The 57,671-nt window shown below is 33.5% G+C and carries 57 protein-coding genes; 34 read left to right on the top strand and 23 right to left on the bottom strand.

Features of this window, described 5'->3' with window-relative positions:
• Nucleotides 1–227 precede the first annotated feature (227 nt).
• Nucleotides 228–1,610 carry an acetylxylan esterase gene (locus tag Q0845_RS16790; protein WP_298515642.1) on the top strand — a complete coding sequence of 461 codons (1,383 nt, stop codon included), beginning with the start codon at nt 228–230 and terminating at the stop codon, nt 1,608–1,610.
• A 111-nt stretch (nt 1,611–1,721) separates the two neighbouring features.
• Nucleotides 1,722–2,366 (top strand): hypothetical protein, encoded by a 645-nt coding sequence (locus tag Q0845_RS16785; protein ID WP_298515639.1) that lies wholly within the window; start codon nt 1,722–1,724, stop codon nt 2,364–2,366.
• Nucleotides 2,367–2,429: 63 nt separating this feature from the next.
• Here the strand turns inward: Q0845_RS16785 and Q0845_RS16780 are convergent, their stop codons facing one another.
• Nucleotides 2,430–3,536, bottom strand: a complete 1,107-nt coding sequence (locus tag Q0845_RS16780; RefSeq protein WP_298515636.1) for an AraC family transcriptional regulator — start codon at nt 3,534–3,536, stop codon at nt 2,430–2,432.
• Nucleotides 3,537–3,898: 362 nt separating this feature from the next.
• Between Q0845_RS16780 and Q0845_RS16775 the strand changes: the two genes are divergently transcribed.
• The 5 genes from Q0845_RS16775 (at nt 3,899) to Q0845_RS16755 (ending at nt 5,479) form a co-directional block, all read left to right on the top strand.
• Entirely contained in the window at nt 3,899–4,135 is a 237-nt protein-coding gene (locus Q0845_RS16775) for a hypothetical protein (protein ID WP_298515633.1), read from the top strand.
• Between the two features lie 220 nt (nt 4,136–4,355).
• The gene (locus Q0845_RS16770) at nt 4,356–4,568 is read left to right on the top strand and encodes a hypothetical protein (RefSeq protein ID WP_298515630.1); all 213 of its coding nucleotides are present in this window, start codon (nt 4,356–4,358) and stop codon (nt 4,566–4,568) included.
• 102 nt (nt 4,569–4,670) lie between these two features.
• Nucleotides 4,671–4,826, top strand: a complete 156-nt coding sequence (locus tag Q0845_RS16765) for a hypothetical protein (protein ID WP_298515627.1) — start codon at nt 4,671–4,673, stop codon at nt 4,824–4,826.
• 154 nt (nt 4,827–4,980) lie between these two features.
• A complete protein-coding gene (locus Q0845_RS16760) occupies nt 4,981–5,217 on the top strand; it encodes a hypothetical protein (RefSeq protein ID WP_298515624.1) in 237 nt (78 codons plus the stop codon).
• Between the two features lie 103 nt (nt 5,218–5,320).
• The gene (locus Q0845_RS16755) at nt 5,321–5,479 is read left to right on the top strand and encodes a hypothetical protein (RefSeq protein ID WP_298515622.1); all 159 of its coding nucleotides are present in this window, start codon (nt 5,321–5,323) and stop codon (nt 5,477–5,479) included.
• 433 nt (nt 5,480–5,912) lie between these two features.
• Here Q0845_RS16755 and Q0845_RS16750 read toward each other — a convergent pair whose 3' ends face one another.
• Nucleotides 5,913–6,104 (bottom strand): hypothetical protein, encoded by a 192-nt coding sequence (locus tag Q0845_RS16750; RefSeq protein ID WP_298515619.1) that lies wholly within the window; start codon nt 6,102–6,104, stop codon nt 5,913–5,915.
• A 202-nt stretch (nt 6,105–6,306) separates the two neighbouring features.
• Here Q0845_RS16750 and Q0845_RS16745 point away from each other — a divergent pair, with 202 nt between their 5' ends.
• The 7 genes from Q0845_RS16745 (at nt 6,307) to Q0845_RS16715 (ending at nt 12,481) form a co-directional block, all read left to right on the top strand.
• Nucleotides 6,307–7,440 (top strand): hypothetical protein, encoded by a 1,134-nt coding sequence (locus tag Q0845_RS16745; protein WP_298515616.1) that lies wholly within the window; start codon nt 6,307–6,309, stop codon nt 7,438–7,440.
• A 21-nt stretch (nt 7,441–7,461) separates the two neighbouring features.
• Nucleotides 7,462–7,944 carry a DinB family protein gene (locus tag Q0845_RS16740; RefSeq protein WP_298515614.1) on the top strand — a complete coding sequence of 161 codons (483 nt, stop codon included), beginning with the start codon at nt 7,462–7,464 and terminating at the stop codon, nt 7,942–7,944.
• A gap of 115 nt (nt 7,945–8,059) precedes the next feature.
• Nucleotides 8,060–9,631, top strand: coding sequence for a sodium:alanine symporter family protein (locus Q0845_RS16735; RefSeq protein WP_298515612.1), 1,572 nt, complete (start codon nt 8,060–8,062; stop codon nt 9,629–9,631).
• Between the two features lie 50 nt (nt 9,632–9,681).
• The gene (locus Q0845_RS16730; RefSeq protein ID WP_298515610.1) at nt 9,682–9,996 is read left to right on the top strand and encodes a YbjQ family protein; all 315 of its coding nucleotides are present in this window, start codon (nt 9,682–9,684) and stop codon (nt 9,994–9,996) included.
• Nucleotides 9,971–10,132 carry a hypothetical protein gene (locus Q0845_RS16725; RefSeq protein WP_298515928.1) on the top strand — a complete coding sequence of 54 codons (162 nt, stop codon included), beginning with the start codon at nt 9,971–9,973 and terminating at the stop codon, nt 10,130–10,132. Before Q0845_RS16730 ends, Q0845_RS16725 begins: the two co-directional genes overlap by 26 nt.
• Nucleotides 10,133–10,421: 289 nt before the next feature.
• Nucleotides 10,422–10,961: a sigma-70 family RNA polymerase sigma factor gene (locus Q0845_RS16720; protein ID WP_298515608.1), complete on the top strand. Its 540-nt coding sequence runs from the start codon at nt 10,422–10,424 to the stop codon at nt 10,959–10,961.
• A gap of 152 nt (nt 10,962–11,113) precedes the next feature.
• Complete coding sequence (locus Q0845_RS16715; protein WP_298515605.1) at nt 11,114–12,481, top strand: HTTM domain-containing protein; 1,368 nt, start codon at nt 11,114–11,116, stop codon at nt 12,479–12,481.
• A 56-nt stretch (nt 12,482–12,537) separates the two neighbouring features.
• Here Q0845_RS16715 and Q0845_RS16710 read toward each other — a convergent pair whose 3' ends face one another.
• Nucleotides 12,538–13,299 (bottom strand): DJ-1/PfpI family protein, encoded by a 762-nt coding sequence (locus Q0845_RS16710; RefSeq protein WP_298515603.1) that lies wholly within the window; start codon nt 13,297–13,299, stop codon nt 12,538–12,540.
• A gap of 153 nt (nt 13,300–13,452) precedes the next feature.
• On the opposite strand from Q0845_RS16710, the gene Q0845_RS16705 reads away from it, so the two are divergent.
• On the top strand, nt 13,453–15,378 hold the full coding sequence (locus Q0845_RS16705; RefSeq protein WP_298515600.1) for a CocE/NonD family hydrolase: 1,926 nt from the start codon (nt 13,453–13,455) through the stop codon (nt 15,376–15,378).
• Nucleotides 15,379–15,483: 105 nt separating this feature from the next.
• Here the strand turns inward: Q0845_RS16705 and Q0845_RS16700 are convergent, their stop codons facing one another.
• The 6 genes from Q0845_RS16700 to Q0845_RS16675 form a co-directional block, all read right to left on the bottom strand.
• Nucleotides 15,484–16,647 carry a sigma-54 dependent transcriptional regulator gene (locus tag Q0845_RS16700; RefSeq protein WP_298515598.1) on the bottom strand — a complete coding sequence of 388 codons (1,164 nt, stop codon included), beginning with the start codon at nt 16,645–16,647 and terminating at the stop codon, nt 15,484–15,486.
• A 1-nt stretch (nt 16,648) separates the two neighbouring features.
• On the bottom strand, nt 16,649–17,482 hold the full coding sequence (locus tag Q0845_RS16695; RefSeq protein WP_298515596.1) for a mechanosensitive ion channel domain-containing protein: 834 nt from the start codon (nt 17,480–17,482) through the stop codon (nt 16,649–16,651).
• A gap of 4 nt (nt 17,483–17,486) precedes the next feature.
• A complete protein-coding gene (locus tag Q0845_RS16690) occupies nt 17,487–18,806 on the bottom strand; it encodes an ABC transporter permease (protein ID WP_298515593.1) in 1,320 nt (439 codons plus the stop codon).
• A gap of 2 nt (nt 18,807–18,808) precedes the next feature.
• Nucleotides 18,809–19,738, bottom strand: coding sequence for an ABC transporter ATP-binding protein (locus tag Q0845_RS16685; protein ID WP_298515590.1), 930 nt, complete (start codon nt 19,736–19,738; stop codon nt 18,809–18,811).
• Between the two features lie 286 nt (nt 19,739–20,024).
• Nucleotides 20,025–21,155 carry a molecular chaperone DnaJ gene (gene dnaJ, locus Q0845_RS16680; protein WP_298515588.1) on the bottom strand — a complete coding sequence of 377 codons (1,131 nt, stop codon included), beginning with the start codon at nt 21,153–21,155 and terminating at the stop codon, nt 20,025–20,027.
• Nucleotides 21,156–21,209: 54 nt separating this feature from the next.
• Nucleotides 21,210–21,773: a nucleotide exchange factor GrpE gene (locus tag Q0845_RS16675; RefSeq protein WP_298515586.1), complete on the bottom strand. Its 564-nt coding sequence runs from the start codon at nt 21,771–21,773 to the stop codon at nt 21,210–21,212.
• A gap of 170 nt (nt 21,774–21,943) precedes the next feature.
• Between Q0845_RS16675 and Q0845_RS16670 the strand changes: the two genes are divergently transcribed.
• Nucleotides 21,944–22,600 (top strand): YceI family protein, encoded by a 657-nt coding sequence (locus Q0845_RS16670; RefSeq protein ID WP_298515584.1) that lies wholly within the window; start codon nt 21,944–21,946, stop codon nt 22,598–22,600.
• 142 nt (nt 22,601–22,742) lie between these two features.
• Here Q0845_RS16670 and Q0845_RS16665 read toward each other — a convergent pair whose 3' ends face one another.
• The 5 genes from Q0845_RS16665 to Q0845_RS16645 form a co-directional block, all read right to left on the bottom strand.
• Nucleotides 22,743–23,009 (bottom strand): hypothetical protein, encoded by a 267-nt coding sequence (locus Q0845_RS16665; protein WP_298515581.1) that lies wholly within the window; start codon nt 23,007–23,009, stop codon nt 22,743–22,745.
• A 63-nt stretch (nt 23,010–23,072) separates the two neighbouring features.
• Nucleotides 23,073–23,681, bottom strand: a complete 609-nt coding sequence (locus tag Q0845_RS16660) for a tetratricopeptide repeat protein (RefSeq protein WP_298515578.1) — start codon at nt 23,679–23,681, stop codon at nt 23,073–23,075.
• 16 nt (nt 23,682–23,697) lie between these two features.
• Nucleotides 23,698–24,609, bottom strand: a complete 912-nt coding sequence (locus tag Q0845_RS16655; RefSeq protein WP_298515575.1) for a TIGR01777 family oxidoreductase — start codon at nt 24,607–24,609, stop codon at nt 23,698–23,700.
• A gap of 86 nt (nt 24,610–24,695) precedes the next feature.
• Nucleotides 24,696–25,367 (bottom strand): tRNA (5-methylaminomethyl-2-thiouridine)(34)-methyltransferase MnmD, encoded by a 672-nt coding sequence (gene mnmD, locus Q0845_RS16650; protein WP_298515573.1) that lies wholly within the window; start codon nt 25,365–25,367, stop codon nt 24,696–24,698.
• 2 nt (nt 25,368–25,369) lie between these two features.
• Nucleotides 25,370–25,882, bottom strand: a complete 513-nt coding sequence (locus Q0845_RS16645) for a DUF4920 domain-containing protein (protein ID WP_298515570.1) — start codon at nt 25,880–25,882, stop codon at nt 25,370–25,372.
• Between the two features lie 133 nt (nt 25,883–26,015).
• Here Q0845_RS16645 and Q0845_RS16640 point away from each other — a divergent pair, with 133 nt between their 5' ends.
• Nucleotides 26,016–27,080 carry a branched-chain amino acid aminotransferase gene (locus Q0845_RS16640; RefSeq protein WP_298515920.1) on the top strand — a complete coding sequence of 355 codons (1,065 nt, stop codon included), beginning with the start codon at nt 26,016–26,018 and terminating at the stop codon, nt 27,078–27,080.
• 198 nt (nt 27,081–27,278) lie between these two features.
• Here Q0845_RS16640 and Q0845_RS16635 read toward each other — a convergent pair whose 3' ends face one another.
• A complete protein-coding gene (locus tag Q0845_RS16635) occupies nt 27,279–27,665 on the bottom strand; it encodes a nucleoside triphosphate pyrophosphohydrolase family protein (RefSeq protein ID WP_298515567.1) in 387 nt (128 codons plus the stop codon).
• A gap of 154 nt (nt 27,666–27,819) precedes the next feature.
• Here Q0845_RS16635 and Q0845_RS16630 point away from each other — a divergent pair, with 154 nt between their 5' ends.
• The 7 genes from Q0845_RS16630 to Q0845_RS16600 all read left to right on the top strand — a co-directional run bounded on the left by Q0845_RS16630 (nt 27,820) and on the right by Q0845_RS16600 (nt 35,388).
• Complete coding sequence (locus tag Q0845_RS16630) at nt 27,820–28,011, top strand: hypothetical protein (protein ID WP_298515565.1); 192 nt, start codon at nt 27,820–27,822, stop codon at nt 28,009–28,011.
• 167 nt (nt 28,012–28,178) lie between these two features.
• Entirely contained in the window at nt 28,179–28,793 is a 615-nt protein-coding gene (locus Q0845_RS16625; protein ID WP_298515563.1) for a response regulator transcription factor, read from the top strand.
• An 84-nt stretch (nt 28,794–28,877) separates the two neighbouring features.
• Nucleotides 28,878–29,984 (top strand): hypothetical protein, encoded by a 1,107-nt coding sequence (locus tag Q0845_RS16620; RefSeq protein ID WP_298515560.1) that lies wholly within the window; start codon nt 28,878–28,880, stop codon nt 29,982–29,984.
• Between the two features lie 26 nt (nt 29,985–30,010).
• Nucleotides 30,011–30,460, top strand: a complete 450-nt coding sequence (locus tag Q0845_RS16615) for a hypothetical protein (RefSeq protein ID WP_298515557.1) — start codon at nt 30,011–30,013, stop codon at nt 30,458–30,460.
• A 1-nt stretch (nt 30,461) separates the two neighbouring features.
• The gene (locus tag Q0845_RS16610) at nt 30,462–32,261 is read left to right on the top strand and encodes a sensor histidine kinase (protein ID WP_298515555.1); all 1,800 of its coding nucleotides are present in this window, start codon (nt 30,462–30,464) and stop codon (nt 32,259–32,261) included.
• A 94-nt stretch (nt 32,262–32,355) separates the two neighbouring features.
• Entirely contained in the window at nt 32,356–34,233 is a 1,878-nt protein-coding gene (locus Q0845_RS16605; RefSeq protein ID WP_298515553.1) for a hypothetical protein, read from the top strand.
• Nucleotides 34,234–34,362: 129 nt separating this feature from the next.
• A complete protein-coding gene (locus Q0845_RS16600; RefSeq protein ID WP_298515550.1) occupies nt 34,363–35,388 on the top strand; it encodes a hypothetical protein in 1,026 nt (341 codons plus the stop codon).
• Between the two features lie 87 nt (nt 35,389–35,475).
• On the opposite strand, the gene ade is transcribed toward Q0845_RS16600, so the two are convergent.
• Together ade and Q0845_RS16590 are read right to left on the bottom strand one after the other, a co-directional pair.
• The gene (gene ade / locus Q0845_RS16595; protein ID WP_298515549.1) at nt 35,476–37,095 is read right to left on the bottom strand and encodes an adenine deaminase; all 1,620 of its coding nucleotides are present in this window, start codon (nt 37,093–37,095) and stop codon (nt 35,476–35,478) included.
• A gap of 72 nt (nt 37,096–37,167) precedes the next feature.
• Nucleotides 37,168–39,225 (bottom strand): dihydrofolate reductase, encoded by a 2,058-nt coding sequence (locus tag Q0845_RS16590; protein WP_298515547.1) that lies wholly within the window; start codon nt 39,223–39,225, stop codon nt 37,168–37,170.
• 231 nt (nt 39,226–39,456) lie between these two features.
• On the opposite strand from Q0845_RS16590, the gene Q0845_RS16585 reads away from it, so the two are divergent.
• Nucleotides 39,457–40,503 carry an SRPBCC family protein gene (locus Q0845_RS16585; RefSeq protein ID WP_298515544.1) on the top strand — a complete coding sequence of 349 codons (1,047 nt, stop codon included), beginning with the start codon at nt 39,457–39,459 and terminating at the stop codon, nt 40,501–40,503.
• Between the two features lie 81 nt (nt 40,504–40,584).
• The gene (gene crcB, locus Q0845_RS16580; RefSeq protein WP_298515542.1) at nt 40,585–40,956 is read left to right on the top strand and encodes a fluoride efflux transporter CrcB; all 372 of its coding nucleotides are present in this window, start codon (nt 40,585–40,587) and stop codon (nt 40,954–40,956) included.
• 1 nt (nt 40,957) lies between these two features.
• On the opposite strand, the gene Q0845_RS16575 is transcribed toward crcB, so the two are convergent.
• Nucleotides 40,958–41,563, bottom strand: coding sequence for a DUF1684 domain-containing protein (locus Q0845_RS16575; protein ID WP_298515541.1), 606 nt, complete (start codon nt 41,561–41,563; stop codon nt 40,958–40,960).
• Between the two features lie 326 nt (nt 41,564–41,889).
• On the opposite strand from Q0845_RS16575, the gene Q0845_RS16570 reads away from it, so the two are divergent.
• On the top strand, nt 41,890–43,101 hold the full coding sequence (locus Q0845_RS16570) for an MFS transporter (protein WP_298515539.1): 1,212 nt from the start codon (nt 41,890–41,892) through the stop codon (nt 43,099–43,101).
• 31 nt (nt 43,102–43,132) lie between these two features.
• Nucleotides 43,133–43,513, top strand: coding sequence for a VOC family protein (locus Q0845_RS16565; RefSeq protein WP_298515537.1), 381 nt, complete (start codon nt 43,133–43,135; stop codon nt 43,511–43,513).
• Between the two features lie 276 nt (nt 43,514–43,789).
• On the opposite strand, the gene Q0845_RS16560 is transcribed toward Q0845_RS16565, so the two are convergent.
• Entirely contained in the window at nt 43,790–45,001 is a 1,212-nt protein-coding gene (locus tag Q0845_RS16560) for a hypothetical protein (RefSeq protein WP_298515535.1), read from the bottom strand.
• Nucleotides 45,002–45,090: 89 nt separating this feature from the next.
• Between Q0845_RS16560 and Q0845_RS16555 the strand changes: the two genes are divergently transcribed.
• Both Q0845_RS16555 and Q0845_RS16550 read left to right on the top strand, forming a co-directional pair.
• Nucleotides 45,091–45,969, top strand: a complete 879-nt coding sequence (locus tag Q0845_RS16555; protein ID WP_298515532.1) for a PPK2 family polyphosphate kinase — start codon at nt 45,091–45,093, stop codon at nt 45,967–45,969.
• Between the two features lie 18 nt (nt 45,970–45,987).
• Nucleotides 45,988–47,379, top strand: coding sequence for a M28 family metallopeptidase (locus Q0845_RS16550; protein WP_298515529.1), 1,392 nt, complete (start codon nt 45,988–45,990; stop codon nt 47,377–47,379).
• A 78-nt stretch (nt 47,380–47,457) separates the two neighbouring features.
• Here the strand turns inward: Q0845_RS16550 and Q0845_RS16545 are convergent, their stop codons facing one another.
• Together Q0845_RS16545 and Q0845_RS16540 are read right to left on the bottom strand one after the other, a co-directional pair.
• Nucleotides 47,458–47,700 (bottom strand): hypothetical protein, encoded by a 243-nt coding sequence (locus Q0845_RS16545; RefSeq protein ID WP_298515527.1) that lies wholly within the window; start codon nt 47,698–47,700, stop codon nt 47,458–47,460.
• Nucleotides 47,701–47,909: 209 nt separating this feature from the next.
• Entirely contained in the window at nt 47,910–48,137 is a 228-nt protein-coding gene (locus Q0845_RS16540; protein WP_298515525.1) for a hypothetical protein, read from the bottom strand.
• 450 nt (nt 48,138–48,587) lie between these two features.
• Between Q0845_RS16540 and Q0845_RS16535 the strand changes: the two genes are divergently transcribed.
• On the top strand, nt 48,588–50,081 hold the full coding sequence (locus tag Q0845_RS16535) for a helix-turn-helix transcriptional regulator (RefSeq protein ID WP_298515523.1): 1,494 nt from the start codon (nt 48,588–48,590) through the stop codon (nt 50,079–50,081).
• Between the two features lie 60 nt (nt 50,082–50,141).
• On the opposite strand, the gene Q0845_RS16530 is transcribed toward Q0845_RS16535, so the two are convergent.
• Nucleotides 50,142–50,582: an SMI1/KNR4 family protein gene (locus Q0845_RS16530; protein WP_298515520.1), complete on the bottom strand. Its 441-nt coding sequence runs from the start codon at nt 50,580–50,582 to the stop codon at nt 50,142–50,144.
• Between the two features lie 302 nt (nt 50,583–50,884).
• Between Q0845_RS16530 and Q0845_RS16525 the strand changes: the two genes are divergently transcribed.
• Together Q0845_RS16525 and Q0845_RS16520 are read left to right on the top strand one after the other, a co-directional pair.
• Nucleotides 50,885–53,854 (top strand): TonB-dependent receptor, encoded by a 2,970-nt coding sequence (locus tag Q0845_RS16525; protein ID WP_298515516.1) that lies wholly within the window; start codon nt 50,885–50,887, stop codon nt 53,852–53,854.
• Nucleotides 53,855–53,865: 11 nt separating this feature from the next.
• On the top strand, nt 53,866–55,224 hold the full coding sequence (locus tag Q0845_RS16520; RefSeq protein ID WP_298515513.1) for a RagB/SusD family nutrient uptake outer membrane protein: 1,359 nt from the start codon (nt 53,866–53,868) through the stop codon (nt 55,222–55,224).
• 307 nt (nt 55,225–55,531) lie between these two features.
• Here Q0845_RS16520 and Q0845_RS16515 read toward each other — a convergent pair whose 3' ends face one another.
• The gene (locus Q0845_RS16515; RefSeq protein WP_298515511.1) at nt 55,532–56,620 is read right to left on the bottom strand and encodes a M42 family metallopeptidase; all 1,089 of its coding nucleotides are present in this window, start codon (nt 56,618–56,620) and stop codon (nt 55,532–55,534) included.
• A gap of 110 nt (nt 56,621–56,730) precedes the next feature.
• Between Q0845_RS16515 and Q0845_RS16510 the strand changes: the two genes are divergently transcribed.
• A complete protein-coding gene (locus Q0845_RS16510) occupies nt 56,731–57,405 on the top strand; it encodes a DUF4294 domain-containing protein (RefSeq protein WP_298515507.1) in 675 nt (224 codons plus the stop codon).
• Nucleotides 57,406–57,671: the final 266 nt, after the last annotated feature.

The raw sequence follows: 57,671 nt of genomic DNA, 5'->3' as shown, positions 1-57,671 counted from the left end.
TATGAGCAAGTCCTCCTACAGCATTGTTTAAATTAGAAATTGTTTTTTTGGTTAGTTTGATTAACTTTTTACTTTTCATGATATAAATTTTGTTGGTTTATGATAAGCAGTTCAAGAAAAGGAAAAGCGTTACCCAACATGATCGTAAATAAAGAAAAGAAAAACACAAAATGTTAAAATCAAGTATGCTTGCTATTAATTCTGTAACTTTAAAAAAAGTATAATGTATGCGTGGTATATTCTTCTTTCTATTGAATTTTTATGTGCTTGTCGGACTAGCGCAAACGAATCATTTTGAAAAGGGGAAAATTTTAAATTCACTTCCTGTACAAAACAGCTCGGAAACCTATGCAGTGTATCTTCCAACATCGTTTGATGAAACCAAACTTTCTGCCGTTGTCTTTATCTTTGATCCGAGTGCATATGGCGCTAATGGAATGAAAACTTTTATCACTTCCGCAGAAAAATTTAATTACATCTTAATCGCTTCCAACAATACAAAAAATGGAGTGGCGTATGAAACCAATTTTGCGATTACCAATCGTTTGTTTGCAACGGTATTTTCCACATTCAAAATAGACGAGAAACAAATTTATGCAGCAGGTTTTTCAGGCGGATCTCGTTTGGCAACTGCTATTGCTGCTTTGACTGAAAAAATACAAGGTGTTGTGGCTTGTGGTGCAGGTTTAGCCATCAATAAATCATTTACACCTAAAAAAGAAATGTTCTCTTTTGTAGGTTTGGTCGGTGATGAAGATATGAATTACCAAGAAATGTTTAACACCAAAGCATTGCTAGATAAATTCAATGTAGATAACGAATTGTTTGTGTATAATGATACGCATCGATGGCCGCCAAGTGAACAAATAGAACGTGCTTTTGGTTGGTTGGAAATACAAGCGTATAAAAAGAATATTAAAAGTGTTGATTCTCAGTTTGTACAATCGTTCTTTGAAACACAGTATGCCATTGCAGATTCGCTCGTAATTCATAACAAATTCAGATCGGTTCAAGAATACGAAAGTATCATTAAAAACTTTGCATCGTACTTTGAACTCAAAGCAACACAACAAAAACTTGATGGCATTAAAAAATCTCCTGAATATAAAAGTCAAGTCGAACAACGAGCAACATACATCAAAGAAGAAAATGAATTGTATGAAAAGTTCTCAAAAGTCTATTCAAATGACATCTTAGCAGCAAAATCTGACGATAATTTTCAATGGTGGCGTAAGGAATTGAGGCGACTCAATATAGACATTGAAAATGCCAAAGCGACACCAAGAGGAAAAATGCTCAAGCGTTTAAAATATTCCATCTTTGCAGGCGCGTATGAGTCATCTATGGGATACATCTATGCAGAAAAGTATCAACATGCGTTGTACTGTGATCAGTTGTTAGTGTATTTTAATCCCGAACAAGCGTATTGGTATTTTAGAGTAGCACAAAGCTATGCACGTAACGACGATTTTAAACACACCATTCGAAATCTTAAAAAGGCAAAAGAACTTGGTTTGCAACGTTTTCAAGCCATTCAGCAATCACCATTATTTGCCAAATTCAAACAAAAGAAAAAATTTAAAAAACTTTTTGAAGAAGAATCTAAATAACCTTTTATTGAATAGCAAGTAACGGAAAGTACTTTAACTCAACGAAAAGAATCATTCACGTATTGCGTATTTGAATTAGGCGATTGTCTGTTAAATTTGAATAAAAAAACGATGAGCAAATTCATAATATGTATAATACTTCTTTTTACTTTTCAGACTGTAATAGGACAAAATAATTGTGGAAATTTTAAAAGTTATGAAGATTATCAAAACTGGATAAAGGGAATCGGAGAGTTGAAACCAGAAGACCGCAAAATTAAGATAATTCAACGAATTGAGTGTGAGCAGAAATCTGAGCAAAATGATATTGACTTTCAGCTTAGAATTTTAACTGATCGATATAGATTTTTCAATGCGCATGAAATTCCTATTGAAAGAAATGTAATATTTAAGTTAGTTCCAGCTAATGCGTACAAGATTGGATATTCGCTATGTAAATCTGACATAGATCCTTCTATATGTGATTTAGGTTATGTATTCATTGACAAATTTGAAAAACTTATTCTTAACGAGATTAAACAACTGAAAAACATTCGTGTAAAAAGAAGAAAAGGAAAAATAATACTCAAAATTGAATCTGAAATTGAAAGTAATATTGATATGTATGTTTCGGGATTTTTAAAAAAGAATTGCACGAGACTTATAATGGAAGCAAAATTTAAAAAAGGAAATAACAAAATAGTAATCAGAAGAAGTAATGTACTTCAATACATTGAGCTAAATCTAGAAGGAAATAAGCTGCTGATTTTAATATAAATAATCTAACCTAAGCATGTTAAAAGCCCTTACCTGTCTTCAGTAGAAGCCACCTCTCTTAAATCACGAATACATCTTTTCAATATAACTTGAAGGTGTATCATTCATTAAGGACTTAAAGGTTTTATTAAATGTTGATTTTGAATTAAATCCAGCGTCCATAGCAATAGAAAGTAAGGTTTGTTTTTTATGTTCTCCAGCTTCAATTTTTTCAATGAACGTTTTTATTCTATATTCATTAATATATTCATAAAACGTTTTTTCATACACAGAATTCAACAACCACGATACATTATTCGCGGAAGTATCTAATCGTTTGGCAAGCATTTTCAAACTTAAATCGGAATTCATAAAAATTTGTTCTTCTTCAATAAGTACCTGTAATTTCTTTTTTATTTCTATAGTTTCCTTCTCGGTCAACCGATCTCTGGTAGGCGCTTTTTTCTTTATAGGTAATCGTACAATTTCAGGCTGTGTTAAGCTAAAATAACCAACTATAAAAAGGAAAATAGTGATGCAAATCCAAATCAGTTTATAACTGATGATGGAATTATAATTTTCCAACGCATAGGTATTAAATATTCCGTAAGACCAGCAAACAGCAATTAGGAAAATTCCAATTAAAACAAAGGTGATATATCGAGAAATTTGACGTGTATACAAACTTGTATTTTCCATGCTTTTAATGTGTTTTATAATTTTATAGGATAAATAACAGTATACAATAATTGAAATGACACCCGTAAGTTCCATCGCTAAAAAAGCATAAAACATAATGGGTTTATAGGTCAATGCAACATATTCTTCTGTAGTAATAGAAAATGTCCATAAAAAATAAATAAACAATAGGAGTGAAGGTATATAATGTTTAAATGATAACTTATTTTTTGAATGCTCTCTAAAAACTAGCGCTTTAAAATACATGTACAAAAAAGGACCAAATAAATACATGGTACATTCTGTCAAAATGGAACTTCGCCAAAACAGTAAAGAATTTAATTGATAGCTTAGCATTTCTCTAGTAAAAATAGCTGTTGAAAATCCTATAACGATCATCAGTATTCTATTTGCTTTTTTATTTTTTCGTGAAATAAAATACAAAGAAACCATTAAGAATATACCTTGAACAATTCCAGAAAATAATATAAGATCTAAGAAAGTAAATGTCATTTTTTTTTTAACTAAATATAATTAGAAATCACGCTGAAAAGTCTTAAAAAAATGATAACAGATGGAATTTCGATTAAAATATTGGCAGATGCTCTTCAACCCCTTTTTATTAAAGAAAAGACAAACTTTAAAAGTTACATGCAATTTATAAATTTGTAATACTACTCGAGTACATATGTGTACAAATACACATGTTTTGACCATTTATCAATTACTGAGCAAGAGTCCATCGCTATTTTTTGAAGGAGTTTGTAAAACAATGTCTCTATGTATACAAACAAACGTTTGTGTGAGTTATGAGACGATTTTGAGTAGTTCATTTCATAGTTTCGTTTAAACATTAATTTTTTAAAACTATTATTATGAAAAAGCAAAAAGTTAAAAACCTGTCGTTAAGTAAAAAAACAGTATCTAAAATCAATGAATTAGATCAATTAGTAGGAGGAACAGGAACAATGTCTACAGTTCCAGGTTGTGCTAGCGGGAGCGAAGTAAGCGCCGTTATTCGATGTATGGAAGAATTTACACAAGGATGTAGTCCATCTTTCTTAAATCAATGTCCAACAACTGTGAATACAGCACCAGGATATTGCTGGTAGTTTTCGTTTTTGATTGTAAAAACATGAAAAGAGAGGAATATCATTTGATATTCCTTTTTCTATTTTAGAATAGCATATGTTCAAACTTAGATGCAATTTATAAATTCCATTAGATACTACTCATAAATGTATGCAAACGCACGTATTCGCTCGTAAAAAAACGACGTAACTAAGCGTATTCTTTTACATTGTCTCTATTATAAATCAAAACATTTTAATTATGAAAAAAAGAGAAGTTAAAAGTCTTAGGTTAAGTAAAAAACTAGTTTCAAATCTTACGAATAATGCCATCAAAGGAGGCGGAAGTGGGTATCCAATGTGTGTTACTAATGGTTGCCCAACAATTACTTTGGTAGAAGCATGTTCAAATCACATGTGCGATTCTCGTTTAGGAGGTTGTCCATCGTATTACTGTATCGCAGGAGAAGAATAGCATGTGTTATTTTTAGTCGTTGATAATTAAAAAGGAATATCATTTGATATTCCTTTTTCAATTTAATATTTTAAAACTATGTAAAACCAAAAATTTAAAATCATGAAAAAACAAACTATTAAAAATTTAACATTCAAGAAAAACACGATTTCTTCATTCAAAATTATGGAACAATTAAAAGGAGGAAATACTTCGCATACAAGCTGTTTGTGTATAGACACCGTATGCGAATGTGAATTAGAAAAAACAGTTGGTTAAAATTTATCTGCAATTCTGAATTTATTTTTTGATATAAATTCTTCTTATGATGATCATAAAAATAAAACATGAATTTGGGTTATTTTTTATAGTTTACTTGTGAGAAATTTAATATTTCTGTTCGTAATTTAGTTTCAATCAAAAAAATGTAATTATGAAAAAGCAAAAAGTTAAAAATCTATCATTAAGTAAAAAAACAGTGTCAAAAATCAATGAATTAAACCAAGTAGTTGGTGGAACAGGAACCATGTCTACAGTTCCAGGTTGTGCTAGTGACAGCGAAGTAAGTGCCATTATTCTGTGTATGGAAGACTTTACATTAGGTTGTAGTCCATCGTTCTTGCGTCAATGTCCAAATACAAAAGATACAGATCCACAGTATTGTTGGTAGTTTCTTGTTTTTGATAGTAAAAGCGTGAAAAGAAAGGAATATCGAAGGGTATTCCTTTTTCAATTTAGTATTTTAGACATAAGTATAACCAAAAACTTAAATCATGAAAAAACCAACCATTAAAAATTTAGCTTTTAAGAAACGTATTATTTCTTCATTGAGTGTTACAGAGCAATTAAAAGGAGGTAAAGATACATCTCAAACGAGCTGCTGGTGTAATATGACTGAATGTGCTTGCGAAGCGGGAGATACATTCAACTAAGAAGTATGTACTAAAAATTATTTGAAAAGGAATACCAATGGGTGTTCCTTTTTTATTATTTTGTAAATTGAAATAAATAAATATTCAAATTATGAAGAAAAAGATTAATAAACGTTTAATTTTTAAAAAACGTACAGTCTCTAAATTAGAGATTCTTGATCAGATAAGAGGAGGAAATAACTCAGAAACAAGTTGTTTATGTCAAGAAACTGTATGTGAATGCAAGCCAGAAATTACATCTAATATGGTTTGTTAAATTAAAAGCTAGGTAATATGACTGAATGTGATTGCGAAGCAGGAGATACATTCAACTAAGAAGTATGTACTAAAAAATTATTTGAAAAGGAATACCAATGGGTGTTCCTTTTTTATGAGAAGAGAAACAATCAAAAAAGTAGAAAGCGACCTCTCGATCGCTTCATTGCGTGAATTATTAGTCTGTACATTGACCATCCATACAACAACCTCTGCCATCTGGCGAATTCGGATTATCGTAACATGGACATCCATCACTACTTGGTGTGCATGTAAAAATGTTACATCCTCCAAAACTTCCTTTTACTGAAGATTGTTCAGATTTGTTCAATCGCTTTACGCCTTCAACATTTAAAATTGATTTCAACATGATTATATAATTTTTGGTTAATAATTTATAAGTTAAATAGATTTAAGATGAGTTGATTACGGGAATGCCATATTTTCCTTTTTTAAATTTTACTACATCAATTTTAAGGAGAAGATTTTTGTCAAACACAGTACTTATTTCTAAGTACATTTCAATTCTTTAAAAAATAAGTACCTTTAAAACATCAATCAATTCCTAAAATATGTACGCGCATATAGATTCTTTTGTAACCGCATTGGTTTGCTTGCTCACTGCGTTTGTCATTCAACGTATTTATGACAAAGAGCGAAAACAGCAAAATCCTACGACCATTAGCGGAATTAAATGGTTTGGATTGGCAATTTTTGCATGGGGAATTGGCGCGCTCGTTACCTTAGTCGCTACAAAATATTTTGAAATCTCTCCACAAGTCAAATGGTTGGTATATTGGGGCGTTTTTATCTCGTTGATCAATTCGCTATTCATCTTACTATCCTTACCATCTATAGAACACCAAAGCAAACGAAATATGATTGTACAACTTGTACAGCGTTTTTCCATCAAGGAATTTGTCATGCTGTATAGTGGTATTTTCAGCATGATTGCTTTTGTATTTATCGCAACTTCATATACAAATCCAGATATCAGCAGCAGTTTTATTTGGCTTATTGACATTCCAATTTCATTAGTAGTGGCATTGGCTTTATTATATGAATTGAATAGTGCTTTCATAAATCGAAACATGCGGTTCATGTATTTGCCCTGCTTTTCGTTGTTCGTGTTGATCATCATTGCGGTTTCTCACAGAATCATTCCGTATGAATTGGTTCAAGAATTCATCAGTTTATCCAATTGGAGTTTGTTCGGAATCATTACGGCAATTTCCTTTAAATTTATCTTCATTTTACTATTTTCAATTTTATTATATAGCTGGAAATTTCTTTCGGAAAAAGAACAACAGCAATCAGAATTTGTCATGTTGGAAGCAGAACGTAATACTTTACAGCTTGAAAATGAAAAACTGCAAATCGCCAATGAAAGTCATATTGATACCATTCAATCCTTGACAAAAAAACTCAAAAAACAAGAGCAGAAAGTTTCTAAAATGCAAGAAGCGTCTAAAATCATACTCTCCGATCGACAAAAAGAAGTCTTAGCAAACTTGGGCATTTGTGGCGAAAAAAAATCATACACAGAAATTGCGGAAGCCATGCACATAAGTGTAGACGGTTTTCAGGCACATATCTATCAAATCAAAAAAATATTGAACATTAGTGGTTCGGACGGAAAAGAACAACTCATCGCGTACGCTACAGAAAATAAACTCCTCGAATACGCAACCATTGCATGTAAATAGTATAAATACTCTTTAAAACGGATGAAAATAATTGACGAAATCATTGCGCAACTCAATGAAATTCAACAAGGTAAAATTTGGATTGGAAGTTCGTATCAAAGCAAACTTTCTACAATAGATGATAGTTTAGTATTTACAAGACCAATGGAAAACCTTCACAGTATCGCAGAAATCATTTCCCATCTAACCTTGTGGAGAAAAGAAGCCATTCTAAAAATAAAAACCGGAACAGGAAGTAAAACAGATGATTGCGAAGAAAATTGGCTTCCCAACGAAAAATTAAAACTGAAAGGTTGGCTTTCCATAAAATCCGAATATGATGATACGCTCACAGAATTGATCTACTTATTAAAAGAAAAAGAAGATGCGTTTCTTCAAGAAGAATATTACGATACGGACTTTAAAGGAAAGTATCCCTACCGTTTTTTAATCAATGGAATGTTGCATCACGACATATATCATTTAGGACAACTCGGAATCATTATCAAGTATTTAAAAAAGTAATAAAAAGCATACTTAACCCAATACTTAACTACTACACAAATTAAAAACAGCACTGCGTAACCTTTTGTAATACAGTACATAATTTCATCTTCGTACCAATCAAAAAAACGAACAGATGAAATCAGTACACGTATTATTTTTGAGCATGTTGTTGCCGTTAGTAACACTTGCGCAAGACACTCCAACCTCACTGGACGAACGAATCAACGAAAATTTTAAAAATGCTACAAGTTGGTTTACAGATGCCATTTTTGCTGAAATTCCCATCACAGGCGAAGTCGGAATTCCTTGGGTACTTATTGTATTGATGATAGGAGCGAGCTATTTTACGATCTACTTTAAACTCATCAATGTCCGCGGATTTTTCACAGCAATAAAAGTGGTTAAAGGTGATTATGACGAATTAGAGAATGATCAAAAAGTGGAGGTTTCTTCCTCCGTTTCAGCAGCTCAAGCCGGAGAAGTATCACACTTTCAAGCACTCACAGCAGCTTTATCGGCTACTGTCGGACTCGGAAATATTGCCGGAGTTGCCATTGCACTTTCCATTGGCGGTCCAGGAGCAACTTTTTGGATGATTTTAGTCGGATTCTTAGGAATGGCTTCCAAATTTGTCGAATGTACCTTAGGTGTAAAATACCGTGAAGTTGACGAAAATGGAGTCGTGTATGGCGGACCAATGTATTATTTACGCAAAGGATTACACGAAAAAGGATTCAAACGTTTGGGGAAAATATTAGCCGTTGTATTTGCTATTATGTGTATTGGCGGATCTTTTGGAGGCGGAAACATGTTTCAAGTCAATCAAGCTTTTCAATTATTTCAATACGTAACTGGCGGAACGGAAAGCATTTTTTATGGAAAAGGTTGGCTTTTCGGAATCATCATGGCAACGTTTGTTGGAATTGTGATCATTGGTGGAATTAAAAAAATAGCAAACGTCACGGACAAAATCGTCCCTTTAATGGTCGCAACCTATGTCATTGCTATTGTCATCATTTTGGGAATTAACTATGAAAGCATTCCAGCGGCATTCAGCGAAATTTTTAATGGAGCATTTAGTTATGAAGGTGTTGCTGGCGGATTTATTGGTGTGATGATTCAAGGTTTCAAACGTGCTGCTTTTTCCAACGAAGCAGGAATAGGTTCGTCGTCCATTGCACATGCTGCGGTAAAAACCAATTACGCTGCTAGCGAAGGTTTAGTAGCATTGCTAGAACCATTTATTGATACTGTGGTCGTTTGTACCATGACGGCATTGGTGCTCATCATTACAGGGCAAATTGCTGTAGGAACCGAAGTTTCCTATGAACAAGGAGCGATCTTAACCTCAAATGCGCTAGAAAGTGGAATTTCGTGGTTTCCGTATGTATTAACTGTTGCGGTGATACTATTTGCGTTTTCTTCGATGATTTCTTGGTCATATTACGGACATCAAGCGTGGTCGTATTTATTTGGAAGAAGTAAAAAAGCAGAATACATCTACAAAACCATCTTCTGTATTTTTGTCATCATTGGTGCGGCAGCGAGTTTACAAGCTGTTGTTGACTTTGCAGATGCGATGGTTTTCTCCATGATGGTTTCTAATATGATTGGTTTATACTTACTTACGCCCAAAGTCAAAGAAGAATTGCAACGATATAGAAAAGCCATTTGTGACAAGAAAGTTAAAATTAATGATCTATAAGTTGTAACAAATGTTCATATTTAGCATCATATCATAAAAACATACTGAAAATGATCATTACAACAACAGAAAAAGTACCCAACAGAGAAATTAGTGAAATATTAGGAGTTGCTAGAGGTAGCACCGTAAGAGCCAGAAGCATTGGAAGAGATATTTTTGCAGGATTCAAAAACATAATTGGAGGAGAAATTGAAGAATATTCAAAACTACAAGCGCAATCTAGAGAACAAGCTTTACACAGAATGAAACAAGATGCACAACGACTTGGAGCGGATGCTATTGTAAATGTTAGAATGACAACATCGATGGTAATGCAAGGTGCTTCTGAAATTTTGGCGTATGGAACTGCTGTTAGATTTAAATAATATGGACACACTCGTTACATTTATACTAAGTCTTCACGGACTCATTTGGGGAACCGTTATCGGCATTTTTATATATCTTATCAGAAGACGAATTCGAATCAAAGAAACTGAAGAATTTGAACAGCGCGATAATTAGACTTCATAAAGCATTCAAAAGATGAAAATCATCCGAATTAAAATTTTCTTTTAAAAAATGCATCTTTTTGAAGCATTTTCCGTCTACTGTGTGAATTTAAAAAACATACAATGGAAAATCATACAAACTGTACGTGTAACTGTGTAAGTTGCAAAAAAGGACAATGCAATCAATGTACTTGTGAAAACTGTACCTGTGTAAATTGTAATTGCTAAAATATGTATAAGATTGTCTTGGGAAAACTTCGTATCTTTCTAAGACAATCTTGCTGATTAGAAAAAAAGAAGAAATGACGACTACAGAAGTTTGGGAATGTTATGCAGATGATGTAAAACGCTTCATCATGAGTAAAGTGAAAGATGCTCAAATTACAGATGATTTGGTTCAAGAAGTGTTTTTAAAAGTACATGCTAAATTAGCAACCGTATCCGAGGAAAGTAAAGTAAAATCATGGTTGTTAAGTGTTAGTAGAAATACTGTATTAGACTATTTTCGTATATCAAATAAAGAAGTTCCTTTAAACAAAGAAGAAACTATTATTTCCACAGAAGAATATGCACATTCAGAAAAAGATTGCTTGCCTGGAATTATTAAAAATCTACCTAAAAAATACAGAGATCCATTATTCTTATCAGATATCAAAGGCATCAAACAAGCAGCAATTGCAGCACAATTAAAACTTCCATTGGCAACTGTAAAATCACAAATTCAACGCGGTCGAAAACTCATTGTACAAGGCTATATGGATTGTTGCGATTACAAACTAAACGATCAAGGTTTTCTCGTAGGAGAAGTCAAAGAAAAAACACAGTGTAAAGTCTGTAGTTAGTACAATGTTAGACTTTAATATCTTTTCAAAATCCTCAAATTCAAAAACATAATTCGTAGGTTGTGCTCATAAATTTTCAAGAAATTATTTTCAAATTTTAAGAAAGCTTTAGGGGAAAATTGTATTTTAGGCGGACAACAACCCGACTCATTATGAAGTATATTCACAAACTCGTATTCAAATCAATTGATGTTTCTATAGTGGCTATTTTCCGAATTTTTTTCGGAATGTTTATGACCTATCAAATGATTTACTATTATGAAATTGACTATACGTTTCAGTTTATATTTGGTCCCGAAGTCTTATTTCCATATCAAGGATTAGAATTTTTACAACCATTCTCACTAGGCTTTTTAAAGGTAATTCATGCTGGGCTTTTGATTTCAGCAATCCTAATTACACTTGGGTTTTTGTACCGATATGCGATGATATTTTTCTTTGTAGGATTTTCATACTTTTCGTTTATAGACAAAACTTTGTACAACAATCATATCTATCTGATTGCCTTAATTGCTTTTGTGATGATATTTATGAATGCGGACAGAAAGTACAGTCTTCGAGTAAAATTTTCTAAAAAACCATTGTCAAAACTCGTTCCTGCTTGGCAACAAAACATCCTTATTTTTCTGCTTTCTGTAGTGTACTTTTATGGAGGAATTTCAAAACTATCTCCAAATTGGTTAGATAGTAATCTTGTAGGATATACCATTGATCAAGCGCAAAGCAGTGTATTGACAAATCTTTTCCCAAAGGAAACGCTCATTATGTTAATCAAATATGGCGGACTCATATTTGACTTAAGCATTGCTTTTATATTATTGAACAAAAGAACACGACTCTTTGGAGTAATCCTCGTGGTTATATTTAGTTATACGAATAATTCTATTCTATTTGATGATATTGGAATCTTTCCGTTCTTCATGATTTGTGCGACGATTCTATTTTTTGACAGTAAAAAAGTCGGAAACTATGTTGATGGTATTTTTATGAGTAAATCAACAGAAAATTCAGAAGAGCAGGAAGCTGTTTTGGATCAGAATGAAAGTCCTAAATTCAAAAAACTAACATTAATTTGTATTTTCTTATTTGTTGCATTTCAGCTAGTATTTCCTTTGAGACATCACTTTTTAACCACAAACCCTGAATGGACAGGAATAGCGCAAAAGTTTTCTTGGCGAATGAAAATGCAATCCAGAAACGTAACACAGTTCACGATGTCTTTGGTAGATCGTGCTACTTCTCAAAGATATAATTTAGATGGAACCACATTTGTAACGCGAAATCAATTCATGCACATGCCAGAAGATCCGTATACTTTTGTGCACTTAGCGAAATATATCAGTAAAAAACTATACTTAGAACAAGGTTTGGTAAATCCGATTATAAAAGCTGATTTGCAGGTTGAGTTTAATGGAATGCCAACACAACACATGCTTGATCCGAGAATTGATTTGACAAAAATGGACGAAGATCAATTTTCTGACAATCAATGGATTTCAGAATTTAAAGGATATCAATAAAGAAACCTAAAACCCAAAACCTAAAACCCAAAACCCAAAACCAAAGACCCAAAACCCTATTTAATAACCGTATGTGGATAACCATCCAAAGTCCAGTCGATCACCAAACCGCCGGCAAGACTTTTGGCAATTTCTTTTCCATACAAATGTTCACACAAGTACAAAGCTGCTTCAAAAGATTTGGCGCCACCAGCCGAAGTAATATACTTTCCGTCATGCACAAACAAGGTATTATCTCTAATATCTAACTTTGGAAACATTTCGCGCATCTTCGGAATATCACTTGGAAACGTGGTAGAAGCTACATGATCTAACAATCCAGCTTTTGCCAGGACAAACGCGCCATCACAATGCGATGTTATGAATGTTGCTTCTTTATCCACTTTCTGAACAAAAGCAATCATTTTTTCATCTTCCAAATCAGTATCTAAATGATGTTCGGCACTTGGTACAACTAGAATATCAATCTTGGGCAACTCATCTTTCAAATAATTATAATCAGGCAAAATTCGCATGCCTTCAAAGGTTGTAATTGGTGCATCTGTATTAGCGACTGTAAACACATTCATCGCTTTAATATTCTCACGGAAAATAGTATGTTGAAAAATATCAAAAGGCGCTGTCAATTCAGTATTGAACACACCATCCATAATTAAAAAACCTACATTATAACGATTCGGTTCCAGTTTAGGAAATTGCTTCTTAACCGTACTTTCTTTTTCTGTTTTTGTAGTTGTAACAGGCGTTTCTTGTGTTTCTTTCGTTTCACAGCTAACAATACAAAGTGCAAACGTTAAAATAGTTAGGATTCTTCTCATTGTGATCTAATAGCGATTAATAATTTGTAAATTTAGACATTAAAAAATTACGAACTACAACCAAATGAAATGAACTTGCTAATATTTTGATGAAAACTCAAAGTATTGTTTGTGAATTCCATCTAAAAAAACTTAAAAAGAAAAAGATTACAGATGAAAACCTTTTTTAAAATTACTTTAGTCCTTGCCTTTTTATGTACTTCCTGTACAAAAACTTCCAAAAAAGATGCAGCTGCAAAAGTGAACGATACCTATGTGCAAGAGCATTATAACAAGCAAGAAGTTACCATAGAAATGCGTGATGGAATTAAATTGCATACCACGATTTATTCTCCAAAAGATACCAGTCAAAAATATCCTATTTTAATGATGCGTACACCTTATAGCTGCAAGCCGTATGGTGAAGATAAGTTTCGAAAAAAGATCGGACCTAATCTGCATTTAATGAAAGAAGGAAATATTATTGTCTATCAAGATGTGCGTGGTCGTTGGATGAGTGAAGGTGTGTATGATAACATGCGTGCGTATATTCCAAACAAAACAGATAATACGCAAGTTGATGAGTCGTCAGATACGTTTGATACCATTGATTGGTTGGTGAAAAATGTAGAAAATAATAATGGAAGAGTAGGAACGTGGGGAATTTCATATCCAGGATATTACTCAACCTATTCTACGATTGATGCGCATCCAGCTTTAAAAGCAGCTTCACCACAAGCGTGTATTGGTGATTTCTTTTTTGATGATTTTCATCACAACGGAGCCTTTTTATTAAGTTATTTTAGAGCGGTTTCTTTATTTGGAACGATCAAAGATGTACCGAAAGATTCTGCTTGGTACAAGCTACCAGACTTAGGAACAAAAGATCAATATCAGTTCTTTTTAGATGCGGGACCATTGAGTAATTTGAACAGTTATTTTGAATATGAAAAGTTAGACAATGTAATTGTCTCCAAATCCGATCAAGTAGATGATGTTTTTTGGAAAGAAATTATAGATCATCCAAACTACGACAGTGTATGGAAACCAAAAGGATTGATTCAGAATTTAAAAAATATCAAACCGTTTGTAGCGACGATGATTGTTGGAGGACTGTTTGATGCAGAAGATTTATACGGACCTTTTGAAACCTATAAAACCATTGAAAAGTACAATCCAGACAACTACAATACAATGGTTTTTGGACCTTGGGATCATGGAAGATGGGCAAGTAGTAATGTGAAAAATTTTGTGGGGAATTATTACTTTGGAGATTCAATTTCGCTAAACTTTCAGCGTGATGTTGAGACAAAATTCTTTAACCATTTCTTAAAAGGTGATGGAAGTAAAAATTCAGGATTGCCAGAAGCTTATGTGTTTGATACTGGAAAGAAATCGTGGAGTAGTTATGATAGTTGGCCACCAGCAAATGTTGCTAAAGAAGACATGTATTTGAATGCTGATCAAGAATTATCTACGGCGAAAAAAGGAGATACAAAAGAAGTATTTGTAAGTGATTTGAAGCGACCTGTTCCGTATTCAGAAGATATTAAAACAGTGTTTACACCACGAAAGTATATGACAGACGATCAACGATTTGCAGCGCGTCGTCCTGATGTATTGATCTTTGAAACGGAAGTGTTGGAAGAAGATTATACCTTGGCAGGTGACATTCTAGCAAAATTGCAAGTGGCTACAACAGGAACGGATGCTGATTGGATTGTAAAAGTTGTAGATGTACATCCACATGATGCAGAAGAGCAAGAAGAAGGCATGCAAGACCATTTGGCTATGAGTAACTATCATTTAATGGTGCGTAGTGAAGTAATGCGTGGACGTTTCCGTAACAGTTTTGAATATCCAGAACCGTTTGTGCCAAATCAAAAAACGGCTGTAAATATTAAGTTACAAGATGTATATCATACGTTTAAAAAAGGACACAAAGTGCAAATTCAAGTGCAAAGTACGTGGTTTCCACTTATTGATTTGAATCCGCAAACATTTGTGCCGAATATATACAAAGCCAAAGAAGAAGATTTCAAAAATCAAACACATACGATTTTCAACGATTCTAAGATTGAGTTTACGGTTTTGAAGTAGTTTATAGATTTGTTAGATACAATCGCTGGCGCGGGTTTCCAACTCATGCCATAACAAACAATACAAAACAAAAAAATCAGCTGTAAAAGCTGATTTTTTTTGTATCTATTTCGAAGCAAATAACTTCACATCTTCTTCGGAGACTTCTTTTCCTCCAAGAATGATTAAACGTTCTATTACATTTCGTAGTTCTCTAATATTTCCTGTCCAATCGTATTCTTGTAATAATTTGACGGCTTTGTCAGAGAATTTTTTTGGAGCATTTCCTTGATCACTGGCAATTTTACCAGCAAAATGATTGATCAATAACGGAATGTCTTCTCTACGATCATTTAACGCAGGAACTTTGATTAAAATTACGGCCAATCTGTGATATAAATCTTCACGGAATTTTCCATCTTCAATTTCTTTCTTCAAATTCTTATTGGTTGCCGCAACCACACGAACATTCACTTTAATATCTTTATCGCTACCAACGCGTTGTACTCTGCTTTCTTGCAATGCACGTAATACTTTGGCTTGTGCCGATAAGCTCATATCTCCAATCTCATCTAAGAAAATTGTTCCGCCATTGGCAGCTTCAAACTTTCCAGCTCTGTCTTTATTAGCACTCGTAAAAGCTCCTTTTACATGACCGAATAATTCACTTTCAATCAATTCACTAGGAATCGCTGCACAGTTTACTTCAATCATCGGACCTTTACTACGATCACTCTTCTGGTGCAACCAATGTGATACTAATTCTTTTCCAGTCCCATTAGGTCCTGTAATTAAAACACGCGCATCTGTTGGTGCTACTTTTTCTATAATATCTTTAATCTGTTCAATAGCATCAGAATTACCAATCATTTCGTAATTCTTACTGACTTTCTTTTTCAATCGTTTGTTTTCAACAACCAATTCTTTTCTATCAAGTGCATTGCGAACGGTATTCAATAGTCGATTCAAATCTGGCGGCTTTGAAATATAGTCAAAGGCTCCAATTCTCATGGTATTTACGGCTGTGTCCAAATCGCCATGTCCAGAAATCATCACAAAAGGAGTTTCAGGCTTTATCTTTTTGGCTGCTTCCAATACTTCAACACCATCCATTTTTGGCATTTTTATATCGCAAAGAACCAAGTCATAATCATCTTTCTTTACCATTTCAATTCCTGCCAAACCATCTTCGGCTTGTGACACTTCATAGGTGTCATTTTCTTCGGATAAGATTTTTACTAATACTCTACGAATGGCTGATTCGTCTTCTATTACTAATATTTTAGGCATATTATTCTATTTTTGAATCATAAACATGTACTTCTCGTTGCGGAAATGGAATGCTTATATTATTTTCATTAAATGTCTTGTACACTTTGTATCGCAATCTACTCTGAACTTCTGGCAAATGAAAGCTATCACCAATATAAAAATACAACCTGAATTTCAAAGCACTATCACCAAAATCTTCAAAAAAGATTTGAGGTTTAGGATCATTTAAAATAGCAGGATCTTGAACTGCAATTCCAAAGAGTAACGCTTTTACTAAATCAACATCCGTACCATACGCAACTCCAACATTAATTGATTCTCGAGTTCGTACGTCATTTTGTGTCCAATTGTATAAAATTTCGTTTAAAAACTTATGATTGGGAATGACAAGAATTTTTTCATCATGCGTAACGGCTTTGGTCGTTCGGAGTCCAACTTGTGTAACCTTTCCAATCTTTTTATCAATCTCAATGACATCATTCACCATGACAGTTTTGTCAACTAGAATAAAAATTCCAGAAATAATATCCTGAAATAGTTTTTGCATTCCAAGTCCAATACCTACAAATAAAGCAGTAGAGGCAGCCAATAATGCTGTGATATGAATACCAGAAGCATCCAGCGATGTTATAATGGCAATGGAAAATATAAAATACTTTAAAAAGGTAAAGACCGTTTTAAAACGGTTTTTACCATCTTCCTCCAATCTTTTAGATACTGCAATTCGAGCAAACTTAAGAATAAAATGGGTAGCAATTAATACTATAACAAGTGTTAAAACAACTTGCACAGTGATGGTAATTTCTCCATGCTTGTAAATTAAAATTTCTAAAAACCCATCATTTTCATTCATAACGCTAGTATTTCAACCACTTGAATATTTCTTTGTAGCTTGGCTTTTTTCCGTACATTAAAATACCAACACGGTAAATTTTTGATGCAAACCAAACAGTTCCTGCAAAGGTAATATACAAAATTACGATTGAAATTAACTGTTCTCCTATACCAACACCAAACGGAATTCGCATCAACATCACTACAGGCGATGTAAATGGAAGGTATGAAAATACAGTAGCCACAGTTCCATGCGGATCTTCTAATACCGTAAATCCACCAACATATACGGCTAAAATGAGCGGCATTAGTATTGGCATCATAAATTGCTGTGTATCCGTTTCGTTGTCTACAGCCGCACCAATAGCAGCATATAAAGAACTATACAGTAAATATCCTCCAATAAAAAAGATAAAGAACGCGACCATTAAGTTTACAATAGGTAAACTGCTAATAATATGTGAGATAAGTATTTGAATGTCAATATTTGCTCCTTGTGCTATTAATTCTTGTTGTTGTGCCGTTTGCGCACTCATAAGGTCAAAACCGAATACAAGTCCCAGAATCACAACAATGGTTCCTCCAAGTACAATCCACATTAAAAACTGGGTAATTCCAGCTAAGGAAGTTCCAATAATTTTCCCCATCAATAATTGAATGGGTTTTACAGAGGAAATGATAATTTCAATAATACGATTTGTCTTTTCTTCAATCACACTACGCATAATCATATTTCCGTAGATGATGATGAACATGAATAGTAGATATCCAGCCGCAAAACCGAATCCGAGTTTGGAATAGTTGATGAGTTTTGAGGTGCGTTCTCCCGAAAATGTTTCTTGCCCAATGGCGACTTGCATTTTGGATTTTTTCACCAAATCAATATTTACATTGTTTTGTAATAAGGTTTCTTCGGTGAGTTTTTCAGAGAGTCTACGTTCTAATTTTGAAATAAAATTTTGAGAAGGTGAATCTTCCGAATAGAATTTTATTTGCTGTGCAATTGCTTCTGTGGAAGCCATTTGACGAATATGTAACAATCCGTATTGCTCAGCTTCTTGTACCTGCTTTTTAGCTTCTTCTAAAGAAATTCCTTTGAGGAAGATATATTTTGTGTTGGCATCTTTATCGTTAGCTTCAGCTTGGAATACTTGCGAAATTTTCCCAGTTTCATCCAAAATAGAAATGGTACGTTGTTTATTGTTGTTCAATTGCGTCAAATACACAATCAACGTAATAAGTCCGATGAAAATTAAAGGACTTAAAAAAGTCATTAAAATAAACGACTTGTTTCTAACTTTCGTTAGATATTCTCTTTTGATAATTAGCGGTAAATGGTTCATGTCTAATTATTATTTTCTACGGTTTGAATAAATATATCGTTGACACTTGGAATGACTTCTACAAAGTGATTGACTTGTCCTTGCGAAGTTAAATACGAAAGCAAATCGTTAGAAGTATCGCCGTTTTTAAGTTTGATATTGAGTTTTAAATCGTCATCGATAGATTTAAAATCAGCATCAGTCAATTCAAACTTTTCGTTCAGTACCGATCGTAATTGTTGATTGTTTACTCCAGCAATTCCAACTTGATATGTATTGCTTTTGTATTGACGTTTTACATCTGTAAGTTTTCCGTCTAATACTTTATTTGATTTGTGAATCAACGCAATATGATCGCAGAGTTCTTCTACAGATTCCATTCTGTGCGTAGAAAAGATTACGGTAGCGCCATCATCGCGTAATTGTAAAATTTCGTCTTTAATTCGGTTTGCATTAATTGGATCGAATCCGCTAAACGGTTCATCAAAAATTAATAACTTCGGTTGATGCAACACGGTAACTACAAACTGAATTTTCTGCGCCATCCCTTTTGATAATTCTTGAATCTTCTTGTTCCACCAATCTGAAATTTCAAATTTTTCGAACCAATATTTCAAGCGCATTTTTGCTTCCGATTTGCTCAATCCTTTCAATTGCGCTAAATACAGTGCTTGTTCGCCAACTTTCATTGATTTATACAAACCACGTTCTTCTGGCATATAACCAATGTCTCTAATATGAAATTGTTGCAGTGCTTCGCCATCGAGCAGTACTTGCCCAGCATCTGGCGCAGTAATTTGATTAATGATTCGGATGAGTGAGGTTTTTCCAGCTCCGTTGGGTCCTAGAAGTCCGAAGATACTTCCTTTAGGTACGTCAATAGAAACTTTATTTAATGCGGTATACTCACCATACTTTTTTACGACGTCTTTCGCCTGAAGAATTGAACTCATGAAAAGTTTTTTGTATAAGTAACGATCTTGTACGTTTTGTTACAAAATGAATATAAAAATTGATATACTTTTTTGGGACTCTGCTTTTCAGCGGAGTTAATTTGATTTACGATTTGAAGTATGCCTTGGTAGGTTTCTTTCAATTAAATCATACCAAATATAAAACAAAACCCACCCTTAATATGATCAAGGATGGGAAAAAATTGCTATGAAAAAGAAAAAATTACTAGCTGGTTTCAGCCAGTAACTTATCAAAGATAGTTTTTTTTTCGTAATACCAAAAGAATTACGAAAACATGTCTTTGACTTTTTCAAAAAATGATTTATCGCTCTTCTCTGGATTTGGTACAAAATTTTCCTCTTTTGCCATTTTTTCGAAGAAGTTTTTCTGTTCTTTTGTCAATGTTTTTGGCGTCCAAACGTTGATGTGCACTAGCAAATCACCTTTTCCGTATCCGTTGATGCTCGGAATTCCTTTTCCGCGCAAGCGTAATATTTTTCCAGACTGAACTCCCGATTCTACTTTGATTCGAACTTTTCCAGTTACCGTGTCAATTTCTTTAGAACTTCCTAAAGCTGCTTCTGAAAAGCTGATGTACAGGTCGTAATGTAAATTATCGCCTTCACGTTTTAAGAATTCGTGTTCTTTTTCTTCAATAACGACTAATAAGTCTCCAGAAATTCCATTTCCAGGTGCTTCATTTCCTTTTCCAGAAACTTTTAACTGCATTCCTTCTACAACTCCCGCAGGAATTTTGATAGAAACCGTTTCTTCCTCAGACTTCATTCCTTGTCCATCTGCTCCCGCAGGACGTTTGTCAATTATTTGTCCAGCACCACTACAAGTACTACATGTAGTAGACGTTTGCATTCTTCCCAAAATTGTATTGGTAATGCGTGTCATTTGTCCTGAACCATTACAGGTATTACATGTTTTATAACTTACACCAGGTGCTTGTACTTTTCTGCGAACTTTTACCTTTTTCTCAACGCCATTTGCAATTTCTTCTAAGGTAAGTTTCAAACGAATTTTTAGGCTACTTCCTTTTACACGACGTTGTCTTCCACCGCCGCCGCCGAATCCACCACCGAATCCGCCGCCAAAGCCGCCTCCGAAAATATCACCAAACTGACTAAAAATATCGTCCATGTTCATGCCACCGCCAAAACCGCCGCCGCCAAAGCCGCCGCCATTTTCAAATGCTGCATGACCATATTGATCATAACGTGCGCGTTTGTTGTCGTCGCTTAATATTTCATAGGCTTCTGCTGCTTTCTTAAACATTTCTTCCGCTTCCTTATCATCAGGATTTTTGTCAGGATGATATTGAATGGCTTTTTTGCGGTATGCTTTTTTAATTTCAGCTGCCGAAGCACCTTTGCTAATACCTAATATTTCGTAATAATCTTGTTTCATCTTGTTTCAACTTGTGTTAAAAGATCGTTTTGTAGCTGGGAAAACGTTAAACGTTTATTGTCCTACCACTACTTTTGGGTAACGGATGACTTTGTCACCTAACGTATATCCTTTTTCAAGGACATCAATGATTTTTCCTTTCATATCATCTGATGGAGCAGGAATTTGTGTCACGGCTTCATGATCTTCTGCGTCGAATGTATCACCAGCTTCTACTTTTACTTCCGCTAAACCTTTTGATTTTAGTGCTTCTCGTAGCTTGTTGCTAATCAATTCAACACCTTTTTTAAGTTCTTCCGCTTCTGCTTTGTTGATTTCAATCAATGCTCTGTCAAAATCGTCTAAAACTGGCAACATGGCAACTACAACGTCTTTTCCTGCTGTTTTAAACAGTTCAACACGTTCTTTGCTTGTTCTTTTCTTATAGTTTTCAAATTCGGCAAATAGACGTAAAAACTTGTCTTTTTCCTTTGCCAATTCTTCTTGTAATTTTTCTTCTGCAGAAACTTCTTCTACTGTGTTTTCAGTTGTTTCAGCTGCTTTTGCCTCTTGTTGTACAGCTTCCGCTTGTACTTCTGGCTGCTCATTTTCTACTGTATTATCCTTTTTTTTGCTCATGGTATATGTCCAAAAAATTTTTATTATTTGCTTTTTAGATGGCAAAAGTACTGCCATTTATGATAAAATGTCAAAATGTCACAAAAATATTTTCTGTAGTTTCCATCTTTAAAATGTAATAGTATTTGTAATTTTACAATTAGACTTTTATAAATTATAAATAACAATAGATGAAAAGAAAATTTTTAGGTTTGATTGCTTTTGTTGCCGTAGCAGTTTTGACGGTTTCTTGTGGAGAAAAGAAGAATGAAACAAAAGCGGAAGATGCAAAAACAGAAAAGAAAATTACTTCAGAAGCTGTAAAGTATAAAGTAGATACTGAAAAAACAGTAGTGACTTGGAAAGGTTCAAAAGTGATTGGCGGAAGTCATAATGGAACAATGAAAGTATCGGAAGGTACTTTTGCTGTGAAAGACGGAAAGCTAGAAAGTGGAAATTTTCTTATTGATATTAATTCTTTGACAGTGTTAGATATTCCGGCAGATGATAACGGAAATGCTAGTTTGAAAAAGCATTTGTTATCTAAAGATTTCTTTGAATCGGAAGTATATGGAAGTGCCGCTTTTTCAGTAACAGGAATCAGTGAAAAAGATGGAAAAACAATGATTGAAGGGAATTTGTCATTAAAAGGAGTAAAGAAAAATATTTCTTTCCCAGCAAAAGTAAGTGTAGAAGGAAATACAGCGACAATTGTTAGTGAAGTATTTACCATCAATCGTACAGATTTTGGAATGAAATATGGTTCTTCTTCGTTTACAGATACTTTAAAAAATAAAGCAATTAGTGATGACGTTGAGTTGTCTGTAAGTGTAGTTGCTACAAAATAAAACGTAACTAAATATAGTGTAAGGTAAACCGACTTCGTGTCGGTTTATTTTTTGTATATAAATTAAGTAAGGAAAGTTACAAAGGGAAACTAATAGAAAGGTTTTATCAATTTTGATTTATAATCATTCATACAGCTTTTCATTATAGAAACGGATTTCCTTTTTTACGCAATATGTTCAAATAGTGTTCGCAAAGCGAATTGATTTCTTCTAAGTTTTCAGCATAAAATAATTTAAAAATAGCTGCAGTATCACAACTTACGCCTAAAACATAACCCGTTGGGAATTTTTTTAATGTTACAGCCGATTCCGTTGCAATATCTTCTTCCTTCATCAGTACAGGAAATTCTGTTGCATCTCCAGCAAGGTTGAATGCTTCTGCTTCTGTGATTTCTTTGATGGGATTCATGAAATATGCTTTTTTAAGATATTAATTAAAGAAAGTTACTGAGTGAAATTTAGCAATATTTAGTCATAACAATTCAAATAATTTATTGTCATGCCAAATAATCCAAACTTCTTGATTTGCTACTCCATATCCATTTTTAAAGCTTTTGTCGATCCAAAAAGCTGCTAGTTTTAGATCTTTTTTTACACCATCTCCATAAAAATAATTCAGTCCTAAATGGTATTGAGCTCGTGCATTACCTTGTTCGGCACTTTTTCTGTACCAATTTGTGGCTTTTTTTAAATTGATTGAAATTGCTTCAGAGTTGGTGTTTTTTCGTGAATTTCTATTACCTGGTAATTTATCTATTTCATTAAATTCAAATGACCGTTTTTCATACCAATACGCATATTTTTTATATACCTTTGAAGGAAATTTATCGTCAAAAATAAATCCCAATTTGTACTGTGCAAGATGATTGCCTTGTTGTGCACTTTTCTCTAACCAATACAGTGATTTGTTGTTATTTTGTTTAGTTATCCATCCATTATAGTAGATTAAGCCTAATTGATATTGACTAAAATCGTCGCCTTTTTCTGCTTTTAGTTTAATGGTTAGAAATGTATCGTCAGTTTGTCCAATTGCTAGTTGTCCAATTAGGATATAAAAAATGAAAAGGAATTTAGATTTCATTGAAAGTAGATGAATTTTATTTTTTAAGCAAGTCTTCCAAAGAAGGTCTTAGAGTTGGAAAGTTGAATTGGAAACCAGTTTTTTCTATTCTTTCTGCATTTACTTGCTGACTCGAAAAGAGTAGTGTACTCATTTCACCCAACATCAATTTCATTACAAATTTGGGTATGTTTGGTAAAAAGAATGGTTTTTTTAAGACACTTGCTATTTCTTTGGTCAAGAGTTTGTTGGTGGTTGGATTTGGACCAACTCCATTGTAAATTCCTGTGATATTTTGTGTCAATACATACAAATACATACGAGCAATATCATCAATGTGAATCCATGATTGCCACTGTTTTCCTGAACCTACAGCGGCACCAACTCCATATTTTACAGGTTTTATCATTTCGACTAAAGCGCCGCCTTTTTTTGAAAGCACGATGCCCGTTCTGAGAATAGTTACAGGAATTTCTAAAGATTTGAATTGATTGGCATGTAATTCCCATTGTTTGACAACTTTGCCCAAAAAATCATCAGATTCAGCTTCGGTATCTTCTTTATAATTTTCAGTAAGTGAACTTGGATAAATGGCAATTCCGGAAGCGGAAATATAATGTTTTATCGTATGATTTTTTGTGTTGCGAAGCAATTTGAATAATACGTTTGCTGTATCGACACGACTGCTCACAATTTCTTGTTTGTAGGTTTCTGTCCAGCGTTTGGCAATATTAGCTCCTGAAAGATTCACAATAGCATCAACACCTTCTAAACAAGCTTCATCGATTTCACCTTGAGTTGGATTCCAATAAAACCCTTTGTAGTTTTCAGATTGCTCAATTTTGCTTTTACGTGTCGTTAAGTAATGCACTTCATGATTTTCTTGCAAACATAAGTTTGTAAGTGCTGAACCAATTAATCCTGTTGCGCCACAGATAAGTATTCGCATAGCAATTGTTTTTCTTTTCACTGTAAAAATACGGTAAAAAGAACAGATGAAGGTAATTAGCTGCGATTTTGGTATTAAAAATTATATCATTTTGTAGCGCGAAGCATCTCTCGTTTGCCTGGCGGACCTGGAAGTCGCTCTACTTGAAAACCTACTTCTTGCATGGCACGACGTACACTTCCTTTGGCTGCGTACGTGACTAAAACACCGTTGTTTTGTAATGCATTGTACATTTTTTGAAAGATGTCAACGGTCCACAATTCAGGTTGTACACGGGCACCAAAAGCGTCAAAATAGATAAGATTGAAAGCTTCTTGATCGTTGATTTGATCAAAGAATTGTTGCCTTTTGGTTAGGTTGAAGTCTTCTGTGAGTACCTTTTTTGTTTCCCAATCGCAAGCATGCATGGAATCAAAAATAGAAGCTTCAGTAGCTGCTTTTAGTTCTGAAATATAATTTAACTGCGAAATTTCTGCGGAAGCGACAGGATAGGCTTCCACACCAATATAGTTAATGGAGAAGTTATGTTTTTTAGCTTCTAAATAGGTCATAAAAGCATTCAATCCTGTGCCAAATCCAATTTCTAGAATATGAATTTGTTCAGGATTGAACGTATTTTTTGTGTGATGAAGCCCTGTTTTTATAAAAACGTGCTCCGCTTCTTGAATAGCACCATGTGTAGAATGATATTGTTCATTCCAATCTTCCAGATGAATTGTGGTAGATCCGTCTCCTGTGGTGATAATTTTGCGTTTCAAGCTTATTTTTTCAGCAATACACCATCCGCTACAAACGAAAGTGTCTTTTTAGGTGCTGTGATTTTAGCAATTTCTTCGGCAGATTTACCAGCATCTTCTGCATAATGCTTTAATTCGTCTACAGAAGTTTCTTGAACAAATGCTTTTCCATTTACAATGACTTCTCCTTTTGCATCAAGTGGCATAAAGAATCCGTAATCTTTAAATTTCACCATTACTTCTTTTTCCTCTCCTAAATCTAAACGCATCCAACATCCTTTCTTAGAACATACAGAATTGATATTTGAAGTAAATTTTACATTGACTGTATCACCAACTTTTAGACTGTTATATTTTTCATTGATTTGTGCTGTTGTCAACACATCTTTTGCGTCAATTTTTTCACCAAAAGAAGCATATGCTAGTTGAGGAGTTTTTGTTTCTTGTGGCTTTTCGGCTGTCTTTTCGTTTGTTTTCGCGTCTTTACATGCAATTATGGTAGCCGCTGCGAATATTAAAAATACAATTTTCTTCATTTTTATTAAATATTTCTTAAAATTATCGAGGTTTTGTTATGAATAATTAATTTTACGAACCAATTTTTGTTGAAAACTAAGATTCTTTTAAAGTTAATTATTTGTACCTTTGCACAAAATTAAGAATTATATGATGAGTGACCTTTCTATTGATATAAAAATTTCCAAAGTTTCTGAGAGTAAAATCCAAAATGTTGATTTTGACAATTTAGCATTTGGAAAAGTTTTTACAGATCACATGTTTGTATGTGACTATATTGACGGAGCATGGCAAACGCCAGAAATTCTTCCTTACCAGCCACTTACAATTGATCCTTCGGCTCGTGTGTTTCATTATGGACAAGCTGTTTTTGAAGGTATGAAAGCTTTTAAAGATGCACAAGATAAGATTTGGATGTTTCGTCCAGAAGATAATTTTGATCGTATCAATAAGTCATCACATCGTATGGCAATTCCGCATTTTCCAAAAGAGTTTTTCTTTAAAGGATTGACAACGTTGTTAAAAATGGAAAAGGATTGGATTCAGAAAGGAAAAGGAAACTCATTATACATTCGTCCATTTGTGATTGCTACAGAACCGGCAATTTCTGCTTCACCATCGAATAGTTATAAGTTTATGATTATTTGTTCGCCAGCACAATCGTATTATGCAGGTGAAGTAAAAGTATTGTTTGCAGAGAAGTTTAGTAGAGCTGCTGATGGTGGTGTTGGATATGCAAAAGCCGCAGGAAACTATGGTGCGCAGTTTTATCCAACAAGTTTAGCGCATGCAAAAGGATATCAGCAAATTATTTGGACAGACGCTAGTACGCATGAATATTTGGAAGAAGCTGGTACGATGAATATTTTCTTTAGAGTAGGAGATACTTTGTTGACAGCGCCAAATAATGATCGTATTTTGGATGGAATTACGCGTAAGAGTGTGATTCAATTGGCAGAAGACAATGGAATTAAGGTTGAGGTACGTCGTGTGACTGTTGCAGAGATTAAAGAGGCAGCTCGTAACGGATCATTGAAAGAGATTTTTGGAGCAGGAACAGCGGCAGTGATCAATCCGATTGCAGGATTTGAGCATGCAGGTGACGAGTTTGAGTTGCCAAAATTAGACGATTCGTATGCAACATTTTTCAAAGAAAAATTAATGAATATTCAATACAATGTTTCTGAAGATCCGCATGGTTGGAGATTTGAAGTGTAGACTACTTAGATTGTTAGAATATTAGACTATTTAGAAAATTAGATTTCACTTCGACTTAGTTTCGTGTGAAACGTAGATAATCAGATATAAAAAAAGTGACTTCCATCGAAGTCACTTTTTTGTTTTATAAGAGTACATATATTCTTTGAAATATCTCAATTCTCAATACTAATAGCTCACTACTATAATAAGTCAATACTACTTTTGTAAAATCTTAGCGATGTCTGGTTTAAAATAATTAGGACCTTTGAGAACTTTTCCATCTTCTCGATAAATAGGTTTTCCGTCTTCTCCAAGTTTGCTCATATTACTGCGTTGAATTTCTTCGAAAACTTCGGTAATCTTTTCTTGCATTCCATGTTCTATGATGGTTCCACAAAGAATATATAACATGTCGCCTAATGCATCTGCAACTTCTACTAAATCATTGTTTTGTGCAGCTTCTAAATATTCTTCATTTTCTTCTTTCATGAGGTTAAAACGCAGCATGTTTCTAGCTTCTCCGATATCGGCAGTTGGTGTATGTTTAATTCCCAAACCAAATGCTTCATGAAATTCTGTAACGGCTTCTATTCTTCTTTTCAAATCGTATTATTTTAGTTAGAACGAGTTCATAATTATGATTCGAAATATACTTGATTATTTAGCGCATTTTTTAGGGAATTGGATTTTATTTTGAAACTTTTATTAACAACCTTTCCGGTTTAATTCGTAATTTTGCCAAAAAATAATACGCTTTATGCCTTTTTCTACTGGTCAACTTATTTTTGCCGCTTTTTTTGTAATTGTTTTTGCCGCAGTTATGATTTATGCATATCGAAAAGATATCAAGCTTCACAAGCGTTATTACAAAGGAAGTTTAAAGGTTTTAGCTGTTTTTATTCTCTTCATTATCACGATTGTAGTGATTAAAAAATTCATTGTTTCTTAATTTTAGTTTGTATTCTACCCTGCATTTTTTTAAATTGTAAGAAAACTAACTAAAAACCACCATAATATAAATACGTTTATTACCGTTTTTTCAGTAATAGGATTCCCAAATCGTTGAAATTTATATTCGGCGCATATAGTTTGTTTGTAATTTTAAGACCCTTACATATGATTACAGTCGCTATTGCAGAAGATCATCAAGCACTTATTGATGGTATTATTTCGTATTTGGAATACGAGGAAGATATTACAATTGTTGGACATGCTAACGATGGAGAAGCTTTACTCAAGATTGTTAGGCATAAACAACCCAAAGTTGTGATTTGTGACATTCGAATGCCAAAAATGGATGGTATTGTTGCCACGCGTCATATAAAAAAAGAATTCCCGCATATCAATGTATTGACCTTTACGATGTACGATCAGGATAAAGCTGTAGAACAAATGTTAGCGGCTGGAGCGACAGGTTATATTTTGAAGAACTCACCTTTAAAAGTGGTCTTGGAAGCTATTCACACACTTGCGGATAATAAGACGTACTATGATGCCAAGTTAAACATTGATCAAATTTCTAAGAACAGTTCGAAATCTATTTTATCGAGACGCGAAAAGGAAATTTTGGCACTCATTGCGCAGCGAAAAACTTCACAAGAAATTGCAGACTTACTTTTCATTTCGAAATCAACGATAGATACACATCGTAAAAACATGATTCAGAAGCTCAACTTAAAAGGCGCCAATGAGTTATTGGGCTATGCGATAGAGCAGAAATATGCTTTTTAGGGTGGTCGTTTTGTGAGAATACCTATGTTTGGGTATGGTGGAGTGGGTGGAATTTTGGGAGATTTGTAGTGTAAAATAACAATTATGAGCAAAATTGAATTATCAGAAGCTGAAGACGCCTTAGATGAATACGCTTTGAATTTATTAGAAAAGAATGATGTATATGAATACATTGCAATAAAAGAAGATCAGACTAGTGGTTATGTATTTGAAATAGGTATGAAAAGAAGAGGGTTGAGACCTATGTCACGCCCAATCATTCCTAATAATAAGTATGTTAGGAGTCTATATAAAGGGGTTTTACTTTCAGATTACATACCAGTTCCAAAATCATATGTGCCTAAAAGGAATATTTGTTTTTTTGAAGAAAGGCATTTTCTAGATAAAAAAATAAGAGTTCATTTTGAATATAATTATCTCAACGAGGTTAAAGCCTTAAAAGAAGTGAGTGTAGAAAAAAGAGTCTCTTATGAAGACTATGATGATTTCGAACTCAAAATACAACCAGGAAATACAATTGCAGATAATCTTTCGCTTGGAGGTACTTTAGGTTTAGTTTTTAAACTTAAAAAGTTTGAGAATAGATATTTTGGGTTATCAAATTCACATGTATTAAATTCAACGAATAAGAAAAAGAAATTATTTAAAATAAAAACACATTATCCTTTTTTTAGTAGAGAAGGAAGGAATAAAGTTGGTTCTCTATTTTGGAGTGAGTATTCAGATTATTTAGATGCTGCAATTGTAATTTTTCACAATGATGCTCATGAAAGATTAGAACTTAATAATAAGTGTAACTTTAATATTGATATAGAAATTGGAGAGCCAGTTTTTGGTAAACAAATTGGAATATGTGGCGCAGATACACAAATTTCTTATGATGTAACAAGAAATAAAAAACACATTTATTCTACAAATGCATATGTTAAAATCCATAATTCATCAGGAGAAAAGATTTATAAAAATCAAATAATGATTGATCATTTTACTACTAATGGAGATTCAGGATCAGTCATCATTGATAATTCAGGAAAAATCATTGGTTTACTTATAGGTAGCAGTATAGGCCATAAGAAATTTTCTATTGCAAATAATATTAACAAAATATTTAATCATTCTTTTGAAAAACCACAAAAAGTCTTTTTAGATAATAAAGAGTCTTTTTTTGTAGAGTCTTTTGAATTAGCATAAATTATTAACTAAAAATAAATAAACTTATGAGTGTAGTATTTCCAAAATTTCATCTAGGTCTTTTTAAAGAACAATCAAGAAAAGAATTATTTTTTGAAGATGAAGATTTATTAATAATGATAGAATATGATTTTGATGCAAGTGATAATATTGATAGTATAGAGTTTTCTCTTAAAAGTAAAAATCAGAGAACTTATAGTATTATAAATGTTAACCCTTGTTATGATCAATTCAAAGTTAATGTTATTTATTATGTTATTCATTTTTTAGTAGAAGATGATAACCCTAATATTGAAAATAGTTTTACAGCTAAAAACCCTACACATATACCAGATATAAATCTTACTTCTGATGATAAAAGAGGTTTAGCAATATTTAGGTTTAGTTTCCATACAAATCCAAATTATGATGATCCCTGTTCAATTTCAGAAGAGCAACCAGAAACCAAAGACGGAGCAATCATAGTTAGCATATGAAATGAAATTACTTTTACATATAAAAAAAACGATTTTACCAGCATTTTTACTAATTGCTGGTTTTTGTGTTTCTCAGAACAGCTTGTTAGATTCATTATCAAACAATTTTGGAAAACTGTCAATTACTGATGTTCGTGAATTATTAACTCAAATAGATACTTTGCAAATAAAATCTTACGATAAAGCGCTTTGGTATTTCTATTCGGGATTAAATTATCGTAAAAATGATCAGCACGATTTGGGATTTAAAGATTTACTAACGGCTGAAAAACAATTTACTTCAATAGACAGCATAAAAGACGCAGCAGATACTAATTATGAAATAATTGTGCTGATATCACATCAAGGAAAAAATAAAGTAGATACGACCCCTTTCTTAGATAAATATATAGCGTTTGCTCAATCTCAAGATAATCCATTGATTCTTGCCAGAGCTTATTCTAGAATTGCGGTTAATTATATGAAAGTAGATAGCTTTCAAAAATCACAAGAATACTATCTAAAAACATTTGATCAAATCAAAAAAATCAAAAAAGATACTATTAGAGAAGTAAGTGATGCAAAAATAAAACTTAATTACGGATCTTTATATAGAACTGTATCTAAAGAAAATGGAGGAGAGAAAGAATACGATTCAGCATTGTATTTTTATAAGAAAGCTATGCCAATTTTTCTTAAATATAAATTGAGTAATGATATTGCCACTACGTTTAGTAATATAGCATATACATATTTTGGAAAAAAAGAATTTAATAAAGCAATCGTTTATTATAAAAAAGCTGACTCTATATCTTTAATTGATAATATCAGCAAAACAAAACTCATTTTTTATAAAAATATGGTGGAAGCTTATGACAGTTTGAAAGATTATAAAAATGAAGTTTTTTATCTAAAAGAAGTTCTTAAATTAGCTGATAGTATAAATGATAGAGAGCAAGATAAAGTAATTTCAGAATTAAATGAACGTTATCAAAATGTAGAATTAAAAGCAGAAAATCTTGAAGAAAAAGCAAGAGCATCTAAAAAGAATACACAACTAATTGTATCACTTTTTATCCTAGCCCTAGTAATCATCTCAGCATATCTCATCCAAAAAAATACTCGTAAAAAACAACTCCTTGCCGAACAAGCCAAAGACCTAGAAGCACAAAAAGTATCTACCTTACTCAAAGAGCAAGAACTCGCAAGTATTGATGCCATGATTGAAGGTCAGGAAAAAGAACGGAAACGGATCGCAGAAGACTTGCATGACGATTTAGGAGCCTTGATGGCAACCATCAATTTACATTTGGAGAATGTAGGTTCAGAAAACAGTCCGAATGCATTGAATAAAACAAAAACACTATTGGGAGAAGCGTATGACAAAATACGAAACATCTCACATGCCAAAAATGCAGGCGTCATTGCAAATGAAGGATTGTTAGTTGCTGTAAAAAACATGGCTTCAAAGATTAACAATGCCAATACAATTGATGTAGAAGTCATAGCGCCCGAACTGAAAAACCGATTGGAAAACTCCTTAGAATTATCATTATTCCGAACCATTCAAGAATTACTGGCCAATGTTATCAAACATGCAGAAGCCACCAAAGCCACGATTCAATTGACGCAATTTGATGAAAGCTTAAACATTATCGTGGAAGACAATGGAAAAGGTTTTGACGCTAGTACGATCAAAGAAAACGGAATTGGATTGAGCAATATTAAAAAGCGTGTTGCACATTTGGAAGGAACACTTTCTATCGATAGCACGCTCAAACGAGGAACGACAATCGTGATTGATATTCCATTAAAATCATAATTACTGCAAACACAAAAATACCTACAAATGTGTATTTTTTGTATGACATAAAAGCGCTACATTTATAAATATTAAACTACAATCATTATTTATTATGAAACCATTTTTACTCGCTTTTATAGGTTTTTTTTGTATGCTATCAGTTTCAGCACAAGAAACTACTGTAACTGAAAATCCTTTTGAGAAAAAATTAAAGGAAAAACAAGAGTTAGTTTATACATTAATAGATGATAAAGAAGAATTTGACAGGGAAACTGCAGTATTAGAAGTTGAGCTTGCTAAGTTAACTGATGAAGAAAAAATTGAAGAGGCAAAAGAGAACATAAAAAATCGTAAAGAGACTTCTTCTGAAAAGAATAGCGATATTATAAATGCTTGCAAAGACTACACTAAATACCGCGAATATGTAGAAGAGTATGAAGATATTTCAGAAGAAATACTAAATAAATATAAGGCTAGAGTCTGTGAATTATACAAAGAAGAAAAAGAAGAACTCGATCCAGAAAAATTTATCATCGTTGGCGATAATGATCCTGTAAAAGCCGATAGCCTATTTAGTAATGCCAGCGCCAGACAAGTATTGTCGAATGTATTTAGTATTGACAGTAAAACGAATTTAGGAACCTTTGAAATTCCTGGAGATAATTCTTTTATCACATTTTATATAAAAGAAAATACTGATTTTTCTGAATTGTTTGCAGAGAAACCTTATGCTGTAAGTATACGACAAAAGAAAATCGAAAAAGGAAAAGAAGGAGAAAAAGAAGAAGAAACAGTAGCTATTGAATCACAACAAGGACTTAATTTTGTTCACGCAATACCAGAAGGTGCCTTATTCAAATCAATTCAAATAGAATTACGGGAAGGTGGAATTGTAGACACACGCTTAGTATTAAAATCTGTAGATGGAAAGTTTGAATTTTATTTTGAAGGAGTAACTCCTGTTAGTATTTTAAACTATACGCGAAAAGTCAAAAAAAGCTTTTTACAATATTCTCATAATGTGAGCTTGGATGGTAAAGGTGTGTATAATGAAAATGCACTTAAGAATTTGTTAGTAAGATATACAGATGTACTGGATTATCACCCAAATGCGGGAAGCAATTATGTGCCAGATGATGTTTCGTATACATTTCCATCTAAAAATGATGATGATGAAGCCAAAGAAACAGGAAGGCGCTCATATCAAGTTATCAATGACAATCATTTACAGCATGTATTAGATTTAAGAACGTATACAGATTTGCTTGGTTTGTTTGGCGATGAAGCTAACGGATTGTTTCAAATAGAAGGAAGAGCAGAATTTTTTATTCATCCGTTCAATGTACGCAGAGAAGCATTTTATTATCTGAAGAAAATAACGCCGTATGTACGTTATTCTAGACTTGATGAAGACAATGACTTTTTACAAGCAACGATGCCAGATATGGACAATCCAAATCCAAATCCTGCAGAGCCAGATAACTTTTTCTTTAATGATAGCAAGTTAGATTTACTCGAACGATCAAACCTAGAAATGGGTGTGGATATGAATGTGATTAATTTCAGATTATTCAAAGAATCACCATTTTGGACTTCGTTATATGTTCCTTTCAGTTACAATGTCACAAAAGTGCGAACAGATGCTAGTGTTGATAATAATGACGCCAATTTTAAAACCTTAGGACTTGGTGTGGGACTCAATTTTGAAATACGTCGTTTTAATAATTTCGGATTGAATTTTGGATACGAACTCAAAGGCTATTCCTTTATTGGAGATTATGCCGAATTCAATTTATCAGAACCTGGTTATATGCGAACGCAAGCCGTAAAAGCTGAAATTTTCTATTATCCAGGACTTGACAAATCGAACTCTATATTCTTGCGCATGCGAAGCATTAGAGACATCAGTTCTGGCAATGGAGATTCCTTCTTTCAATTGCAAGTTGGATATCGATTTACACTTGGAGTTGGTGCGATAAAAGCGAGGTAATACATCATTTTATTATTTTTTCTGGCAATTTTTGTGAATTAGCTGCGTTATTAGGTCATATCACGACTTTTTTAAATAGACTACGTAAGGAAAAGCAAAACTACATTCACAATCTAAAACAGAAAAATAATGAAAAAACTCTCACTTCTTGTATGTGTGTTGGGATTGCTATGTAGTTGCAGCAGTAATGATGATAATGATACGCAACCAGGTTATTCGATCGAAATTAAAAATATTGAAACCTTAGTCGCAGAAAGCAAAATCAAAGTATCTTTTAAACTCACAGATGAAAACGGTATTGGTGTGTCCAATCAAACCGACAGCGATTTTAATTTATATGAAAGAGCCATCAGCGATGGAGAAACCGAACAACTCATCGATCCAACGGAAGCACCGCGACTCATTGTGCCAAATCCTCAAAATTATCGGTATGCAACCATGATTGTAATGGATTTGAGCGGAAGTGTTATTGATGAAATTGAAAACATAAAAAGTGCCGCAACGCTATATGTTTCCAACTTATTTAGTGAAATAAATAGTGGCGCGTTAGAAGTCGCTATTTATTATTTTGATGGAAGAGAACAACTGCAAGAATTGATTGGTTTCTCAACGTCAAGTCAAAACATAATTGCAGCTATTGCAGGCATGAACCAAAATTTACAGCAAGATATTTCTACCAATTTGTATGGAGCTGTAGTACAAAGTTGCGAACGAATGCAGGCTAAAAAACTAGAAATTCAAAACGATCCGAATACAAATATTTGGTCGTCTTCAATGGTATTTTTCTCTGATGGACAAAATCAAGATTTCTTCAATAATAGAAACGATATGAATGCGAGCATTAACGCTACTGTAAGCAATACAGGTTTTTATGTCATTGGAGCTGGAAACAATGTAGATGCTAGAGTCATTGCAGATATTGGACGTAACGGACAATTTTTAATCGATAATTATTCACAATTAACCACAGGACTAAATAGTGTGCTAGATGTTATCAGAAGAGAAGCGAATAGCAACTACGAACTTGAAATTTGCACTGCCAAAAGTGGAACGAATGTAGCTTTTAGATTGGAATCGATAGGAACACCAACAAGTGGAGGTACAGGAAGTTACGATACCAATGGTTTTACAGGAAATAACTGTACGATTAATTAATTTCAAAGTATGAATCGATTAGCATTAGACATTTGTCAATTCGAGCGCAGTCGAGAATAGCTACGAACTAAATATTTTGATTTGACACTAAACTTCTAAAGAAGTAAACTCAAAAGTAGTCCCGTTGAACAATCCTTTATCACTAAGTTTTAACGACGGGATTACTAACAATGCCATAAACGACAAGGTCATATACGGAGCGCGCAATGTACTGCCCATTTCTTTGGCCAATTTGTCTAACTCAGCATATTCTTGACCAATTTCCCAGCCAGTTTTTGCACTCATAATTCCTGCAACAGGTAAGGAAACTACCTTTTCAGTCGTGTCAGAAACGGCGCAAATTCCACCTTTATTAGCAATCAAAAGATTCACGGCTTTGCAGATAGCTTCGTCCGAAACACCAACAGCGATAATATTGTGAGAATCATGTCCTACGGAAGAAGCAATGGCACCTTCTTTCAATCCGAAATTTTTAATAAACGCCATCGCAGGCGCATCGTTTTGATAACGATTGACAACGGTCATTTTTAAAATATCTTCAGAAGTATTCGACACTAAATTTCCATCTTTTGCCAAACTATCCAAAATCAATTCGTTTGTGACCAATTCACCATCTAAAGCTTCAATAACGCGAATTTTACTTTTCGTGGCTTTGACTTGAAAATCAACCACATTTTTTGGAGAAGTATTAAAATTATTCAGAATTTCAAACGGCACGCTGTCTATGTGCGACGTTCCGTTGGATGCAACTCGGATACCATTAATGTAGGTTTCAACAACTTTGAAAGTTGTCAAATCTTCTAGTACGGCAAAATCGGCAACATCATCTATTTGTAATTGTCCAACATCCAATTTATAATGCTTCACCGGATTCACACAGGCAACTTGCAATACTTTAAAAACATCATTTCCTTTGGCTACGGCGCGAGCGCACAATTCGTTAATATGACTCACTAGTAAATCATCAGGATGTTTGTCATCAGAACAAAACATCATATGCTCATAATGTGCATCCAACAACGGAATCAAGGCTTCAAAATTTTTGGCAGCGCTTCCTTCACGAATAATCACTTTCATTCCTTTTTGAAGTTTTTCCAAAGCTTCGTCATGCGTAAAACATTCGTGATCGGTAGAAATTCCAGCAGCAATATATTTTGAAATATCGTCGCCACGTAATCCCGGAGCGTGTCCATCTACAGGTTTATCAAAATGTTTTGCCCAAGCAATCTTTTTCATCACTTCTTCATCATCAAACAAAACGCCCGGATAATTCATCATTTCCGCCAAATATTTAATCTCTGGTTTTGCTAATAGTTCTTTAATATCGTTAGCATTAATCACAGCACCAGCCGATTCAAAGCTCGTTGCAGGAACACAAGAAGGCGCTCCAAAATTGAACTTAAACGGTACTTTTTGTCCATTCTCAATCATAAACTCCACACCAGCTTTTCCCAAAACATTGGCAATCTCATGCGGATCGGAAACGGTAGCAACAGTTCCATGTAAAACCGCCAAACGCGCAAACTCCGAAGGAACCAACATCGAACTTTCAATATGAATATGCGCATCTACAAAGCCAGGAATAATAAAGGTTTCCACATCATGATCTTTTTCAATGATGTTTGTAATCTTTCCATTGGTTACGTGAATTTCACCTTTATAAATTCGTCTATTCGCAATATCTACGATGTTTCCTTGTGTGATCATGAGTATTTATGGTATAAAAAAGGATGCACGAATGCACCCTTTTTAAATTTTATGTAAATATAGTTTTAAATTTTAGTTCTTGTCAGTTAAGAAACTATAATTCTTAGCATAGTATAACATTTGGTTGTCAAATGCTGCTGGTTGCATGATTTTAATATTTGTAATTTCTCCTTTGTCATTTGCTTCTGGAGTTAATACAGGATTCGCAAAACCTTTGTACGGCTTCGATTTAAACGCTTCATTACGTTTCAATACTTCTGCATGTATTGTTTGATCTACTTTTACTCCATATCCTTCTACCAAAGCTTTTGCAGCTTCAAAATCTCCTTCTGATTTGATACGTTGTGTTTCACGTAATAATTGACCAAATAAGTCACGTAATTTTGTATAATCGTTAATGTTAAAGTATGTCTTTCCATCACGTGTTACTTTTTCAATTACGTTATCTTTTGCACCTTTTTCAAAAACCCATGCAGAAACCCATTGTCTGTTAACCATGTGATCTTCTTCTACATCATCACCAAGATTCAAACGAATTAACTGTGTCATTAAACCGTTTCTGATATAACCATCATAAGCAGCTTTTCCAACTCCTTCTGTATCTGGAACTAAACCAAGTTCTTTTAGTTTTGGATCCATTAAATAGTACAATCCAACTAAATCAGCTCTTCCTTCTTCCATCGTAGAAGCGTAGTTCTTTAAGGTTTCTTTTGGTTGCCCAATTCCTTTGTTTATTTGACCAGAAGCATGTCCAATTACTTCGTGTAAAGCAGTATGTAACTTGTCAGCTAATTTTCCATATTTTTCTTCTAATTGAAATTCTTCATCATCATGAACAAATTCTTTCAATCTTCCTGATCCGCCCATTTGCGCATACGCGTTGATGATATTTCCTAAAGAAACAGATTTAGAACCGTGCTTTTGACGAATCCAGTTGTTGTTTGGTAAGTTGACACCAATTGGCGTACTTGGCGAAGCATCTCCAGCTTCTCCAGCAACATTTACAGTTTTATACGAAACTCCAACTACATTTTTCTTTTTGTGACTTTCAATTAAAGGTGAATTATCTTCAAACCATTGTGCATTTTCAGACAATACAGCCATTTTCTTTGACATGTCAAAATCTTTGATTTCCACGATAGTTTCGTATGAACCTCTATATCCTTTTGGATCGTTATATACTTCGATAAATCCGTTAATCCAGTCAATATTTCCTTCTGTTGAGGTTGCCCAAGAAATACAGTATTTATCCCAAGTATCTAAACTTCCTGTTTTGTAATATTCAATTAATAATCCTAAAGTTTCTGCTTGTTTTTCATTCTCAGCAACTCCTTTAGCTTTTTCTAACCAATAAATAATTTTATCAATGGCAGCTCCGTACATTCCGCCAGATTTCCATACTTTCTCTACTAATTTTCCGTTTTCACGAACTAACTTAGAGTTCAATCCAGCTTCAATTGGCTCTTCATCAGAACCTTTGTAGGCAGTTTTGTAAAACTCTTCTACATCTGCACTCGTAATATCTGGCCCGTAAAAGTTGATTGCAGAAACCAATACGTTATCTACATCAGCTTTTTTATTTACCTTCTTAGTGTCTTTATCGTTGAAGATTACATCAAAAGCTTCTCCTTTAAGTTCAGTTTTTGTATCCGCTAATAAACTGTTTAAGTATTCTTTTGAAAAACCTGCTGGTAATTTATCATTTGAGTAGTGATGGTGAATTCCGTTCGAAAACCAAACACGTTTCAAATATGTTTCAAAAGCTTTCCAATCATCAGTAGTTTTGTCACCACTATAATTCACATATACATTTTCCAATGCTTTACGGATAGTTAAATTATGGCGATAGTTTTGATCCCACATAATATCTCTTCCAGAAAGTCCTGCTTGTGTTAAATAATATACAAGTTTCTTTTCTTTCAATGTCAATTCGTTAAATCCAGGGATTTCATATCGTATAACGGCTACATCTTCAAATTCATCTACACCAAATTCCATTTTTCCGTTTTCGGCTACTTCAATAAATTTTGGTTCATAAGGATCTACCTTTACTTTTTCTTTGGCTTCTTCTGCACAAGAAAATAGCATTCCTGCCGCTAAGGCCAATCCTGCAATTGATTTTAATTTCATTTGTTCGTTTTTAGTGTTTTAGTATTGGTCAACTATAAAATTCAAACTTCTCAATATCATGTGATTATGATTTCATGTTGAATTCTACAACTGTTTTTTGGGTTTTAGAATTTCTTTTAAACGAAAGCGATCACTTTACAGTGCAACTTTCCAATTCCCACAAATGTAATCAATTCAATAAAACATTAAAAATTTGTACATTAGCAATACTAACTAATACACCGAAACAATATGAAAATTTTAAAGTATGTACTGCTATTGCTGCTTGTAGTCCTTGTGGCAGGCGCAATTTTTGTAGCTACAAGACCTGATAGTTTTGAAGTGACAAGAAGCAAAGTGATAAAAGCTCCAGCTGCGGTAATTTTTAATAACGTTAGCGATTTTAGAAATTGGGAAGCTTGGAATCCTTGGATGGAAAAGGACACAACGATTAAGGCTACTTATCCTGAGCAAACTGCTGGTATTGGAGGCGCTTACAGTTGGACAGGAAAAGAAGGTGGAGGAAGTATGAAAAATATTGCCATGGTGGCAAATAAATCGTTAGAACAAGAATTAAAGTTTGATGATTTTGACGCAAGTAAAGTTACATGGCAACTGGAAGAAGTTGAAGATGGCACCAAAGTAACTTGGGCTATGAAAGGAGAAAACTTAGGTTTCTTTTTCAAAGGAATTTTAGCTCTTAATGGAGGAATGGACAATATGGTTGGAGGAGATTATGAAAAAGGATTAGAAAACCTCGATAAAGTAATTGCAGAACATATGAAAAATAATCCTCCGCAACCATCATTTCGATTGAGCGATGTGAGTCAAGAAGATAGTGAAGCGCAACAATTCATTGGATATCATCAAAAAACAACGACAGATGCTGCTATCGAAGAAATGACAAAATTATTTATGACCTACATGCCAAAAGCAGGAATGTATGCTGCAACTCATCAATTAGAGAATTATACACCTGGTTCTTTACACTTAAAATGGGATGAAGAAACCAAAGAAGCTGAATTTTATATAGGTCTTTTAGTTGGAAATCAAGATGTATTGCCTAAGTCTGATATGACAATTAAAAAAATTGATGCTGGGAAAGTTATCAAGATTTCAAAATTTGGACCGTATGGAATTGGAGATATGGAAGCGCATCTAAAGATAGCTGCATATATGTCTGAAAACAAATTAGTGCAAGCTGGACCATCTTGGGAATTATATGTAAATGATCCTGACAAAGTTAAACCTGAAAATGTACAAACAGATATTTATTATCCAGTAAAACCAGCGGAGTAAATAACTATAAACCTATTTTAAAGATTGTCTAAACAGTATGCAATGCCTACTTTTAGACAATCTTTTTATCTTTAAACAAACATGAAACAACTCTTTTTAGTTTTCCTTGGTGGCGGATTTGGAAGTACATTGCGATTTCTATTGGGGAAATTCCTTAATAATGCTTCTACAGGAATTCCGTATGGAACCTTTGCAGCCAATATTTTAGGAAGTTTGTTGATCGGAATTATTTTGGGAATGGCAGCAAAAAACCAAAGCATCAGCGAAGAGTATACCTTATTGTTAGCCACAGGATTTTGCGGTGGTTTTACCACATTTTCTACGTTTGCCTACGAAAACCATGTCTTTTTAAAAACCGGAGACTTTATGACATTTGCTTTGTATACCATTGCAAGTTTTGTTATTGGATTTGCAGCAGTATTTTTAGGAATATACTTGGTAAAACATCTTTAAATTAATGTTTGTCAAAAGCCTTTACACCAGCTTTAATTTCTGTTTTTAGAAAGTTTACCCTTGGCGGGATTGGACATGAATACTTATCATTATAAGCACAGTACGGATTGTACGCTTTATTAAAATCAATTTCAATGGTATTGCCAATCGGAATCTCTAGATCAATATAGCGTCCGCCACCATAGCTAGCAAAACCGTTTGTTTCATCAGTAAAAGGAAGAAAAAGATAATCTTTATATTCATCTTGTTTCATTGACTCTTGGTTTCTGTATACTTCTAATGAAAACTCTTTTCCTTTCAGTGTAAACGTAGCAATTCCGAAACGTCTGTATTCTGGCGTTCTTTCTTTGGTCGTTGGCATTTTGAAAACAGGCGAATTTGGTGTTGTTGTAAAAGTTGCGTTCACTCTATACGTATCATCCACAGGGAAAAAATCCAAACCTTCAAATGTTTTTAAATCTTTTTCTTTTAAAGGAGAAGAAGAAGCATCTTTATAATCCGCATTTAGTTTTTGTTGAAACTCAGTTTCTCCAATTACTGCTTTTTTCTTTTCAGAACAACTTACATTCAATAATAAAACACACAAAAACAGGAACATATTTTTCATCGGTATGGATCAGATTTAGTTAAAAGTATAGAATAGTCTATTTGTACCAAAAATACAATTTGTCTTCAAAAATAGAAGATTTTTATTTTTTGTATCCATTTTTTATGTAGTTTTGAATCAAATAATAGAAATAATGACAATTACCACAGTAAATAAGTATGTACAAAGATCTTCTTGTGAAAGGAGTCTGGACACTTATATATTGTGCTGATATAGATATCATATATAACAATTATAAAAAGTCCGACTTCACAGTCGGACTTTTTATTTTTAATCAAATCCCAAATCAAAAACAACCAATATTAATCAATCAAATATTATCAATTATGAAAAAAATGTACACCAACTACATTGATTCATTCAAAGGATTATCAAAAGAAATATGGTTTCTATCGTTCATTTCATTGGTGAACAGAGCAGGAACAATGGTCATTCCGTTTTTGTCTTTATATCTTAAAAAGGATATGGGACTTTCTGAAACCGATATAGGCTCAATTTTTGCCTTTTTTGGTCTTGGTTCCGTTATTGGATCGTGGCTAGGAGGAAAATTAACAGATATCTTCGGATTTTATAAAGTGATGATAATAAGCCTTTTCTTAACAGGATTGTGTTTTATCTCATTACAATATATCCATTCATTTTGGGGATTCTGTATAGGTATTTTGGTGACCATGTCGATTGCAGATACATTTAGACCTGCAATTTTTGTAGCTATAAAAGCTTATAGCAAACCTGATAATCAAACAAGATCTGTGGGTTTAATTCGATTAGCTATAAACGCAGGAATGGGAATTGGCCCAACTTTAGCGGGACTCATTATTGTAATTAATGGCTATGGATTATTATTTTGGATTGATGGTATAACTTGTATTACAGCCATATTACTATTCAGTTATTTAGTAAAAGATCCAAAAGTAAAACCATCAGAAGTACGTAGTAAGCAAGAAAACTTAGATAAAAATGCTGCATACAAAGATTTTTCTTTCTGGATTCACTCTTTTATTTGTTTTCTTTTTGGAATGGCCTTTTTTCAGTTATTTACAACGATACCACTATATTATGATGAAATATTCTATTTAGATGAATTTAAAATCGGAATTATTTTATTTCTTAATGTAGCAATAATTGTAGTTTTTGAAATGCCACTTCTTAATTATTTAGAAAAACAAAAAATTCCATTTACTAAGTACATCACAATGTCTTGTGTTTTGCTTGCGTTGAGTTTTTTGGTATTGTATCAAAACTTTTGGATTGGAATTTTAATTGTAAGTATCGTTCTTATGACCTTAAGTGAAATGTTAGGTTTTCCTTATACGAACAGATTTGCTCTTGATAGAGCAAAAGAAGGCGTTGAAGGTAGTTATATGGCTATGTATGCGATGGCGTTTTCAATTGCACATATTTTTAGTCCAAAAATAGGGTTAGAAATAGTGAATAAATTTGGATACCAAATCAATTGGCTAGTTGCAGGAATGTATGGAGTTATTGCAATATTATTAGCCATTTGGCTGCATAAAAGAACCCAAAAAGGATTATAATGAGGTCATATTTTACCAATAAAGAAATAGTATGAATTTAAATCAAGTGACGATTTCGTCAACCGATGTTGCCAAAGCAACTGAATTTTATAAAAAACTAGGATTGCGTCTCATTGTAGACGCACTTCCTAGATATGTGCGTTTTGAATGTCCCGATGGTGATGCTACGTTTTCCATTCATCATGTGGAAGAAGTTGCTGAAAATAGTAATATTACCTTGTATTTTGAAGATGAAAATCTAGATGAAACAGTAACATCATTACAAGGAAAAGGAATTGAATTTACAAGTTTACCAGAAGACAAATCATGGAACTGGCGTGAAGCACATCTTAAAGATTTGGATGGACATCGCTTGATCTTATTCAAAGCTGGTGAAGATCGAAAAAATCCGCCTTGGAGAGTTGATGATTAACGATTGTTAATTTGTTTTTTTGTTGATTTGACAAATCATTAATTGTTTCAAACAAAACTCAAGGTTTACTAAGAAACAGGCTACCACGTCGTAAACTCCTCGTAGTGACGTTTTGTTAGCGTATTAGTTTGTATGAAAAGTGATTCCAAAATACTAAAAGCAAACCGTTTCCAAGAACAAAACGATCTAATGCGAAGCAAATCTAACAATCCAAAAGCAACGCGCGTCTAAGAGCGTATGCAAGTCTAACAATCTAACAGCAAAGCACGTCTACAATTAAATTCCAAATTTTACACTAATTCCAGTTTGTAAATCAGGGTTGTTGTTTACAGTAAAATCTTGTTGGATATAAAAAGAAGTTGAAATTTTTCGTGTAAACGTATATACAAATGTCCAGTAATTAGTATCGCGATATAAATGACGTGTTCCGTGTCCCCATGAATTAAAAGAATCTTCATCACGTACATAAATATTATAATCGTCTTCGTCTTTTTGATGTAAACTAGTCTGTAAATAATAATCTAAACCAAAAGAATGATAGGTTTTTCCTTTAGAAACAAAGGTGTATTCTGCATTTACTCCAAAGCTTCCGATAAAGTCATTCGTTCCAAAATCGAAATTATCACTTTGTAAATCGACGGCATTTTTTCGAAGCAAATTAGCACCCAAACCGACTAACACAAAATTACGATCGTTGATGTCAAACTGTTTTACACCAGCTGCAGAAGCGCCAAAATCCATAGACATATTGTATTTAGAAAGATTGGTTCCCATATGCGCTCCTAGATTGAAATAGATTTTTTTATCGTTCAAAAAAGTAGGATAGTAGTAATAATGTGTTTCAATTCCAGCAGTTAAAAAATCGCCATTCCCAAGATCAAACGTTCTGCCATTACGATCGGTATATAAAAATTTCGCTTTGTCCAATCCAAAAACACGTCTGTCAAAAGGATCATCGCCACCAGCTACATTATCATGAAAAAACTCAATAAAACGATCGGTTGTCAATGCCGAAAAGGGAAACTTTCCATTGGTTAATACAAACGCTCTTAATCCAACAATTAATTCTTGATTTTTTGTAGTCGGAATGGTCAAATTAGCTCGTAATCCTTTGATAACTCCATCCGTTTCAATCTCAAAATAGCCAGCATCTAGTGTTTCTTCATCTACAAAATACTGTCTGCTAAACCATTCAATATTGCTCATTTCTCTTCGGATGGCAGGATCGTTTGGAATATATGTTTTCACATTTGGTCCCCAAACATTTCCGCTTTCAAGCGCTACATCGATTTCCATTCGGCGAGAAGCTTTCAACTTAAAATTATGATTCAATCGTGAAATAAAAACACCAAACGGATTGGTAGAGAGAATACTAGGTTTAGAAATTCCGTTTTTGCCATACGCAGGAATTGAATCTTGATCGCTTTGCGCAAACAAAGATAAACTCAGGCTCAAAAAGAAAATAAATGCTAAATTTTGCTTATTCATGATGCAATACTAATAATTTGAAGCAGCTAAACTACAAAAAAAGTGAAGTACAATCCGTATATTTATCCTTCAAAGAAAAATAGTAATAGATGAAGCATTTTGATACCAATACTTTTAAAATCACTGATCCAGTAAGAATAAGTGATTTATCTACTGAATTTGATTTAGGAGAATCTAAAAAAGAAATCAAAAAAGAGCTGGAAGATCTTCGAGAAGATTTAGGGAAGCTGCAAGATACGTTATACGCACATGGAAAATATGGTGTATTGATTTGTATACAAGGTATGGATACCGCAGGAAAAGATAGCATGATTCGTGAGGTCTTTAAAGATTTTAATACACGTGGAATTGTGGTGCATAGTTTTAAAGTGCCCACAGAATTGGAATTAAAGCACGATTATTTGTGGAGACATTATATCGCATTGCCAGCAAGAGGAAAATTTTCTATTTTTAATAGAACACATTATGAAAATGTATTAGTAACACGTGTGCATCCGTATTATATTATGGGAGAAAATATTCCCGGTGTAGAATCCGTTGAAGATATAAATGATGAATTTTGGGCAAAACGTTTTGAGCAAATCAACAATTTTGAAAAGCACATTGCTGAAAATGGAACGATTATCTTTAAGTTTTTCTTGAACCTTTCAAAAGATGAACAAAAAAACAGATTGCTTCGCCGTTTAGAGCTCAAAGAAAAGAATTGGAAGTTTTCACCAGGTGATTTAAAAGAGCGAAAGCTTTGGGATAAATACCAAGAATGTTACGAAGACGCTTTAAATAGAACAAGTAAACCACATGCACCTTGGTTTGCAATTCCAGCAGATGACAAACCTACAGCACGTTATATCGTAGCAAAAATTATCTATGATACTTTACAAGAATATACTGATATTGATGAACCTGAATTGGACGATGATATCAAAGCAAATCTGGAAGAATATAAAAAACAATTAGAATCTGAATAAAAGTTAATAGTATTTAATATGAAGAAATTTTTAGTATTAATATTTCTAGCAAGCGCCATTAGTTTTGCGCAAAGCAATGATGAAAAGCAACTTAAAAAAGTATACTCAACTTCATTACTTAATGGACAGAGTTATGCGTGGCTAGATCATTTATCAAATGAAATTGGCGGACGACTTTCGGGCTCCACCAATGCCGCAAAAGCAGTACAATACACGAAAGCAGAATTGGAAAAATTAGGCTTAGATAAAGTGTGGTTGCAAGAAGTAATGGTGCCACATTGGGAACGCGGTCAAGCAGAAGAAGCCTATATTATGAATGGTTCGGAAAGAATAAAAGTACCCATTTGTGCTTTAGGGGGTTCTGTGGCAACGCGATTTGGTGGAGAAGAAGCCGAGATTATAGAAGTACAAGGTTTGGAAGATTTAGCAGCACTTGGTGAAGAAAAAATCAAAGGAAAAATTGTATTCTACAATCGTCCAATGCAAGCAGACGTCATCAGTACGTTTCAAGCGTATGGCGGTTGTGTTGATCAGCGTTATGGTGGCGCAAAAGAAGCCTTAAAATACGGAGCTGTTGGAGTTGTAGTACGTTCTATGAGTTTGCGTTTGGATGATTATCCACACACAGGAAGTATGAGTTATGGAGATGTTGCTGTGGAAGATCGAATTCCTGCGGCAGCGATTAGTACGAATGGTGCAGAATTGTTGAGTGCGAAACTTAAGAAGAATCCAAAACTGACGTTTTCATTTACCATGCATTGCAAGCAATTTAATGATGCAGTATCACACAATGTCATTGGTGAAATTACAGGAAGTGAGTTTCCGAATGAAATTATCATTGTTGGAGGACATTTAGATTCTTGGGATTTAGGAGATGGTTCGCATGATGATGGTGCTGGTGTTGTACAAAGTATGGAAGTATTGCGTTTGATGAAAGAAACAGGATACAAACCAAAAAGAACAATTAGAGTCGTTTTATTTATGAATGAAGAAAACGGATTGCGCGGCGGACGCAAATATGCCGAAGTTGCCAAAGAAAAAGGTGAGAAGCACATATTTGCACTCGAAAGTGATGCAGGCGGATTTACGCCAAGAGGATTTTCTTTTGATTGTTCGGATGGAAATTTTGCACAAGTAGAAAGCTGGCGAAAACTTTTCAAACCTTATCTAATTCACTATTTTGAAAAAGGTGGAAGTGGTGCTGATATTGGCCCATTAAAAGACAATCAAATTGTATTGGCTGGTTTACGACCAGATTCACAGCGTTATTTTGATCACCATCACGCAGCGAACGATACCTTTGACGCAGTTAACAAACGTGAATTGGAATTGGGTGCAGCCACCATGACTTCATTAGTCTATTTATTTGATAAATACGGAACTGTAAAAGAGAAGAAGATTAAAGGATAGTTTTCTTATATATATACTAAAAGAGCCGTTTCAATTTGTTTTGAGACGGTTTTTATCTTTGGAAACAATATATAAATGCTATTGTTTGTCACAGTTTGTAACTAAGGAATTACAAAGGTTAATATTTAAAGATAATCCATTACCGCAATCTCCCGTACAATTTCCTTCTGTGCAATTCCAATTACTTTGAAAAGGAGTGCAGCCATCAGAACAGCCCGTTGTACAGCCTCCTCGGGTAAAACCACCAGTAACACTTTCTTGATTTAAATTAGAAATATTTTTCTTTTGTAAACGCAATCCACGTAGATTCTTTTTTTTCATTTTGATACATTTTAAATGATTAATAATAATCTAAAACTAGACAAAAAATATGCATAAATAAAGAGGTTGTAATTGCAATTTATAAATTGATACTTCAATAAAAACACAAGAAGAAAATAAAGTACGCTAGTCTTCAAAAACAAAAAGCGACACTTGGTAAAGGTGCCGCTTTTATTTTTTTAGCATTGTAATTAAACAATATCGATCAATTAATCTTCATGATCTAATGGACATCCTATGAATAGAGAATTTCCACCACCACAATTTCCTGTACAATTTCCTCTTGTACAATTCCATGCTGTTTGAATTGGTGTGCAACCATCGGTACATCCTATTGTACAACGTCCTGCAGTAAATCCTCCAGTTACTTTTTCTTGTCCTACGCTAGAAATGTTTTTCTTGTTTAATTTCAATCCTTTTAAATTCTTTTTTTTCATAATAATAGTTTTAATGGTTAATACTTGAATCAAAACTATGCAAAGTCATTAGCGTAAAAAAAGTCAGATTCTTAAGATTTATGAATTTCGATTTAAGATTTATAAATTTTAAATAAAAAAAATAGCTGAGGTAGGTAGTTGTAATTAACTGATAAACAATGTGTAAAAGGCACTTTTTTATTTTTGCATGCAATGCATACAATCAGTTTTCCTCTTTTCAGTTGTTGTTATATTAAAACCTCCGAATAACTGATAGATTTATTTCAATGTTTTTATGTAAATATTTGATATTAAGTGTGTTTTAAAATTTTATGTAGTAAGGTATATTTCTGTGAAATTCCTTTTAAAGAAGTAAATAACTGGTAAAAAAAGAGTAAAGTTTTATCGGGAGATACTATAATGATAAGCTTTGTAAGAATAAAGTTGTATATTTAAGTAAATCGTATTGTTATGAAAGAATTAAATCAAATAACACGTTTGATGGTATTTGTTCTTATTTTTTTATTCCCTAATACATGTGTCTTTGGACACAACCTAGATACCCCTATCCATCAAACGGAGTTTACAAAGTTAACGGAAACTGCGTCAAAGAAATCACCCTATTTCTATGATGTAGCCAGCCAAAAATTGAAACCTAGTTCTATAGATAGTATTCCTATTTATAAAGAACTAGCATTGCAACATGCACGAAATCGTGACCTGGAGCAAATGACGGTATGTATAGATGCATATATAAAGAAAAGCCATGATGTAAACTTTGTTCACGCGAGTGAATTTAGAGCATTTAAACATGAAGCACCTTTTCAAGAAGTATTTAAAAAGTATAGTTTGAATTTTACCGCATTCAATCTGTTCTATTTATTTTCAGCATTGATAGGATTCTTTATTGCGATTGTTATGAACTTTAAGCGGAATAAAAATAGAAACGCCATTATATTTATAAGCGTTTTTATATTGATACGCTCACTGTTTATATTGCACTTGTTTCTATACGATTCTAATTTGAAATACAGATTTCCGCATGCCTTATTCATGTCAACGCTATTTGTATTTGTAGATGGACCCTTGCTATATTTCTATTTTAAAAGTATTACCAAGAAATATATATTTAAAAAACAGCATCTATTACATCTTATTCCTACGATTGTAATTATGTTAGTGTTGCTTCCTATAATAGTACTTTCAGAAGAAGAAAAATTAAAAGTAATGCTAGACACAAGCACTATTGACTATAAATCATTTTTGCCTCCAATGGTATTTGTGAAGTTGACTTTGCTTTTTGGATATGGCTATTTTGTGTTTAAAATGTACTACAAAGACATTCGAAACAATCCTAAAATTAGTGCACGTGTACAAAAATGGCAACGAAATTTAGTAGGACTCATTACATTATATATAGTAAGTTTTACATTCTATTGTTTAACAGTAATTCGTATCATTCCTAAAAGTGAATATTTATATCATTTTCAAATATGGGTCATGACTTCTATGGTATTGTATATAGGTTATATGGCATATATTCAACCAAAAGTGATCACCAATAGTTATGTGATTAGAATTAATAGTAAATATAGAAACTCAGGTTTGACAGTCAGTTTATCTCATGAGCTAAAAGAACAGCTTTTGTATTTATTAAATGAAGAAAAGATTTATAAACAAAATGATATCAACTTAGAAAGACTTTCTAAAATGCTAAATACCACAAGGCACAATACGTCTCAAGTGATCAATGAGCATTTTGAATTGAACTTTTTCGAACTCATTAATCAATATCGAATTACGGAAGCATCTCAAATATTGAAAGATGATGTGCATCATAACTTAAACATTATTGATGTTGCCTATGAAGTTGGATTCAATAATAAAGTGACGTTCAATAAATCGTTTAAAAAGCATTTTTCGCAAACACCTTCACAATATGTAAAAATGTTTCGTGTAGCGTAAATTTTGTTCAGATATAATAAATAAGGACTTTCAATAGTATGTTGAAGGTTCTTTTTTTGCTTATAAATTGAATTTCGATCTAACTTTTTGCCAAAATGAATGATTATTTTCAACAGAAAGTTTCTGAATTGACTCCGCAATTTTGTTTATCAATCCTTCTTCGTGATCCCAAAAATAAATTTCATCGGTCAAAATTCCATCTCCATTATGAGTTAATATGATTTGATTTCCAGATCCATCAGATCCAATAGCTACGGCATTTTCAGGAAAACCATTCCATTCACGAGCATTATGAGTTTCGAGTACAATATGATTGCAAGTTCGACTGATTCTTTTTCGATCAGATTTATCAAAAAAAGGATACAATTCAAACTCATGTTTGCGTATAATTAATTCTCCACCATTTACTTCCATCATTCTATTTTTAAACTTGGTAGGAAATACCACATTTAACTCTGATTCAGTTTGTAGTATATATTCTTCTTCAACATGAAAAGGCATTTTTATCTCTTTTAGGTTTCGATCGTATTAAAACTACAGCAATCTTACTTTATATCAAAACCATCTGAAGCATTCACAAGTAAAATTGAGGTAAACTTTCTTCGGTAAAGGTAACGTCTATAGGGATTCCCCAAAAAACACAAAGGATGTAGTTCTTTTATGAAAGCGAAAAAAGTAGCGTGAATTCTTTATGCAATCTTTAAAACTGTATTCCCGCACGTATTAAAATCAAATGAGTACGTATAAACTTCACATCACTTTTTTAGCCTTTAAAAAGAATACTAACTAAAAAAGTTATTTAAATGAAAAAGAATTACATCACAATGCTTTTGCTATTGCTGTTTAATGTCAGTATAGTATTAGCGCAAGAAAAAAATGTTACAGGTAACATTGTAGATGACAATGGAACTCCATTACTAGGAGTTACGGTTCTTGTGAAAGGAACTACTACCGGAACACAAACCGATTTTGATGGAAATTACAGCATCAGTTGTAAAAATGGAGACATATTAGTGTTTTCTTATGTAGGATTTAAAACGAAAGAAGAAGTCGTAACAGATGCATCTGTGATCAATGTCACTTTACAAGAAGATGTTACGTCATTAAGTGAAGTATTAATTGTTGGATATGGTAAATCTAGTAAAGTTGATAATACGGGAGCCATTACAAAAATTAAACCCGAACAGTTAGATAATGTGCCTGTAGCTTCTATACAAGAAGCACTTTCAGGGAAAGCTTCTGGTGTTTTTATAGAAAGTCAAAGTGGTAAAATTGATGGCGCTGTCAAGGTAAGAATTCGTGGAACCAACTCTATTGGAGGAAATAACGAACCTTTATATGTAGTAGATGGTTTGGTGATTGCAGGCGGAACTAGAGACATCAATTTTAATAATGTAGAATCGTTAGAAGTACTTAAAGATGCTGCAGCAACTGCTATTTATGGATCAAGAGGCGCTAATGGAGTGATTCTAATTACGACAAAAAAAGGAAAACAAGGAGAAACCAGATTCAATATTGATTTTCAAAATGGTACCAGCGAACCTACAAATCTAAGAGATTATATGAATGCAGCGCAATACCGAGACTTTTTCAGAGTTGCCGCCGTAAATTCATTTGGAGATAATACAGGAAACTTCTTTGCAGATACCATTCTTGGCGACTTATCACAAGGACAAGACGTAGATACTGACTGGCAAGATTTAGCCTTTAGAAATGCCAAATTATTACAATTTAGTATTGGCGCTTCGGGCGGAACTGAAAAAAGCAGATTTTATACGAATCTATCTTACGATCATCAAGAAGGAATTTTGATTGGAAACGATTTAAAAAAATTGAACGGAATTCTAAATTATGAACATACCGTAAGTGATCGTATGCGCATCGGAATTAGCGCAACACTGAGTCGATTGGAAACCAATACAGTTGCAGGCGATAATGCATTTGCAACGCCAATACAATTAGTGGCACAAGCACCAATTTCCCCGATTAGAAATGAAAATGGAGATTTAATTCGCTATGATCAAGTCGGAAGCATCATTAGTGGGTATTACAGTGCTTTGATTGAAGATGCCAACTCTACAAGAAACAATACGTCCGATAGAATTTTGGCAAATATATATGGAGATTATCAATTGAACGATTGGTTGAACATTCGTGGAGAAATCGGATTGGATCGAGGTTCACGAAAAGCATTTGCATTTCAAAATTCAAACACACAAGGAAATGAAGTTACAGGAGGATTTGGATCAACTACGATCACAAAGTTTCAAACATTCTCCCCAAAAATTTATGCTACTATTGATAAAACATTCAATGATATTCACGATATAAATGTAGTCTTAGGAACTGAAGCGCAAAAAACAAGAACTGAAATCGCAGGTGGAAGCGCCACAGGATTCATCTCAGGATTGGATCAAACTGGAACTGGAGCAGTGCCTACAGCCGTATTAGGTTCTCAAGCAGATAACGGATTTTACTCTTATTTTGGAAGATTAACGTATAAATTGAACAATAAATATATTGTAGGATTTACAGGAAGATATGATAAAAGTTCAGCTTTTGATGAAGGTGTATTTTTTCCAGCAATTTCTGGAGCTTGGAAAATTTCTGAAGAATCATTCTTAAAAGGTTCAAAAACACTTAGTTTTATGAAATTGAGAAGTAGCTACGGAATCAGCGGAAATAACTTTAACGGATTCCCTAGTTTGGCTTTATTCTCTCCAGTAGCGTATAATAAATTGGCAGGATTGTCGCCAACACAATTGGCAAACAATGATTTATCCTGGGAAACGACTTCTACGTTTGATGTTGGTTTAGAATTAGGGTTTTTAGACAACAGAATCAATCTTGAACTCAACTATTACAACAAGCAAACAAAAGACTTAATTCAAAGAAGACCTATTGATGCTACTTCTGGTTTTACAGGGTTTTCGGCAAATGTTGGAAACATAGAAAACAAAGGATTTGAAATTACCTTAAATACTGTAAATGTAGATAGTGAGGATTTTAAATGGGAAACGAATGTCAATTTTGCTAAAAACGAAAACAAAGTCACAAAACTGATTAACGGGCAACCAATTTTAAGTACCAACGATAGCTACATGAATGCGCTTATTGAAGGAGAACCTATCGGTGTATTTTATGGAAGAGAATATGCAGGTGTCGATCCCAACAATGGAGATGCATTATATTTTCTGAATGATGGTTCTGGCGATACAACAAATGATCCAAATGCTGCAAACTTTAAAGTATTAGGAAGTCCAAATCCAGACTGGGTTGCAGGAATCAGCAATCGATTTCAATATAAAAATTTCGATCTTAATTTTCTATTCAATATCGTACAAGGAAACAAAATTCACAGAGCTGCTGACGGATTCATGGTTGGAGGAGATTTTATAGACAATCAATTGGCTAGCGAATTAAACTACTGGACACCAGAAAATCCAAACACAGATATTCCGCAACCAAGACTAGTAGGAGGAAACGGAACTGCATCATCAAGTAGATTTTTACAAGATGGTTCGTATATACGATTAAAAACTATCTCTTTAGGCTACAATTTCAGTCCAAAACTATTAGAAAAAATAAAGTTGACAGACTTGCGAATCTATGTAACAGGACAAAACCTATTAACATTCACCAAATATGATGGATGGGATCCAGAAGTAAGTACAGACTTTTTAGCAAATGGAAGTAATGTATTTCAGGGTGTAGACTTCTATTCAGCACCGCAAGCAAAAACAGTAACACTAGGAGTAAAAGTTGGATTTTAAAACATAAGAAGATGAAACAGATAAAAAATAAATATATAAACTATTTCATGGTCATCATTGCATATCTATCATTTTCATGTGAAGATTATGTAGAGGTAGAACCTTTAAATACACTAAGCGCAAGCAGTGCATTAAATAGTAACGAAAAAGTAATTGGAGCGCTGAACGGCGTGTACAATACAATGTCAAGTACAGCTTTACTTGGAGGCGATTTAATTTTTGTCCCTGAATTATTAGCTGCAGATGGAAGAATAACATTTGGCGGAACCTTCAATGATCCACGTCAAATTATAAACAAACAAATACTAACAACAAACAGTAGAGTCAATAACATATTTAATGTAGGTTACAGTACTATAAACAGGGCAAATTTAGTGCTAGAAGCTATTGATGTTGTTAATGAAGCAGATCGAGATAGAGTAGAAGGCGAAGCACTTTTTGCAAGAGCACTCATTCACTTCGAATTGGTAAAACTATTCGCAAAACCATACAGTGATGGCAATGCAAGTACCAATTTAGGAATTGTACTCAAAACAGAAGCAAGTCCTTTTAATGGAGGCGATATTGCTTCCGATTGTAATGCAAGAAGCACGGTAGAACAAGTATACGATAGAGTCTTAGCAGATTTAACAGCAGCAAGCACATTAGTTCCATCCAACAATGGAATATATGCAAACAAAGCAACTGTAAATGCAGTATTGGCAAGAGTATATTTACAAACGGGCAACTATGCAGGCGCCAGAGATGCTGCAAACAATGCTATCAATGATTCAGGAGCAAGTCTTGTTCCTACTTACAGATTTGCTTTTGCACAAGATGCAAATACGTCCGAAGATATCTTTTCAATACAAGTATCAGAAATTGATGGAGTAAACGGAATGAATACTTTTTGGGCACCAAGTGTACAAGGAGGAAGAGGTGATGTACGAATCACGGATCCTTTTACCAATTTCTTAACCTCTCAAAACAGAGGACTAAATGCAAATTCAAATGTGGCTATGATTATAGGAAACTATACAACCAAATGGTACAATCAATTTGGAAATGTACAAATGGTACGATTGCCAGAACTACTATTAACAAGAGCAGAAGCAAACTTAGAACTGGGAACTTCGGTTGGAGCAACACCACAACAAGATTTAGATGCTGTGCGAACCAGAGTTGGATTGCCTAGTATAGCTGCTACCATTAATAGTGTATTGACGGAAAGAATCTCTGAATTAGCTTTTGAAGGACAATATTTGCATGATTTCAAAAGAAGACAATTCACCATTGAAGGCTTTTCTTTTGATGCGAATGAATTGGTATTACCGATTCCGCAAAATCAAATCAATGCGTGTCCAGACACACAACAAAATGCTGGATATTAAGCCTTCGTGATGTATTAGTAGTTCTTTACAGATGATGAAGTTTAATAAAAGGACAACAATATTGATTACTGCAGAACTGCTAATGCATACTTAGGTTAAAGAAACATTATTTAGTTTTTTTAGTTAGAACGTCTCTTCTGGGGTAATAATAAAGAGGCGTTCTTAAAAAATAAGGCTTTCAAATTTTGAAAGCCTTATTCATATATAATGTATAGTTTCTATAATCTATATAATAAAGAGATTGAGATACTTCTATATAATATCGCTAGGACTTCTCAATACTCAATTCTCAATACTTATTTACAACCTATTCAAAATAACTAAACGTTTCTCCGTCTTTAATCGTTAACAATGTTTCATAAATCAAACGAATTACATTCTCAACATCATTTTTATGTACAGTTTCTACAGTAGTATGCATATAACGTAGCGGAAGCGAAATCAACGCAGAAGGAACACCACCATTACTATAAGCAAAAGCATCTGTATCGGTTCCTGTAGAACGACTAGAAGCCATACGTTGAAAAGGAATATTCTTCTTTTCGGCTGTTTCTATGATTCGTTCACGTAATTTATTCTGTACAGCAGGCGCATACGAAATCACAGGTCCATCGCCCATTTTTGTCTCACCTTGCGTCTTCTTATTAATCATTGGAGTTGTAGTATCGTGGCAAACATCCGTCACAATGGCAACATCTGGCTGAATGGTTTGTGTAATCATTTCAGCACCACGCAAACCAATTTCTTCTTGTACAGAATTTGTAACATACAATCCAAAAGGCAACTTCACCTTATTTTCATGTAACAAACGAGCTACTTCAGCAATCATAAATCCACCCGCTCTATTATCAATAGCTCTACAAACAAACTTATCCTTATTCAAAACATGGAATTCATCTGGATACGTAATCACGCAACCTACATGTACACCTAATGCTTCAACTTCTTTCTTATTAGTGCATCCAACATCGATAAAAATATTGTCCATTTTTGGAGGTTCTTCTTTAGCTCTATTTCTTGTATGAATAGCTGGCCAACCAAAAACTCCTTTAACAATTCCTTTCTTAGTATGAATATTTACCCATTTAGAAGGCGCAATCTGATGATCACTTCCTCCATTTCGAATCACATATAGCAATCCGTTATCAGTAATATAATTTACATACCACGAAATCTCATCAGCATGACCTTCAATCACAACCTTATATTTTGCTTTCGGATTAATAACTCCGACAGCAGTTCCATAAGAATCAGTAATAAATTCGTCTACATAAGGTTTCAAATAATCCATCCAAATCTTCTGTCCATTCCATTCGTAACCTGTTGGAGCTGCATTATTCAAATATTTTTCTAAAAAAGTCATTGACTTTTTATTAATAATTTTCTTTTTTGCCATAAATTTTAAATTAATTCAAACGAAAATAATAATATTAAAACAGATTTTATAGTTATAACAGAACGAATTATTACATTTGATATAAAATTGAAAGAATTTTTAATAGCCCCATGAAAAAGATAAGTCTTATCATATTATTAATTTCTTTTGTGAGTCAAGCACAAATTTTTACGCAAGACACTACAAAAGTGGAGCAATATCTCATTGAAGGCGATACCATTGCACGCACTGCTATAGAATTAGATGAGGTACTTGTGCTAAACAAATTAAAATTCGCTTCAAAAGAAGAACGCATTCGCTATCTAATTCTACGAAGAAAAACACTCAAAGTATATCCATATGCTACATTAGCGGCAGAGCGTTTACTGAAACTAAATGAGCGACTCAACAAAATAGATTCCAAATCAAAACGTAGAAAATACACAAGAAGAGTACAAAAGTTCATTGAAGATGAACTAACAGCTAAACTAAAAAAGCTCACCAAAACGGAAGGGCAAATACTGGTAAAACTAATTCATCGACAAACGGGTGAAACGGCATTCAAATTAGTAAAGCGATTACGAAGTGGCTGGAAAGCCTTCTGGTACAATGCTACAGCAAATCTATTTGACATCTCATTAAAAAAAGAATTCAAACCAGATTCCAATCATGAAGATTACCTTATAGAAGACATTCTTCAAAGGGCATTCAATAACAATCAGTTAAAAAGGCAACCATCAGCCTTACCATTTTCCTATATTGAATTAACAGACAAATGGTCTGGGAAAACACAAAAAAAGAAATAGTCTTCGTTCTTTTCTATAATAGATTAAAGTTCCAACCCCCAACCCCCAACCCCCAACCCCCAACACCAAAGACCTAACACCAAAGACCAAAGACCAAAGACCTAATGGGTTTTCCCTTTGTCTTTTTAAATAAAATACAAAGGGTCACGCTTTCGCCAGTCGCTCTCACTATATAGTATATAGATATATAGTGTGATACAATCTACTAAGTAAAGTAAAAGCAAGGTCACTAAGCGTAGCCGAAGTGAGGAGCTTCAACAATGCCT

The sequence above is a fragment of the uncultured Kordia sp. genome, from assembly GCF_947489565.1.
Taxonomy (GTDB): Bacteria; Bacteroidota; Bacteroidia; order Flavobacteriales; family Flavobacteriaceae; genus Kordia.
The sequence above is the reverse complement of the archived record's forward strand: the minus strand, read 5'-3'. Positions and strand labels throughout refer to the sequence as shown.

Excerpts from the sequence above, each read along its gene's own strand:
- Q0845_RS16790 (WP_298515642.1), top strand. The coding sequence starts at position 228 with ATGCGTGGTATATTCTTCTTTCTATTGAATTTTTATGTGCTTGTCGGA.
- Q0845_RS16785 (WP_298515639.1), top strand. The coding sequence starts at position 1,722 with ATGAGCAAATTCATAATATGTATAATACTTCTTTTTACTTTTCAGACT.
- Q0845_RS16780 (WP_298515636.1), bottom strand. The coding sequence starts at position 3,536 with ATGACATTTACTTTCTTAGATCTTATATTATTTTCTGGAATTGTTCAA.
- Q0845_RS16775 (WP_298515633.1), top strand. The coding sequence starts at position 3,899 with ATGAAAAAGCAAAAAGTTAAAAACCTGTCGTTAAGTAAAAAAACAGTA.
- Q0845_RS16770 (WP_298515630.1), top strand. The coding sequence starts at position 4,356 with ATGAAAAAAAGAGAAGTTAAAAGTCTTAGGTTAAGTAAAAAACTAGTT.
- Q0845_RS16765 (WP_298515627.1), top strand. The coding sequence starts at position 4,671 with ATGAAAAAACAAACTATTAAAAATTTAACATTCAAGAAAAACACGATT.
- Q0845_RS16760 (WP_298515624.1), top strand. The coding sequence starts at position 4,981 with ATGAAAAAGCAAAAAGTTAAAAATCTATCATTAAGTAAAAAAACAGTG.
- Q0845_RS16755 (WP_298515622.1), top strand. The coding sequence starts at position 5,321 with ATGAAAAAACCAACCATTAAAAATTTAGCTTTTAAGAAACGTATTATT.
- Q0845_RS16750 (WP_298515619.1), bottom strand. The coding sequence starts at position 6,104 with ATGTTGAAATCAATTTTAAATGTTGAAGGCGTAAAGCGATTGAACAAA.
- Q0845_RS16745 (WP_298515616.1), top strand. The coding sequence starts at position 6,307 with ATGTACGCGCATATAGATTCTTTTGTAACCGCATTGGTTTGCTTGCTC.
- Q0845_RS16740 (WP_298515614.1), top strand. The coding sequence starts at position 7,462 with ATGAAAATAATTGACGAAATCATTGCGCAACTCAATGAAATTCAACAA.
- Q0845_RS16735 (WP_298515612.1), top strand. The coding sequence starts at position 8,060 with ATGAAATCAGTACACGTATTATTTTTGAGCATGTTGTTGCCGTTAGTA.
- Q0845_RS16730 (WP_298515610.1), top strand. The coding sequence starts at position 9,682 with ATGATCATTACAACAACAGAAAAAGTACCCAACAGAGAAATTAGTGAA.
- Q0845_RS16725 (WP_298515928.1), top strand. The coding sequence starts at position 9,971 with ATGGAACTGCTGTTAGATTTAAATAATATGGACACACTCGTTACATTT.
- Q0845_RS16720 (WP_298515608.1), top strand. The coding sequence starts at position 10,422 with ATGACGACTACAGAAGTTTGGGAATGTTATGCAGATGATGTAAAACGC.
- Q0845_RS16715 (WP_298515605.1), top strand. The coding sequence starts at position 11,114 with ATGAAGTATATTCACAAACTCGTATTCAAATCAATTGATGTTTCTATA.
- Q0845_RS16710 (WP_298515603.1), bottom strand. The coding sequence starts at position 13,299 with ATGAGAAGAATCCTAACTATTTTAACGTTTGCACTTTGTATTGTTAGC.
- Q0845_RS16705 (WP_298515600.1), top strand. The coding sequence starts at position 13,453 with ATGAAAACCTTTTTTAAAATTACTTTAGTCCTTGCCTTTTTATGTACT.
- Q0845_RS16700 (WP_298515598.1), bottom strand. The coding sequence starts at position 16,647 with ATGCCTAAAATATTAGTAATAGAAGACGAATCAGCCATTCGTAGAGTA.
- Q0845_RS16695 (WP_298515596.1), bottom strand. The coding sequence starts at position 17,482 with ATGAATGAAAATGATGGGTTTTTAGAAATTTTAATTTACAAGCATGGA.
- Q0845_RS16690 (WP_298515593.1), bottom strand. The coding sequence starts at position 18,806 with ATGAACCATTTACCGCTAATTATCAAAAGAGAATATCTAACGAAAGTT.
- Q0845_RS16685 (WP_298515590.1), bottom strand. The coding sequence starts at position 19,738 with ATGAGTTCAATTCTTCAGGCGAAAGACGTCGTAAAAAAGTATGGTGAG.
- dnaJ (WP_298515588.1), bottom strand. The coding sequence starts at position 21,155 with ATGAAACAAGATTATTACGAAATATTAGGTATTAGCAAAGGTGCTTCG.
- Q0845_RS16675 (WP_298515586.1), bottom strand. The coding sequence starts at position 21,773 with ATGAGCAAAAAAAAGGATAATACAGTAGAAAATGAGCAGCCAGAAGTA.
- Q0845_RS16670 (WP_298515584.1), top strand. The coding sequence starts at position 21,944 with ATGAAAAGAAAATTTTTAGGTTTGATTGCTTTTGTTGCCGTAGCAGTT.
- Q0845_RS16665 (WP_298515581.1), bottom strand. The coding sequence starts at position 23,009 with ATGAATCCCATCAAAGAAATCACAGAAGCAGAAGCATTCAACCTTGCT.
- Q0845_RS16660 (WP_298515578.1), bottom strand. The coding sequence starts at position 23,681 with ATGAAATCTAAATTCCTTTTCATTTTTTATATCCTAATTGGACAACTA.
- Q0845_RS16655 (WP_298515575.1), bottom strand. The coding sequence starts at position 24,609 with ATGCGAATACTTATCTGTGGCGCAACAGGATTAATTGGTTCAGCACTT.
- Q0845_RS16645 (WP_298515570.1), bottom strand. The coding sequence starts at position 25,882 with ATGAAGAAAATTGTATTTTTAATATTCGCAGCGGCTACCATAATTGCA.
- Q0845_RS16640 (WP_298515920.1), top strand. The coding sequence starts at position 26,016 with ATGAGTGACCTTTCTATTGATATAAAAATTTCCAAAGTTTCTGAGAGT.
- Q0845_RS16630 (WP_298515565.1), top strand. The coding sequence starts at position 27,820 with ATGCCTTTTTCTACTGGTCAACTTATTTTTGCCGCTTTTTTTGTAATT.
- Q0845_RS16625 (WP_298515563.1), top strand. The coding sequence starts at position 28,179 with ATGATTACAGTCGCTATTGCAGAAGATCATCAAGCACTTATTGATGGT.
- Q0845_RS16620 (WP_298515560.1), top strand. The coding sequence starts at position 28,878 with ATGAGCAAAATTGAATTATCAGAAGCTGAAGACGCCTTAGATGAATAC.
- Q0845_RS16615 (WP_298515557.1), top strand. The coding sequence starts at position 30,011 with ATGAGTGTAGTATTTCCAAAATTTCATCTAGGTCTTTTTAAAGAACAA.
- Q0845_RS16610 (WP_298515555.1), top strand. The coding sequence starts at position 30,462 with ATGAAATTACTTTTACATATAAAAAAAACGATTTTACCAGCATTTTTA.
- Q0845_RS16605 (WP_298515553.1), top strand. The coding sequence starts at position 32,356 with ATGAAACCATTTTTACTCGCTTTTATAGGTTTTTTTTGTATGCTATCA.
- Q0845_RS16600 (WP_298515550.1), top strand. The coding sequence starts at position 34,363 with ATGAAAAAACTCTCACTTCTTGTATGTGTGTTGGGATTGCTATGTAGT.
- ade (WP_298515549.1), bottom strand. The coding sequence starts at position 37,095 with ATGATCACACAAGGAAACATCGTAGATATTGCGAATAGACGAATTTAT.
- Q0845_RS16590 (WP_298515547.1), bottom strand. The coding sequence starts at position 39,225 with ATGAAATTAAAATCAATTGCAGGATTGGCCTTAGCGGCAGGAATGCTA.
- Q0845_RS16585 (WP_298515544.1), top strand. The coding sequence starts at position 39,457 with ATGAAAATTTTAAAGTATGTACTGCTATTGCTGCTTGTAGTCCTTGTG.
- crcB (WP_298515542.1), top strand. The coding sequence starts at position 40,585 with ATGAAACAACTCTTTTTAGTTTTCCTTGGTGGCGGATTTGGAAGTACA.
- Q0845_RS16575 (WP_298515541.1), bottom strand. The coding sequence starts at position 41,563 with ATGAAAAATATGTTCCTGTTTTTGTGTGTTTTATTATTGAATGTAAGT.
- Q0845_RS16570 (WP_298515539.1), top strand. The coding sequence starts at position 41,890 with ATGAAAAAAATGTACACCAACTACATTGATTCATTCAAAGGATTATCA.
- Q0845_RS16565 (WP_298515537.1), top strand. The coding sequence starts at position 43,133 with ATGAATTTAAATCAAGTGACGATTTCGTCAACCGATGTTGCCAAAGCA.
- Q0845_RS16560 (WP_298515535.1), bottom strand. The coding sequence starts at position 45,001 with ATGAATAAGCAAAATTTAGCATTTATTTTCTTTTTGAGCCTGAGTTTA.
- Q0845_RS16555 (WP_298515532.1), top strand. The coding sequence starts at position 45,091 with ATGAAGCATTTTGATACCAATACTTTTAAAATCACTGATCCAGTAAGA.
- Q0845_RS16550 (WP_298515529.1), top strand. The coding sequence starts at position 45,988 with ATGAAGAAATTTTTAGTATTAATATTTCTAGCAAGCGCCATTAGTTTT.
- Q0845_RS16545 (WP_298515527.1), bottom strand. The coding sequence starts at position 47,700 with ATGAAAAAAAAGAATCTACGTGGATTGCGTTTACAAAAGAAAAATATT.
- Q0845_RS16540 (WP_298515525.1), bottom strand. The coding sequence starts at position 48,137 with ATGAAAAAAAAGAATTTAAAAGGATTGAAATTAAACAAGAAAAACATT.
- Q0845_RS16535 (WP_298515523.1), top strand. The coding sequence starts at position 48,588 with ATGAAAGAATTAAATCAAATAACACGTTTGATGGTATTTGTTCTTATT.
- Q0845_RS16530 (WP_298515520.1), bottom strand. The coding sequence starts at position 50,582 with ATGCCTTTTCATGTTGAAGAAGAATATATACTACAAACTGAATCAGAG.
- Q0845_RS16525 (WP_298515516.1), top strand. The coding sequence starts at position 50,885 with ATGAAAAAGAATTACATCACAATGCTTTTGCTATTGCTGTTTAATGTC.
- Q0845_RS16520 (WP_298515513.1), top strand. The coding sequence starts at position 53,866 with ATGAAACAGATAAAAAATAAATATATAAACTATTTCATGGTCATCATT.
- Q0845_RS16515 (WP_298515511.1), bottom strand. The coding sequence starts at position 56,620 with ATGGCAAAAAAGAAAATTATTAATAAAAAGTCAATGACTTTTTTAGAA.
- Q0845_RS16510 (WP_298515507.1), top strand. The coding sequence starts at position 56,731 with ATGAAAAAGATAAGTCTTATCATATTATTAATTTCTTTTGTGAGTCAA.